Origin of the sequence: Nodularia spumigena CCY9414, assembly GCF_000340565.2 — a bacterium.
In the GTDB taxonomy this organism is placed as follows: Bacteria; Cyanobacteriota; Cyanobacteriia; order Cyanobacteriales; family Nostocaceae; genus Nodularia; species Nodularia spumigena.
Genome location: NZ_CP007203.1, coordinates 3,204,955 through 3,262,625, shown reverse-complemented (window position 1 = coordinate 3,262,625; position 57,671 = coordinate 3,204,955). Strand labels below are relative to the sequence as shown.

The following is a 57,671-nucleotide window of genomic DNA, read 5'->3' as shown; positions in this document are numbered from 1 at the left end:
TAAATCCATAGTCAGAGAAAATTGAATTTTAGAGCTTTTTTCACATTTTACCAGACATCAACTGAAATATAGTAATCCGCTTTGATTTTTGATAGCTTGCGTGGCGTAGCCATACTTACTTGCGTAGGTGGGGAGTGGTCCGTAGGGAGTGGGGAGTAGGAAACAGCTTTTTGAGTTGTAAGCGCAAAGCGCAGGCTACGCCAACAGAAATCAAATAGGAGTCCTATATCTGCATAAGTGTTTCATAAATAGATAGTGAGTAAAAGTGATAGCTTGAAAATCATTTACTAAATTTTCCATTTCCAGTTTAAAAAATGGTCAGCTATTTATTTTTGGGTCGTATAATTAGCAATAATTATCTGGTCGTGATAGACTCCCAACTAATAGCTGACCATTTTTAATAGGCACTCTAACGATAGCTGAAAATATTGCCCAACCACATAGAAGCATAAAGTTGCCAACTATATCATCTGTGGTTAACACTTTTAATTCAAGTAATACCAATTGAATATAAAGATGCATAAAAAGAACCCCACACTAGGGACTGTTTTCCCACCCAAAATTAGACGTAAATGTAGTAAAAGTAGGTTGGGTTGAGGTTTTGGCCAACCCAACTTGACCCAATATTTGGTTTGCTTCGTACAGGTGGCGCTGCGCTTAACCCAACCTACTTTTAGACTACTTCTAGACTTTTAAAACACGCCCTAGTGACTGTTTTCCCACCCAAACTTAGCAACATAAATTTTATTATGGGTATTGATGAAGAATTTGATATTATTCATAAAATTGCCTGAAGCCGAATCGGGTAGCTGTTTCTGGGGGAATTTCATCATTACTTGCACATGAAATACCAATTTGTTCGACAGCATAGTGAAGAAGACTGTGGCGCAGCTTGTATAGCGGCAATTTCTAAATATTACGGGCGCAATTTTACCCTCAGCCATGTCCGGGAAGTGGTAGGGACTGGACAATTTGGCACAACTTTGTTAGGGCTGCGGCGGGGTGCAGAAACACTGGGGTTCACTGCTAAACCTGTGACTACTTCACCAGAGTTACTGAAGCGCTTGGATGAAGCACCTTTACCAGCAATTATTCACTGGAACGGAAATCACTGGGTAGTTTTCTACGGTAAAAAAGGCAAAAAATATTTGATTGCTGACCCAGCTGTGGGAATGCGTTATCTGTCTAGCCAAGATTTAGTAAAGGGTTGGACAGACTGGTTAATGTTGTTACTAGAACCAGATCCCATCCGCTTTTTTGCCCAAGAAGATGACCAAGTAGGGGGATTTTTTCGCTTCTTCAAACGGGTTTGGATTTATCGGACAATACTCGCCCAAGCTTTACCTCTCAACTTGATGTTGGGGTTACTGTCTTTGGCTTCTCCGTTTTTACTGCAAATCCTGACTGATGATGTGCTAGTGAGGGGTGATACAAGTTTACTGACTACAGTAGTCATGGCTGTAGTGGTGATGAATATAATTTCTACTAGCCTTTCTTATGTACAGTCTAACTTAATCGCGCACTTTGCCCAGCGTTTGAAATTAGGGTTAGTGCTGGATTTTGGACGGCAAATTTTGCAATTACCGCTTTCTTATTACGAAGCCCGGCGGAGTGGAGAAATTGTCAGTAGGCTCAGAGATATTGACCAGATTAATCAATTAATATCTCAGGTAGTTGTCAGCTTACCCAGCCGCTTTTTTATTGCACTGATTTCTCTGTGTTTGATGATTTTCTATAGCTGGAAATTGAGCATAGTAGCAGTAATTATTGCTGTATTCATGACCTTATCCACTATCGTTTTTCTCCCGACTTTACAGCAAAAGAACCGGGATTTTTTAGTTAAGTATGCAGAAGCGCAGGGGTTGTTAGTAGAAACATTTAAAGGCGCTCTCACCCTGAAAACCACCAGGTCAGGACAACAATTTAAAGATGAATTGCAAGGTGAATTTGGACTGTTGAGTAACTTAGCATTCCGGACAATGCAGATTGGAATTATTAATAATAATTTTTCCAGTTTTGTTTCTAGTATTGGCGGTGTAATTTTACTCTGGTTCGGTGGTTATTTAGTAATTAATCCGGCTGAAAATCTCAGCATCGGGCAGTTATTCGCATTTAACGCCATGAATGCTAATTTTTTGGGATTAATTGCGACGGTGATTGGTTTTGTCCAACAATTCACCATTGTGAAAACTGCCACTGAACGTCTGACAGAGGTGATAGACGCGACCCCAGAGAATGAAAATGATGGGAAAAAGCCTTTTGCGATGATTCCCGGTGATACAGATATTGTTTGCAGTAATGTGAATTTTCACTATGCTGGGAGATTGGAACTTTTAGAAGATTTTTCTTTGACTATTCCTGGTGGTAAGGTTACTGCTATAATTGGCAAATCTGGTTGTGGTAAAAGCACGATAGCCAAACTAATAGCGGGGTTATACCCGATAAATTATGGTAATATTCAGATAGGATTATATAATCTCCAAGACTTGGCTCTAGATTGTTTACGGCAACAGGTAATACTGGTTCCTCAAGATGCTCATTTTTGGAGTCGTTCCATAGTAGAAAACTTTCGACTAGGAGCGCCCCATGCTTCATTTGAGCAAATTGTTAAAGCTTGCAAAATTGCGGAAGCTGATGAATTTATTATTAAACTACCTGCGAAATATCAAACTATTTTAGGTGAGTTTGGGGCAAACATTTCTGGGGGACAACGCCAAAGGTTAGCAATAGCAAGAGCGATAATTACAGATCCACCAATTCTGATTTTAGACGAATCTACAGGTGGACTAGACCCGGTGAGTGAAGCGCAAGTTTTAGAACAATTATTTCAGCATCGTCGCGGAAAAACCACAATTTTAATTACTCATCGCCCTAGAGTCATTAATCGGGCTGATTGGGTAGTTTTATTGGAAAATGGCAAGTTAAAGGAGCAAGGAAAATTAGCAGAGTTGAAGAATAAGCCAGGAGAACATTTAGATTTTTTAAGTTTTTAAGTAGTAGTAATTGGTCTAGAAGAATATGCTTTATACTCATAGCGAAAAAATCCTTCCAAGTGTTAAAACTGAGGATTTTCTGCCTCCGGTTAGTATCTGGACTTCTTTAGCTGGAGTGACGCTGGTGGGAACGGTTGTTTCTGCGGTCGCTCTGTCTTCATTTGTAAAATATAATGTGACAGTCAAAACTACGGCTACTGTTCGTCCTACAGGAGAAGTTCGAGTTGTACAACCACCAAAAGAAGGCAGTATTGAAAAGATTCTAGTTCAACAAAATCAGGTGGTCAAACAAGGAGATATAATTGCTATTCTTGATTCTCAGGATTTGCAAATTAAGCAAAGTCAATTACAAGGAAGTATTCAACAAAACAGTTTACAATTAATTCAAATTAATTCCCAACTTGAGTCTTTAGATAATCAGATGCTGGCAGAACAAAGAGTCATACAGCAGACGGTTTATGCGGCGCAATCTGATTTAGCACGTAATCAAAGAGACTATCAAGACCGGGAAATTGCTACTAACAGTGAATTAAAAGTAGCAGAAGCGGAATTGCGAAGAACACAAGCTCAATTACAAACAGCTAGTTCTGTGTTAGCACACGCCCAAACGGAAAGCGATCGCTACAAGGGATTGTCAGAAAGTGGCGTGGTTAGTAACAGCCAGTATGATGAGAAAAGTCTCTTAGTAGCTCAAGCGAAATCGAACCTAGTAGCCGCCAAAGAAGCGGTGCAGATTGCCCAAAGTAAAGTAAACTTGGCACAAGCAGTCCTCAATCCTTCTCAGGCGGCGGTAGAAATTGCTCAAATCCGCATTCTTCAAGAAACTGCTAGGGGTGAAGCCAGCATCGCTACGTTGAACAAAGAAAAACAAGCGTTAATTCAACGGCGAGTTGATATGCAAAATCAACTCTACCAATTGCGACAAGAGCTGCAACAAGTAGTAAACGAAGTCCAAGGTAACATTATTCGTGCTACCAGCGACGGTATTATTCTCAAGCTGAATTTACGCAACCCTGGCCAAGTTGTGCGTGCGAGCGAACCTGTGGCGGAAATCGTTCCTCAAAATGCACCTCTGGTGATTAAAGCGATGATTCCCACGGCAGATATACAAAAGGTGGGGATTGGTCAAGACGTGCTATTACGTGTTGATGCTTGTCCATATCCTGATTATGGCACTCTTAAGGCTGTGGTTACTAACATATCTCCAGATGTAATGACAACTGCAAATAACATGGGTGCAGCCTCTAGTGCTGCTACAGCAGGTAGTTATTTTGAAGCCACAGTGCAACCAGTAAATATGACATTTGGCAATGGCGATCGCCATTGTCGCATCCAATCAGGTATGAATACCAAAGCTGACATTATTTCTAAAGAGGAAACAGCTATGCAATTTATCCTGAGAAGAGCCAGATTAATCACTGATTTATAAGGAACCGCCAGTCCCGGTGTCCCCAGCCCTCAATCACTTTGGCTTTTGATACTTACCAGGATACTTCTGTTGAAAATAGTCTTCCAGAATTTCTAAAAGTATTGGGCCAGCAAGACTACCACCACCGCCACCAGAATGTTCAGTAAAAGCGACGATGACGATTTCTGGTTTATCTGCTGGAGCATAAGCACCAAACCAAGCATGATTTTTTTTCACTCCACGCTGCCATGCTTCAGCTGTTCCTGTTTTACCAGCTACAGGGGGAAGTGTGGGCTTATTCAAAACTTGACCAGTACCCTGAGTTATCACCTTCCTGAGTCCGTCACGGAGAATTTTCATGGTTGTCGGCTTCATCTTGATAGGTTCTCGCCAGCTTCTGGCTTCTTCATTATCTTTGAGCAAATGGGGCTGGACTCGGTAGCCGCCATTAGCTGGCACAGCAAACATGACCGCAACTTGCAAAGGAGTAGCTAATAAAGCTCCTTGACCAATGGACATATTAATGCTGTCGCCGATACTCCAAGGCATCTTCCAAGTCTTGCGTTTCCATTGGTCATCCGGCACTAAACCTCTGGCTTCTTCCGAGGCAAACTCAACGCCAGTTTTTTCACCAAATCCAAATTTACGAGTCCATTCAATCAAAGTGGGGCCGCCCACTGCCCTAGCAACTTGATAAAAGAAAGTATCACTACTCCACTGCATTGCGCCCACAAAACCTAAAGGACCGAATCCGGCGTGGTTCCACTCACCAAATCTCGTCCCACTAAAAGTTAAAGAACCGTAGGTTTGTAGGACTGTATTCGGAGAAAATTTACCTGATTCCAACCCAGCTGCTGTAGTGACAATTTTGAACGTACTGGCGGGAGGAAAAGCAGAAAGAGCGCGATTAACTAAAGGATGATTTGCACCTTGGACAGTTTCCCAATCTTTTTCGGTGAGTTTTTGTTTAGAGAAGATATTGGGGTCAAAGGTGGGGCGAGACACCATCGCTAAGACTGCGCCATTATTGGGGTCAATTGCCACAATGGCACCGTTGTAATTTCCCAAAGCTTTGTCTGCCGCTATTTGCAGATTTAAATCTATAGTTAAAGTTAAATCATTACCGGGCTTTGCCTGTTTCTCTCCCAATACCCGGACAGGACGACCTGCTCCATCTACTTCTATTTGCTGACCGCCCCATTCACCCCGGAGAAGATGTTCGTAAGCCTTTTCCGACCCCATCTGACCAATCACATCTCCTAATCGATAGCCTGACTTCCGCTTTTGTTTTAACTGTTCGGGAGTTAATTCTCGCGTATAGCCCAGCACATGGGCTAATTCTCGACCGTGGGGGTAATAGCGAACTGCTTCTGTCTGGATTTCGACATTTTTTAGTTCGTTTTCATACTCTTTGATGGCAGTAATTTGGGCTTCATTCAGGTCACGAGCAATGCGAATCAGTGAATAAGAGTTGGGGCTTGCTTCTTGTAATTTTTTGGCGATTTCTTCTTTGGGGATATCGAGAATTTTCTCTAGACGTGAACCGACAACCGTCCAAGCAGCCTTGGTATGAGCCATTGGCCACAGATATACAGAACGAGGAGAACGGGTACTAGCTAAAAGTTTGCCGTTGCGGTCAAAAATATTGCCTCTTTCTGGTTGTTTATGAATTGTCCGCACCCGGTTAGCCTCTGCTTGGGAACGGTATTGCGCTCCGCCGAGAATTTGCAAGTATGCCAACCGCACGCCGATGACCGTGGTCATCAATAGGGTAAATGCCATTAAAAATACAGGTTGAAAATTTCGTCCAACTGTACGTGTATTCTTTTCTCCGCCCAGTGGGGATGATTGCCATAAAGTCATAAGACAAAGAAATTTTCTAAACTAGTATTAATATGTATAGGATTATGCTAAATGCCTACCGGGAATTTAGCAGCAATGCGATCGCCTAAATAATCAACTTTTCACCATCTTTTATACTGCATAATTTATTTAGTCTCCACTCCTAACTACGGAATTATAGGTTTTAATAGACTACATTGACTCAGACAATCACCTAATATCAGTGCATTTTACCGAAGATTATGGCTCAAACAGTTACGCAAAATCATAATAAAATCACAATGTCTGAAGAACTGGATGTTGAACTGCGTCACGTGTTCAAGTTTTTTAACAATGAACCAGCAGTACATGGAGTTGACTTGGATGTCAAACAGGGGGAATTCTTTAGTATTTTAGGCCCTTCTGGTTGTGGCAAGACAACCATACTACGCTTAATAGCTGGGTTTGAAATGACTGATGCGGGTAAGGTATTGATTCAGGGTCAGCCCATGTCTCATGTCCCGGCTTATCGCCGACCGGTAAATACTGTCTTTCAAAGCTATGCGCTGTTTAACCATATGAATGTGTGGGATAACATTGCTTTTGGATTGCGCCTCCAGAAAAAAATTCCCAAATCAGAAATTGAAATCAGAGTTAAAGAAGCTTTAGGGCTGGTAAAAATGGAAAGCTGGCGATCGCGCTTTCCCAATCAACTCTCTGGTGGTCAACAGCAACGGGTAGCTTTAGCCAGGGCTTTAGTCAATCGCCCCACTGTCTTATTGCTCGATGAACCTTTGGGGGCTTTAGATTTAAAACTGCGTAAAGATATGCAGGTTGAGTTAGCGAGTTTACACAAAAATTTAGGATTAACCTTCATTATGGTGACACACGATCAGCAAGAGGCCATGTCCTTGAGCGATCGCATCGCCGTGATGAACCAAGGCAAAATTGAGCAAGTCGGTACTCCTAAGCAAATTTACGAGCATCCCCAAACATCCTTTGTCGCTGATTTTATTGGTGATACAAATTTATTTAGTGGTGAAATCACCCATATAGAATCTTCATCAGTACAAATTGTCACAAAAAATGGCTTAAAAATAGTTGTCACCCGTTATGCAGACACGCCATCGGAATTATCTCAAGCAGTAGTGGTGAGTGTGCGTCCGGAAAAAATTCAACTCTCACTGTATCAGCCTCATCTCCTAACCAACTGCTTTGAAGGGCGGTTGGGGAATGTCATGTATTTAGGAACTCATGTAAATTATGTAGTGGAATTAACTAACGGTGTGAGTATCAATGTTTTGCAACCCAATACCTTGGGGAATTTACCAGATCGTAACACACCTATTTATGCTTGGTGGGCAGAAAGTGACTGTGTAGCAATTAATCAGTAGTGAGCATGAACAACCGACGGCAATTTTTACAAGCGATCGCAGCACTTTCTAGTTTATCCTTGGCTAGTTGTGGTTGGACTTTGGGTAATGTAAAATCAAGTACAACCTCTACCCGTAGTGATCAACTGTATCTTTTCACTTGGACACAGTATTCCGATCAAAAATTACTCGAAACATTTACCACCCAAACCGGCATCAAAGTGTTGGTAGATATTTATGATTCCAACGAAGTCATGCTGGCTAAACTGTTAGCTGGTGGTGGTGGTGCTTATAGTATCATCTATCCATCTGACTATATGGTGCAGAAAATGGCGGAACAAGATTTATTAACCGAAATTGATCATGAGCGCTTAAACGGGTTAAATAATTTATTGCCGCAATTTCAAAATCCCAGTTATGACCCGAATAACCGTCATAGTATCCCCTTTAATTGGGGAACAACGGGATTTATTTACAATTCCGCCAAACTCAAAAATCCACCCCAAGATTGGGACTATCTGTGGCAAAATCAAGAACTCCTGAATAGGCGGATCACCTTGTTAAATGATGTCCGGGAAGTCATGGGTGGAGTGTTGCGAATGTTGGGTTACTCTTACAACTCTCAAGACGAAAACCAAATCCAACAAGCCTATGAAAAATTAGTAGAATTAAAACCTGCGATCGCCTCTTTCAATACTGACGCTTGGCAAAACCAACTCTTAGCCGGAGATTTAACCTTAGCCATGTGTTACTCAGCAGATGCTATCCGCATTACCCAGGAAAATCCCCAATTTAAATATGTCATTCCTCGCAGTGGTTCTTCACTATGGACTGATACAATCGTTATCCCTAAAAGCGCACCTAATTTAGATGGTGCTTACGCCTGGATTAACTATATGTTACAACCAGACATAGCCGCCAGCATCAGTCAACGTCTCAGCCTGGCTACTCCCAATATGGCCGGGTTTGAACAATTACCCCAAAATATCCAAAATAATGCTAACTGGTTTCCCCCACAGGAGCTACTAGAAAAGTGCGAACGGATTGCGCCCTTGGGAGATTTTGAAGATGTTTATGAGCGTTACTGGACTAAATTAAGTATTAGTTAATAGTTGAGAAAATAATTAAAGTGCCTACCAAAAATCCTCCTCCTGAAATCAAATTCTCCGGTGATCTTGCCAATATAAAAAAACTCAATAGCCAGCCAACTAATTGGCTGCAACCTTTAGTATTACTAGCACCCTCTGGACTCTGGTTATTATTGTTGTTAGTGCTACCCACACTGCTAATTTTGCAATTGAGCCTAGTTCCCAATATTAGACCAGGGGAGATAGTCAATCCCAGTGGACTCGATAACTATCTGCGGATACTAGATCCCTTATACCTAGAAGTTATCAAGCGATCGCTAGAATTGGCAACCAAAACAACAATCACTTGCTTAATTTTCGCCTTTCCCGTCGCCTATTGGATTGCTCAAATGTCACCGCCGCGCTGGCGAAACTTGCTGTTATTAGGCTTTGTCCTCCCCTTATGGACATCCTCAGTACTGCGTTCTTATGCCTGGATGACAATTTTACGTCCTACTGGCTTACTAAATACTGTCCTCAGCAGTTTAGGCTTACCCACCTTAGAATTACTGTACCGAGAACCAGGCGTATTAATTGGTATGAGCTATAGTTTATTACCCTATATGGTATTAATCCTCTATGCTTCCCTAGAAAAACTAGACAAGCGATTATTAGAAGCCGCCGCCGACTTAGGCGCAAATTCCCGACAAACCTTGGTCAAAATCACCATACCGCAAGTTTTGCCAGGAATAATTGCTGGGACAATGTTAGTTTTCATCACCGCATTAGGAGATTTTATTGAACCAGAATTATTGGGTGGGGCTTCTAGTATGACCGCAGCGCGCCTAGTATATAATCAGTTTCTCGGAGCCACCCAAAATTGGGGCTTTGGTTCAGCTTTGAGTATGACATTAATTTTAGGTGTGAGTATAGCGATCGCCCTGTTAATTAAGTTTGGTGAAGTTAATCACAATAGCTAATACACAGAAATCAAATCAAACAATGATTGCGAATTTTTAGACAATTACCAAAGAGCTGGAATCTTGCTCTTCTTGAGCAATCAAATCATGGATCATCGAGAGAAATTCATGTTCTAAATAAGGCTTAACAAAGTAAGCATTTGCACCGAGTTCTTTGGCAAGCTGACGATGTTTGTCCGCACTGCGGGAAGTGAGAACTACTATGGGTATGTTGACAAAATTGGGGTTTTGACGGAGATTACTTAACAATTCAAAACCATTCATCCTCGGCATTTCTAAATCGGAGATAATCACCTGAATTTCCGGATGGCGTTGCAACTGTTCAAGAGCTTCTACACCATGTTGTGCTTGTATGACTTGATACCCATGTTTTTGCAACGTCAGAGAGAGAGTTTGTCTGAGACTAATAGCATCATCCACGACTAAAACCACTTTTGCAGCTTTGTGATTTGACTCTAGAGATTGACGTGGTTGTGCTTGGAGAGTATTTGTAGGCGCAGAGGCCGACAATAAAGGCATATTTGGGGCAGTATACCCTGACATCGCCAAAGCTTTTGGCTGGGAATTATCAGCTGTTGGTAGTGCGGGAATATCGAGCTTGGTTGGGCTTGATTTCGACTCCAGCAGGAGTGTACCGTCAATTACTAAAATCAGATTACCGTTGGCTAAACTACTACAACCATAAACATATTTTGGGGGAGCGATCGCATTTCCTAAAGGTCTAATCACTAATTCTTGTTCACCAATTATTTGATCAACTTCTAAACCAAAAACGCCCTGATTTCGCCGTAGTAGCAGCACCGGATTTTTCATGACTCCGACTTCATGGGTAATTGATGTATTGTCTATTAAACTAGCACCATTGAATAATGAACCTTGATAGTCAATCAACTCAGACAATTTATACAGGTTGACTACAGTTTCATTGTCATCTGCATTCCAATGTAAAACTCTCTTGCCTTCAAAATCCCTGATATGCTGAGTCGAAGGAATCAAGATTTTTTCAATACTGTCCAAAAGTAGGGCATAAACAACCCCTCCAGCCTGGACTAACATTAATGTATCAGTAGTCATAGAAAAAGGTATTTTGAGGATAAAACTTGTCCCTTGGTTAGGCAAAGATTGCACTGAAATAGAGCCATTGAGTGCTTGTAACTGAGAACGCACAATATCTAACCCCATACCCCGGCCAGAAACTTCATTCACCTGATCCGCAGTGGACAAACCCGGAAAAAACATCAAATCCAACAATTCGGATTGATCAGAATGAGAAAAATAACCTCTATGGTCATCATCAGCTATAAAATTAAGTTTAATAGCTTTCTGGCGAATACTCTCAAAATTTAATCCTTGTCCATCATCCCGGACTTCAATCACAGTTTGACTCCCCTGATGATAGGCGCAAATTTCAATTAATCCTTCTTCTGGTTTACCACGTTCTTCTCGAAGTTGTGGAGATTCAATACCGTGGTCAAAAGCATTACGGACTAAGTGTAGTAAGGGTTCATAAAGCTTTTCCGCAATGGCTTTATCAACCAGCACTTCTGTCCCGGTGAGTTTCAATTCTACAAGTTTGTGATAGACACTCCCCAGTTTTTTCACCATCTGAGGTAAGCGATTGAAGACATTCCCTAGAGGTGACAACCGCGCTTCTACTAAATTATCTATAATACTAAAAGCCAAACTTTGTTTTTTATCACTAATTTGAGTCGCTTGTCCGAGGAGTAATTCCAGGGATTCTGTAGCTTCTTGTAGTTGCATAGTTTCTTCCATCGCTTCATGTAACGACAGATGAAATTCTGTATAGATATCCATTTCCAGGGAATCAAATTTCACAGATGCAAATTTTTGTGTAGATGGTGATGTGACATTTGGCATCTGTAAAGGCAAATCTTTTAAATCACTTAAAGTTCCTTGGTGTTTGCTAAATCGCTGTAATAATTGCTCTAATATTTCTTTGATTTTTTCATCATATAATGTCCGGCGTTTTTGATGAATCAGTAATTCCCCTGCTAGATAATTAAGACGTTGCAATCTGTCTACATCTACACGAATGAATGTAGGTTTGCGATAATTTTTACTTTCTGGCGACTGGGAATTATCTTGTATTTGTTCGTTGTTTTGGATAGCTACATCAGTAATAGCTTCAATGTCAGTTTCTAGAATATCTGCAAGCACCTCCTCACTGACAGCTAATGATTTATTAACTTCGTCATCAGTAATGTTTGCATCAGCTTCTCCTCCCCAAATTGACTCTACCAAGCTATCGTTTATCGGTAATTCCGGAGTTGATATTTCTTGGAAAACTAGCAATTCTCGTAATTTAGGACTGTCTAGCCAATTTTTTTCTTGAGTATTAACAGGGGGATAATTTTTATATTCTTCTGCTAATGCACGAATTTGGTTTTGTAATGTGTGAACCAAAAGGGTATAGCTGTCAGATTTATCAGATATATATTCAAATTTAGCAACTGCTAGCAGAATTATTAAAATTACACCGTGGCGATAAAGGACAAGACTAAGACTATCTTCTTCATCTTGGACAAAATCTAAAAAATCATTCAACCAATTAGTAATATAATTTATTTGGTTATCTGCATCTGATTTGGGAATAAGCAAAGATAACTCAAGTTCATCTTTAGGTATTTTCTTTTGGTGATTAAACCAGCCACAAATATAGTAGATTACTTTTAAATATAACTTGGCAGTTGTTGGTTTAATCGGCTCATTTTTAGTATTACCAGATGCGGTTAAAAAATTATAAAATTCTTCGGCATTGCTGATAAAACTACCAGTAGTTTCAGACAATTCCTCATCTACATCTACCACAGTTGTGAGTTTTTCCCACTCTGGCGAAGGTGCGCCGCCACAAGTGCGATCGCCTGCTAGAACTTCTTTTTGAGCCTGCTGTAAATCTGCAAGAGCTAGTTCAGCAATCTGATATACTTGGCTGGGGTTTGCTTGCAGTGCTGCCATAATTGTTTGGGAAATTTCTTGCAAACCCGGTAAATTTAAGGATTCTGCTAACCCCAGAAACACCTCAGCCTGAGAACCTAAAAAGGCGTGAAATTCTTCATCATCAGGGGGATTATGAATAGCTTCCGCAATACTTTCTAAACGCTGATTTACCCCGGATTCAAAAATTGATTTAACAATATCAAAACCCAATTCTTCCGAAGTGGGGATATGAGTTTCATCACCATAAGCATCACCGAGTTTTTCTTGCAATTGAGCAAAAACCAAAGCCGCTCTTTGCAGAAGTTCTTCATTATTAACAGTAATATCTGTCAGTTCTGTAGTTAGGGCTAGGCTCAGACATTCGTAAGCTTGGAATAAGAGTGTTTGCAGTTCAGCATCAATGACCACATCTGGATTATAAAGAGCTTTAAACACATCTTCTAAAGAATGGGCGATCATCTTAATGACTTCTAGCCCAACGTTAGCAGCTCCGCCTTTAAGTGTATGGCTAGCCCGCATTAACTTATGAACTTTAGCAATACTAAAATCTTCTGATAAGCTAAACAGTTCTTGCTCAATAATTTGCAATAAATCTGGTGCTTCTGCCAGAAAATACATATAGCCTTGTTCGCGAATTTCAGCGTCTGTAATCATAATTGGGGATTGGGGATTGGGGATTGGGGATTAGGGATTGGGGAGAAGAGGAACGGGTGCAGGGGGCAGGGTGCAGGGGAGAAGAGGAGCGGGTGCAGGGGGCAGGGTGCAGGGGAGAAGAGGAACGGTTGTTAAGTAACCGGAAGTTTAAAGTAATTTCTCACTCCCCCTTGCTCCGATGCTCCGGTGCGCCCGTTCCTCTTCTGGGGAGTGGGGATTCGGGATTGAGAAATTTCTTTCCCCCTGCTCCCTGCTCCCTGCTCCCCTGCTTCTTCTCCCTACTCCCAATTAATTAATTGACTTTAAACTTACTAGCAGTTGCTAATAACCCTTGTGCCATTCCTGATAAATCTTGCAGGACAGTAGCAATTTCTTGAGATTCGGTAAAAGTCTTGTTAGCAATTTCTGCCACATCTTGCATTGATGCTGTTACCGTTACAGATTGACCCATTTGTTCTTGGGTAGCTGCGGTAATTCGCTGGATTAGCAGGCTGATTTCGGCAGTTGCAGAAACAATGGCGTTCAAGTTTTGCCGGGTTTCACCGACAAAGTTTGTCCCTTCCACCACCTGCTGAATCCCTGTTTCCATTGCTACTGATACTTCGCCAGTTTCTGCTTGAATCTCCTGAACTAATTTTTCAATTTCAATTGTTGCTGCGGCTGATTGGCGAGATAAGGAACGAACTTCATCGGCTACAACTGCAAATCCTTTACCATATTCACCAGCACGAGTGGCTTCAATGGCTGCATTCAAAGCCAGTACGTTTGTCTGGGTGGCGAAATTGCTGATTAAATTCACCACTTTGGAGATTTTTTGCGAAGATTCGCTGAGGCGTTTAATTTTTTTACTGGTTTGGGCGACGGTTTCACGAATTCCTTGGATGGCCTTGACAGTTTGGTTCATTGCTGCATCGCCTGACTCTACGGTTTGGTTAGCTTTTTGCAGCGCCACCTGCACCAAATCGGCATTAGTTACCACAGCTTTGGTAGAGTCTACCATGTGTTGAATATCGTCTAGGGCTGTGGTAATTTCTTCAGATTGTTGTTTGGCGAGATTTGTCAGTCCCGCCAGTGAAGCATCACTATTACTGGAAGTTTGGGCTACTTTTTGGGAAGTGGTTTGTACTTGGATAACAATTTGCCGCAGTGCTTGCAATGTATTGTTATAGGCATCTGCAATTGTACCTAGTTCATCTTCGGTCACTGGGGCGCGGACTGTTAAATCTCCATCCAAGGCTGGTCTGACGGCTGTGAGCAGTTGAATAGATCGTTGTTGCAGTAATTCTTTGGCGGCTTTTTCTCGTGCTGCGGCTTCTGCTAGTTGTGCTGATTGTGTCTGTAGTTGTTGCAAATATTCAGTTTGTTGTAATGCTAACCCTAGTTGGTCGCCCATGCGTGCTAACAAGGTGGCTTCGGTTTCTTCCCAATCACGAGGTCCCGAATTTTGATAAGCTGCGAACAAGCCCCACAATTGTTCTCCAGAGAATATAGGAACTATGACATAAGCTTTGATTTCAAATTGCTCTAAAATTTCAATGTGGCAAGGAGAATGATCTACTTTATAGATATCCTTAGCAACAAAGCTTTCACCTTTGGCATATCGACCTCCTTGAGTTTCTTGTAAGTGGCTATCATCCCAAACGGTTTTGATATCAATACCTACCAGTTTTACCCAATTATGACCTACTGACTCAGCTACAAATTCACCACCCCAATCAGGACTGAAGCGATAAACTGCGACGCGATCGCATCTTAGTAATTGGCGGACTTCTTGAGTAGCTGTTTTGAAAATCTCGTCTACATCTAAGGATTGGCGAATGCGGTTAACTATCTTTGTCAGAGCCTTTTCTTGAGCAGCAATTTGAACTAATTGGTCAGATTTGAACTGTACTTGTTCTAGATATTCACCTTGGGAAATAGCTACACCAAATTGCAAACCAATCTGAGTCAAAAAGCTGACTTGCCAGGATTGCCATTCACGAGGGCCAGAATTTTGATAAGCTGCCAATAAACCCCACAATTGTTCCCCAGCAAAAATCGGAACAATCATATAGGCTTTCATTTGAAATTGTTCTAAAATATCAATGTGGCATTGAGCATGATCCATTTCATAGATATCATTGACGGCAAAGCTTTCACCCTTAGCATAACGTCCGCCTTTGGTTTCTTGTAAGTGTGAATCTTCCCAGACCATTTTGAAATCTGGTGTCACCATTTTTATCCAACCTTCACCCACTGACTCAGCGATAAACTGTCCACTCCAATCAGGTTGGAAGCGGTAAACACCGACGCGATCGCATCGTAATAATTGGCGAATTTCTTGAGTAGTTGTGTTAAAAATTTGCTCCAGGTTTGATACTCGCAAAATCTTATCGATGACTTTGGCGACAGATTTCTTTGCTAATGTTTGCTGTTGTATTTCTTTTTGGAATTCAAAGCTTTGCAACCTGTAGATAAGTTCTGTGCTAATTTGAGATAATAGGGTAGTTTCGGACTCTTGCCATTGGCGGGCTAAAGCACAATTATTGATTGCTAATAAGCCCCAAACTTTACCCCCTACTACAATGGGGACACTCAAAAGAGATTGGACTTGAAATTTTTCTAAAAGTTGCTTTTGATAAGGTGTCAGCTGTACCTGATTAATATCATTAATTGCGACAGGTTCTAAATAGTCTTCACTGGTATATAAACCAAAAAGAATCCCTGGAAGATTTTCACTCAGAGTCGGTGTCCAACCTCTGGTTCTAGATTCTGATAAAACCGTACCAGACTCCAGAGAAGTAAAGCGATAAATCAACGCGCGATCGCAAGCAATTTTCGCCCTCAGTTGTGCCACAGTCACTTGAAATAGCGTATCCATATCTGAGGCTTGACGCATCCGAGTTGTAATTTCTTGCAACTGTCGCCGCCAATTTTTAAATTCCTGAGAAACTGCATTTAATTCAGATATAGAATCGCTCATAATATTGGCTATATGAGTACCACCATTATGATTTTCTAACTCTTGTAAATCATTCATGTTCTGCTCATTTTCCTGGTTGTTATCATATGCAACTGTCATAGTAAAAGCCCTCAAAAATTGTTAATATTCCTCAGCAAATAATATTCCTATTAATTCTTAATAGCCCAGAGAGGAGATTGAATAATCGCCGTAGCATCCAAATTTAAGATCATCTCTTCCGCACTATTAATAAAGTATCCTTTCAAGAAAGGTGACATGGCTGGATAAAATAATTCCGCAGATGCAGGTTTAATTTGATTAGTATCTAGCGATTCAATATCCATGAGAGACCGCACCAATAAACCTAAATATTTACCCTCCCTTTCCAGCACAATCGCCATCAAATTGGAGAGAAAATTTGCTCCTTGCAAAACTGGTGGATAACCCAGCATTTCCTCTAAATCGACTAACCAAAGCATCTCGCCGCGCCAGTTATAGATACCCAAAACGCAACTTGGCATTTGGGGAACGCCACATATATCAGCCAAGGATACTTGAAACACCTCTGTAATTTGGTGTAAAGAAATTACTGCTGTATCTCTTGTACCCAAGTTCAAACTTAAAAATTTTTCCTTGTTCTCCAAAGTTAATTTTCCTTTAATATAGATGATGAATTTGAGTCAGACAATTTTAGATTTTAGATTTGGTATTTTCGATTCATACAACAGATAAATGTCGGGGCTTGTAGTAGCATTCAGAAACTATGAGTAAGTTAATCGAAAATCAGGAACACATACTCCAGTTTCACTTCAGTAATTTCTTGAGAGTAACTACTAATTCCTCTGGATTTATAGGTTTAGCAAGATAAGCTTCAGCACCCAACATATTTCCCCAAATTTTATCGACATCGCTATTTTTAGTTGAGCAAAAAACTATAGGTATTTTGCTAGTATCGGGGTTATTTTTCAATTCTCGGCAAATTTCAAATCCGCTTTTACCTGGTAAAATTACATCCAGAAATATCAGATCCGGCTTATTGCGGTCTATTTTGTCCTGAACCTCTTCACTGCTAGTAGCACTAATCACATAGTATCCGGCTTGCTGTAAGTAACGGCTGATGATTTCCATATCAGTCAAACCATCTTCAACGACTAAAACAGTATTCATGGAAATTACCTTTAAAGTTATTCTCAGAATGAAAACACAAAACTCAAGTATGTGTCCAAATTATACCAATAGGAAGTTGCAATTCTATGGAATTTTGCTTGATGATTTTTATATTTGATCAGAGAAAATATTATCCTTGATAAATCATCCCTTTAATGTATGGAATCTACAAATACTATGTGATTAACCCCATTAACCCTTAAGGCGAAATTCACAAAACCCAAAGCTGTTAAAAATATAATATCTGTGCGGTAGAATTGCTCTGAGTCATAAAGAAAGTTCTACAACTGAATTTTGATTATTAATCTCCCGAACAAATACTAAGAGTCAAGGCTTGAATGACAAACCTTTAATTGAGATTGAGATTGAGATTTAGGTTGAGGTTGAGTTTGAGATTTAGATTGAGATTGAGTTTGAGATTCAGTTTGAGATTTAGCTACTGTCCTTTTCACCTGACGTTGAGCCTGTACAGGTAAATACTTACGAACTACACTCATAACTTTATCTGCTGCTACGGGTTTAGTCATAAAATCTGTAGCACCGACCACCTTAGAGCGGACTCGATCCAAAAGACCATCGTTTCCCGTTAAGATAATCACAGGTGTATTGGTGAAGGCTGAAATTCGCCGCAACTGAGTACAAATTTCATAACCATTAGCAACAGGCATAATTAAATCTAAAAAAATCAGGTCTGGCTTATTTTGAATCAAGGTTGGTAAAGCTTGTACAGCATCTTGAATCTTGATAAATCTTAGTCCGTGTGAGATAATAATTTCCTCTAGGATCTTACAAACCTGTGGGCTATCATCTACGCAAGCTACCAATGGTGCATTTGATTGGGTAGGTTTCCTGGCATTACTATTGTTTTTAACTGCTGTAAAGGAGAAAGGCAAATCAGGTACTTCTACCAGTTCAATAATGCCTTTGAGAATATAAGAAAGCAATGAACGGGTGACAGCGACAAGACTCTGCTTCATTTTGGCGGCTAAATCTCGCAGAGTGTATTTACCGTTGATCAAATTTACAAAGTTTTTATAGACAGATGGACTTACCTGCTGCTGGAGTTGTTCTGGTTTCCGCAGAATTGGCGCTAAGTCGGGAGAAAAATTAGTCAAACCAGCTTCCGACCAAGTTTTCCACGCATCTTGCATCTGTTTCATAGAGACATTTGCACTCGTGAAACTCATTGGTGTTTCTAGGATAACTTCCTGACTGCGCTCGCAAGTTGCAGACACAAAATTGGTTTGTTGCGCTAAATCAAACAACAGTTCTGCTATTGTGCTTTCTACAAAAGAGTGAATTTGTTCTCGTTCAATTTTTTGCCTTTTATACAAAATTTCCAGGATGCGATAATCCCAGTAATTGATTTCTATGTCTTCTTTACGTAAATTTAACTGTTCTACATCAATGTGGGGGCAGTATTGAGCCATATTTCGCCGCCAACGCCGGAAAGGATGGGTTCCTCCTGTAGCCCAAACTATCCGTCCTAGACGATAGTAAAAAGTCCATTGGTTTCCCTTGGGACTTTTTATATTTAAATAGCCATTGTATTGCAGTTCAGTACAAGTTTTAAACTCATGAAGTATATTATTTGATTTCATGACTTCCGGGTGGGTCATACTTTGTTCCTTTAATTAACAAGTCAGCCCTTTAAATATCCAACTTAGCTATATAGCGATAGCAGTTGGCAAGCATTTCAATAATTACAAATAAATTTTGCACACTAATTCAGATAGTAGCCGATTTATTCTTTATGTAGTAATTGATAGCGCTCCTTAATTAAGATTGGCAAGACTAATGAAAGTAGGAAGACAACAAAAGTAGCGCTGGTAGAGGAGTAGTTGAATGCTTAATTTCCTCTCAGCTTAGTCTACGCTCCCATTAATATGGGTTTAATATTGAGTTATCTATTATATTATTTTAAGCATTTACACACGGAAATATAACCGTATAAATCCTGATCTTACTTTAAATAAATAATATATCATAGGTAGAGCCGAGATATTTTTGAGGCTTTGATTGAACTTCAGAAGCCTTAAATATTTCACCTAAATTTTACAATTGTAAAGTATAATTTATCTAGCAAATAGCTTCCTGAGAATTCCCGGACAATAATTAATAAAACTCTACAAAAAATGCAGAGTTGTTAAATTTTATTTTGTTTAATTGATCAATCTACAAAGATTTGCCTGTAAAAATTTAATTGCTTACCTTGGTTGGCGGCAAAATCCTTGTTTGAATTTCGACAATAGCAAATAGACGAGTCCAACTACTACCAGTGACACTGAAGATGCAGATTCTGGGACAGGCTCAGGCTTTTGCCAATGCTGGTAAGCGATCGCATTGGTTTGAATCTCATTGAGTAAAGCCAAAAACTCCTCAACATCTGTAGACATATTACCATTGTTTTGAGAAAGAATCAGCCGATTAAAGGTTTCTGTCTCCGATCCGCCCAAATCTCCTGTTAACGGCAGAAACTTTTCACCCATACTGCCGATAAGAGAGTTAATTAAGCTATCAACATCACCCTGAAATTCTGGGGGAATTAACTCTGAATCCTGGGGAATTTTGTAATCACCAACCACTATATTGTTATCGTCAAAGATCCATTTCCCGTTCCCAATAATTGTGTTGTTATTACCAAAGTCCCAGTTACCATTGCCAATAGTTGTATTATTATTACCAAACCCCCAGTTACCATTACCAAGAGTTGTATTATTATTACCAAACCCCCAGTTACCATTACCAATAGTTGAATTGTCACTATTAAACTGCCAATTCCCATTACCTAGAGTTGCATTGTTACTGCCATCATCCCAATACCAGTTACCATTACCAAGGGTTGTATTGTCACTTGCGAATAGCCAGTTACCATTACCAATAGTTACATTATTATCATTAAAGTTCCAATTACCATTACCAATAGTGGCGCTATCACTACCATAGTCTGAGTTAGAATTACCAATAGTTGCGTTATCACTACCAAAGTTTCTGTTACCATTGCCAACTGGAAATGAGTTACTACCGCCACCAACAAAGGCGTTATCAACGCCATCGAAGGAGTTTTGACTCTGAATTAAATCCAAGCGACCAAAAATTAATTCATTAAGTTGACCGCTAACATCGCCTGCGAACGGATCAATAACGGTATCTAGTACAGGAGTGTTTCCTCCATTCATCCCAGAGAGATTATTAGTGTCTCTTAAATGTAAATTCTCAGCTAAAACTGCATCTAGTCCCTCAAAAGGCGGTCCTAGAGCCGAATCATCACTAATTGAAGTATTTTCCTCACCATTAACCGAGTTGATAGCATCTAGTTCCATCAACAATAATTCTCCAAATTTGAAAGTATAAATATTGTGTTCACGGGAATATTAAATAGATATAATTAATCCCATGAATAATATATGTAATTAAAATGATGATTTCAATGTTAAATGTTTTTATCTGATTGTGAATTTATTAGATAAGTAGGTAAGCATGAATAAACCAAACTATGTTACGACTCGTAAACAGGACTTAAACCCTTACTAATGACCAATGACAAATGACCAATGACGACCCTAGCTAGTTAACTTTATTTACGCCGACCTACTTATACTGAAAATGTAGAGAAGGGAGGGCAAAGATACCCACCCCCACAAGAGTTCTAAAATTAAGATGTTTACTTGATTTACTGGGAAATTGCTGTATTCATCACCTACACTCTAGGAGGAATTTCCGTGGTGGTAGGAATACGTCCTTGTACTGTCAAAATTGAGCAAGGAGCATGATGCAGGACATAATTGCTGACACTACCTAGCAAAAACTCACTGATTCCAGTACGACCTCGACGACCAACTACAATTAAATCAGCTAGCCCATTACGCGCAACTTCACAAATTATCTTTCCAGCATCACCGAGATTTTGGGTAAACCCAGTTTTTACGCCTGCATTAATTGCTGTGTCACTCAGGGAGCGCAACCAATCTAGTCTTTGTCTTTTCAGTTCTTCCCACTCCTGTATATAAGTATCCATAGGTGTAGTTGGCACAGATGGATAGAGGGTATCTGGTTGTGTAAATACAGGACTGATATAGGGGTCTTCTAGGGGGGACAGTACGTGTAGCAACATGAGTTCAGCATCAGCAGCTTTTGCCAAAAATACACCGTGTTCAAACACATATTGGCTCATTTCTGACTTGTCTACAGCCACCAAAATTTTGTGATACATCCTTAACATTCCTTAGTATTTAACTAGCTCTAATTAACTGATTGTATATGCCTATTCTAGTTTGTATATAGAGAGCGATCGCCTATACTGAAAAAGTTTAAAATCATTCTCATCGGGATCATTTTTTTAGCTGATATTGTCCTGAATATTCATTGCAAAAGCAACATCTACCTGTTTGAGCAGAGACTCAAGGGTAGAAGAGTTGTCAAGTACAACATTTGCACGAGCTGCTTTTTCTGACAAAGATAACTGGCTATTGATGCGAGCTTGGGCTTGAATAGGAGTTAAATGATTGCGCTGGATTAATCTTTGCAGTTGCTGTAATTCAGAACAGCGCACTACCCAAATTTCTGTAACTAAGTCAGTCATCTGGGCTTCAAAAAGTAGGGGGATAACTAATAAAAGTGTTTGTGATGATGATTTGGCGATGATCGCTTGCTCAAAACGCTCAACTACATAAGGATGAATTAAACTCTCTATCCAGTGGCGTTCTTCTGGTTGTGCAAAGATAATTGTACCCAGTTTTTCTCGGTTGAGGCTACCATCTGGAAGTAAGATTTTTTTACTATAACGTTGAGCGATCGCACTCAGAATTGGCGAACCCACAGCTACAGCATCCCTAGCATAAATATCTGCATCGAAAACTGGCAGATTATAAGCACTAGCCAAATAATTGGCGACAGTAGTTTTACCTGTAGCAATACCTCCTGTTAAGCCGATGATGCGTTTATTCATGAGTAATTTGAGAATTTTTCACCCATTTTATTACTGCTTGAGTTAAGCCATCTAAAGTATATTCTTCAGCTTCAATGGTCACTCGCCCTAATAAAGCATGGCAAGTTTTTGAGGTTTGGGGACCGATAGAAGCAATACAAATTTGCTCTAAGGCATAAGTTATATCAGAGTTATGAGAAAATATTTCTGATATAAGTTGACAGAAAAATTTTACAGTTTTAGAACTAGCAAAAGTAATTATATCAACAGTGCGATTTTGGAGAGCTAACTTTGCTGATTCTGGGATACTATCAGGACAACGAGATTGATATGCAGCCACTTCTAAAACTTCTGCACCTTGAGTAGTTAATTCTTTGACTAAAACTTCTCTTCCACCGCTTTCCACTCTGGGAAATAACACCTTTTTATTTTGTAGTGCTTCGGGGAAATTTTCTACTAAAGAATCAGCAACAAAATTAGGGGGAATAAAATCAGGTTGAAGATGATATTTGTGGAGACTTGCGGCTGTTTTTTCACCAACTACGGCAATTTTCACCCCAGCTAAAGCCCGAATATCTTTACCTTGGGCGATTAATCTGGCAAAAAAGTAGTCTACGCCATTGGTGGAAGTGAGAATTAACCAGTCAAAATCAATTAAATTAGCGATCGCCTGATCCAACCCATCCCAACTCGAAGGCGGGACAATTTCTAAAGTTGGCATTTCAATTACAGTAGCACCTAATGCGGTGAGGCGATCGCTAAATTGGCTAGATTGTCCAGAAGAACGCGTCACCAGGATAGTTTTACCCGTGAGGGGGAGGTGGGAAGATGCAGAAAAATTGCTGAACATAGTTTGGGCGTGAGAAACTTGATCTAAGGATATTTTCTCAGATTGTAAGTAATTGGATAATCTCACAACTTCGCCAATCACAATTACCACTGGGGAGAGAGAAACGCCGATAGTTTGTTCGAGAATATTATCTAACTGGGCTGTCCAAATTTGTTGCTGAGGAGTTCCCGCCCAACGGATAATCGCAATAGCTGTAGAATGCGATCGCCCGTGTCTAACTAATTGCTGTATAATCTGTGGTAGATGTCGCCCACCCATCAATATAACTAAAGTTTCCAACCGAGATAAAGCTTCCCAATCTAAAACATCTGGTTCATGGGCTGTTAACACTGCAAAACAACGACTCAGAACCGGATCTGTTAAAGGAATACCCGCCATTAATGGAGCAGCAAGAGCCGAAGAAATTCCGGGTACAACTTCAAATTCACAACCAAACTCTTGCAAAGCTTGAATTTCCGCCGTACAGCGCCCAAAAATAAACGGATCACCTGACTTGAGGCGTACCACTTGTTTTCCCTGTAAACAGTGCTGCACAATTAACTGATTAATTTCAGTTTGTGGTGTACTAGGTTTACCACCACGTTTACCAACATCTAGCCGCAGACAATCAGGTGGTACACATTGTAACAATTGCTCATCTACTAGAGCATCATAGATTAATACCTCAGCCTTGGCTAACAGACTGTAAGCCTTCACCGTCAGATAAGCCACATTTCCAGGGCCAGCACCGACAAGATAAACTTTGCCCTTTTGTTTATTCATAATTAAAACAACCCCACCCCCAACCCCCTCCGGTGCAAGCGAGGAGGGGGCTATAAGATAGCTTATATGATTGGTAATCATACTATAAAAACCGCACAAAAAACCTTCAGATCAAGACTCCGCGCAACTTTGCGAAAACTTCGCGAACCTTTGCGTTAAAAACTCCATTCTATGCTTTTCATTACGAAATGCTTGTCAGAGAAACAAGATATGTATGATGAAATCAAACCAATAAAAGACCATATTTAAAAAGTAATACCTGTAAATTAATAGTATATACTTTGAGTTAGAAAAACGACCAAAAAAGCGCAATATTTAATACAAGTTTAATTTAGTAAAATAGCATCTTCATTACAACTTTAAAAATAAATTCCAGCGACAATGGGTGCAGAAAAAGAATACTAAAAATTTGCGCTCGGAGACAAAGAATGGTAACGGTCGCAGAGAACGTGCAGCATCGGTTAACTATACAGACTGTAGAAATTGCCCCTAACACAACGGCGATTCGCTCTCTTGATTGGGATCGCGATCGCTTCGATATCGAATTTGGACTGCAAAACGGTACAACATACAACTCATATCTGATTCGGGGTGAACAGACAATTTTGATCGATACTTCTCACCAGAAGTTTCGACAACTATATTTAGATACACTCAAAGGACTTGTTAACCCCAAGACAATTGATTACATAATCGTTAGTCACACAGAACCAGACCATAGCGGCTTGGTTGAAGATGTTCTACAATTAGCACCCAGAGCGACTGTATTAGCTTCAAAAATTGCCCTTCAGTTTTTAGAAGGTTTAGTACATGATCCCTTTTCCAAGCGCATTGTCAAAAGTGGCGATCGCATCGACATTGGTAAAGGACACGAAATTGAATTTGTCAGTGCGCCTAACCTACACTGGCCAGATACAATCTTCAGCTTCGACCGCAAAACCCAAACCCTCTTCACCTGCGACGCTTTTGGGATGCACTTCTGTGACAATCGCACCTTTGATGAAGACTTAGAAGCGATTGAAGCCGACTTTAGATTTTACTATGACTGTCTCATGGGGCCAAATGCTCGTTCTCTCCTGAACGCAATGAAGAGAATGGGCGATTTGGGAAAAATTAACATCATTGCCAACGGTCACGGCCCCTTACTGTACCATAACTTAGACTTGTTAAAAGAGTGCTACCAAACTTGGAGCCAAAGACAAGCCAAGACAGAAACCACCGTCGGCTTGTTTTATGTTTCCCAGTATGGCTATAGTGATCAACTAGGTTTAGCGATCGCTGAAGGTATCCAAAAAACCGGAGTCGGCATAGAAGTCATTGATATTAGCACAGCCGAACCGCAAGAAATCCAAGAACTAGCAGGTAGAGCCACTGGTGTTATTATCGGAATGCCTCCATCTAGTGCTGCTGCGGCTCAAGCTGGGATTAGTTCCTTATTATCCGTGGTGAAAAACAAGCAAATGGTGGGCTTGTTTGAATGTTACGGCGGTGATGATGAACCCATTGATACCCTGCGGCGAAAGTTTATTGACTTGGGTGTAAAAGAAGCCTTCCCAGCTATTCGGATTAAAGAAGCTCCCACCGCCAGTACATTCCAAATGTGCCAAGAAGCGGGTATAGACTTGGGACAAGTGCTGATGCGCGAACGTAACATCAAGCAAATCAAGTCTTTAGATGTCAACTTAGAAAAAGCCCTGGGGCGGATTAGCAATGGACTGTACATTGTCACCACCAAAAAAGGTGATGTCAAAAGTGCCATGTTAGCCTCCTGGGTAGCACAAGCGAGTTTACAACCTTTAGGATTTACAATCGCCGTCGCCAAAGACCGTGCTATTGATTCCTTGATGCAAGTAGGCGATCGCTTTGTTCTGAATGTCCTCGAAGAAGGCAATTATCAAGAACTGAAAAAGCACTTCCTCAAGCGCTTGCTTCCCGGTGCTGACAGGTTTGCGGGAGTCAAAACCCAAACCGCCAAAAACGGTTCTCCCATCCTCACCGACGCTCTCGCATACATGGAATGTGAAATCCAAAAGAGCATGGAATGCAGCGACCACTGGCTTTTATACTGCACCGTTGCAGAAGGTCGTGTATCTAAATCTGATGCACTGACAGCAGTTCGCCATCGCAAAGTAGGCAATTACTACTAGAAGAAGCAGAGGGGCAGGGGGCAGGGGGCAGGGGAGAAGAGGAACGGTTATTAAGTAACCCGAAGTTTAAAGTAATTTCTTACTCCCCCTTGCTCCCCGCACCCCTGCCTCTTTACTCCCCCTTGCACCCTGCTCCCCGCACCCCTGCCTCTTCACTCCGGTTTTTCCATGTTTTTTCTACAGTTCTTCACCAAAAATCTATGAGCAATTCCAAACCCCGTGACGTACAAGTTATTCCCGTCGCTACAAACACGAAATTTATTAGAGCGCGTAGTTGGTCACGCCTGCGGTTTGAAATTGAATACGCCAGAGAAAGAGGTACTACCTCCAATTGTTTTTTAATTGAAGGCGATAAATCCGCAATTATTGACCCACCGGCTGAAACCTTCACAGAAATTTATGTCCAGGCATTACAGCAAACCGTAAACTTGAAAGAGTTGGATTATGTCCTCCTGGGTCACTTTAGCCCCAACCGTGTACCCACACTCAAGGCAATTTTAGAATTAGCACCACAGGTAACATTTGTTTGTTCTCTTCCCAGTGAGGCTAATTTGCGTCATGCTTTCCCAGATAACGCCCTAGAAATTTTAGTGATGCGGGGGAAAGAAACTTTAGATTTAGGTCAGGGTCATGTTTTAAAATTCTTACCTATTCCTAGTCCTCGTTGGCCCGAAGGACTTTGTACTTACGACGACAAAACCCAAATTCTCTACACAGATAAGCTTTTTGGCGCTCATATCTGTGGTGATGAGGTGTTTGATGACAACTGGGAAGCATTGAAAGAAGACCAGCGCTACTACTACAACTGTCTGATGGCTCCCCAATCTCAGCACGTAGAATCAGCTTTGGAGAAAATCTCAGATTTACAGGTGAGAATGTATGCTCCTGGTCATGGGCCATTGGTACGTACTGGCTTAATGGAACTGACTAAGGCTTACGCAGAATGGAGCGATGCTCAAAAGGAGCGGGAGATATCTGTTGCTCTGCTTTATGCTTCAGCTTACGGAAATACAGCTATCTTAGCCCAGGCGATGGCTTTGGGATTAACTAAAGGTGGAGCCGCAGTGCATTCGATTAACTGCGAATTTGCTACTCCTGATGAAATCAACGCTGCTATCCAAAAGTGTGATGGTTTTGTGATTGGTTCTCCCACTATTGGCGGTCATGCTCCGACTCCCATTCATACTGCTTTGGGAATCGTTTTAACTGTGGGTGATAGCAACAAACTTGCAGGGGTTTTTGGTTCTTACGGCTGGAGTGGCGAAGCCTTTGATTTAATTGAAGGTAAACTTCGGGATGCTGGTTATCGCTTTGGATTTGATACTCTCAGAGTCAAGTTTAAGCCTGACGATATGACTCTCAAGTTCTGTGAAGAAGTTGGTACAGATTTTGCTCAAACTTTGAAAAAAGCTAAAAAAGTCCGCTTACCACAACAATCGGCTACGCCTATGGAACAAGCTGTGGGTCGGATTGTTGGTTCGGTTTGTGTAATCTCAGCTAAACAAGGTGATGTGTCTACGGGGATGCTAGGCTCTTGGGTGTCTCAGGCTACCTTTAATCCTCCAGGTCTGACTGTGGCGATCGCTAAAGATAGAGCTATAGAATCTTTAATGTATCCAGGTAGTAAATTTGCCTTGAATATCCTGGAGGAAGGTAATCATTTAGAATACACCAAGCATTTGGGCAAAAGTTTTGCTCCCGGAGAAGACAGATTTACCAACTTTAGCACCATAGTTGCAGATAATGGCTGTACCATTCTCACTGATGCGATCGCTTATGTTGAATGTTCTGTCAACGAACGCATGGAATGTGGCGATCATTGGGTAATTTATGCAACTGTTGACAACGGTAAATTAATCAAACCTGATGCCGTGACTGCCATGAACCATCGCAAAACTGGCACTCATTATTAAAAGATTAATAGATAATCCTTTGCAGTTATCCTGCAACTATTAATCTGTAATCTGAAGACTCCTGCCATCATCTCAAATTTGGCGGGAGCTTTCTTGTAGGCTTATATGTTCCATCAATTTATCTCTATTGACCAAAAAAATTTCTTTGTAGACTCTAGCAAATAGCGGATCTACAACTACAATAGTATTTTTAACTGTTACGCCGTAAGTCCCCCACTGAATTTGGGAAGGACGAATCAGTGGTGGGATATAAGGTGGGTGATAACGATTGCATCCAGTATGGCTTTTTTGCTAGCCAAAAACAAATACTGGATGTATGTTCGCGTAGCGGCACGTAGTGCGGAATCAGCAATTATTTTATTTGATTAGACTACTTTACCGCAATATCAACTTGTGATAAATTAGTCCAATCAAGGAGGTGATGTTAAGTGTTACACAAAGCTGTGCAAGTCCGTTTGTATCCATCAAAAGAACAAGAAATACAACTAGCTCAAACATTTGGTTGCGCTCGTTGGTGGTGGAATTACGCTCTAAATCAGTCAATTGAAACTTACAGAGAAACGGGCAAGGGACTTAGCCGTGTAGCACTCAACGCGTTTCTTCCGGCGCTCAAAAAGGCAGAAGAGACTGTATGGTTAGCCGATTGTTATAGCCAAGTTTTACAGGCAACAACACTCAATCTAACCACAGCATACAAAAACTTTTTTGAGAAGCGTGCTGGGTTTCCTAAGTTCAAATCTAAGCATGGTAAACAGTCTATTCAGTATCCTCAACACGTCAAAATTGTCGATGGCAATGTCAAACTTCCAGGCAATATTGGCATAGTCAAAGCCAAAATACATAGGACTATTGAGGGAAAAATCAAGACTGTAACTGTATGCAAAACAACATCAGGTAAATATTTCGCATCTATCCTGACTGAAGTAGAAGGAGAAAATCCAACTATTACATTCGGTAAGATCTATGGTATTGATTTAGGTTTGAAGCACTTTGCTGTTGTAACTGATGGTGAAAAGGTTTCTAAATATGATAATCCTAAGCACCTTGCCAAGCATGAGAAAAACCTCAAGCGTAAGCAGAAAAAGTTAGCCCGTAAACAAAAAGGGAGCAGTTCAAGAAATAAATATCGTAAAATTGTCGCTAAAGTGTATGAACGAATTAGCAATTCTAGGCAAGATTTTCTACATAAACTGAGTTATAAGTTGGTCAGCGATAGCCAAGCTGTCATAGTAGAGAATCTTCATGTCAAAGGCATGGTTTGTAATCACAATTTGGCGAAGGCAATTTCTGATTGTGGATGGGGAACGTTCACCAATTTTCTAGCCTATAAGCTAGAGCGTAAAGGTGGAAAGTTCGTTGAAATTGATCGATGGTTCCCCAGTTCCAAGCTCTGTTCTAATTGTTTCCATCAAGTGAGTGAGATGCCATTGGATGTGAGGCAATGGACTTGTCCTCATTGTGGTACTCATCATGACCGTGATGGAAACGCAGCGCTCAATATTAGAGCCGAGGGGATCAGAATGCTTGCCCTGAGCATCTCGACTTCGCTCGATGGAACCGAAGCCGAAGGGATCAAGGCGGAAGGTTCAGCCGTCTCTGCTGTAGGAGGGGATGTCAGACCAAGGCTGGGGCGAAAGTCTAAGTTGCGGCATTCCCCTGTGAGTACAGAAGCCGACACTGTACTTGGTACTCCAAGTCAGTGTGGGTAGTTCACCTAGTACCGCAAGGCGGAAGTCAAAAGTCAAAAGTCAAAAGTCAAAAGTCTGACTTTATAGGCTTTTGATTGATTTTAAATGGTTGTCCTATTTACGCCGTACTGTACTAGGAACTTTTAGCGTCATGTCCAGTCTAGCAAATCTGACAGAAATATTTAAGTAAGATTCCGCAATTGCCACCAAGACAATTGAATATGTATCATGTCATCTTAAAGTAGGAAATCAGTATGTGGCAGTGATCACACAATCTGCCAACTACTCTGCCGCAACGCTTTTATACTATTTTGTTCCTCCTATGTCCGCACAACACAACAAGATTAAATTTCCTTTTTGGCAGTATCTGAACCAACCCTTATTTAGTCGCGATTCTAAATTAGAATTGAATCCTCGTCGTTTTGCTTATAGCTGGCGAATTGGACTTCTAGAACGGTGCTTGAATAAAGAATGTGATGCTAAGGGGCCTCAACAGTATTAATTCACGTTGCGGGTAATCAAGTAAAAAAACCACGAACCTAGAGACATACGCTGTAAGTGTATGTTTCTAGGTTTAAATTATGTGCGCTAGTGTTGTCACCTTACGTAGTTGGGGGAATTTTTAGGGAACTGGTAAAACTGAAGGCCGTCTAGAGTCAAAGTAAAGCCCAAATGTGGGGAGTGATGCGCGATGAATTGAAATTTATGGCAAAAAGCTTTTGTGCTTCCGGTATGCTTACCCTTTTCATTGTGGCGTTCGGTGGTTAACAATGAGTTGGATATGTTTGAAATAATTCAATTTTATGCCGAGAACACCAAATGAATTTGCAGTACACCTCTTACTAGAGGGTGGTCACCGGGAAGAAATACGTTTTCCCACTTTTCCAGATTTTCAAAAATGGTACAGCAGTTCGCTGATGCCTAAGTTTGATTCTAATGAATTTATTAATGTACCAATCAAGAATATTCAGCAGGAGTATTTAGTAGTACGTCCAAGTCGGATTTTAGCAATCCGGGTAGAACCAGTTTTTAGCTCTAGTGTTGAAAGATTCAACTAAGTCACTAACCCCCGGCTGAAGCTAGGGGCTTGTAGGAGAAAGGCTAACCACCTTTCAAATACAAGACCAAACCAGTGTCTAGCTCATGAAACTGGACTGTCTGAGTGTGGTAGCTCAAAACACTTGACGGGATGTCTCCCTAGTCTGTACACTCTATCGTTTTTATGATGAGAAAAAGCCTTGCTTTGGTTTCCTTGAGTTTAGGAATTGCCTTTATAAATAGTATCTGGTCAGCTGTCGCTCAGGTTTCTATCCCGTTACCAGTACCAACCAATTCTCAGGTACAGCCGCCAGTCCAACCCAAGCCCAGGATTCCTAACATACAGCCGTCACGGGTCCTTAAACCCCTGAACCTGGGAAACAATTGTACTCCCAGACACGCTTGTTTGGGTTGGGATGAGCAACTTTGGAATCAAATCGGTAAATCTGGCGGTGGCGATCGCCTGGCTTTGTTGGCTTCCATTGACAATAGTTTGAGTTACCTGTCGAGAAAGAGTGCGATCGCCGCCTATCAAAAGTATCCAGTTAAAGGAATTACCCATGATCGTGTGCGTCGGAGTTTGATCCGTTTCCGGGAGCTAGTAGTTAATTCTAAATCCCCAGAAGAACTGCAAGCTGCTGTCCGTCGAGAGTTTACCTTTTACCAGTCTGTGGGCCATGATGGCCAGGGTACTGTTAAGTTTACTGCTTACTATGAGCCTATTTATAATGCTAGCCGTGTCAGGACTGAAGAATACAAGTATCCCCTGTATCGAGTTCCACCGGATTTGGCTCAATGGGCTAAACCTCACCCTAAACGAGTTGATTTGGAAGGTAAAGACGGATTACTAGGGGAAAGAAGCCAGTTAAGTGGTTTAGAAATCCTATGGTTCCGCGATCGCTTCGACGCATACATGGTACACATCCAAGGTTCTGCCCAAATCCAGTTATCTGATGGTACTAAAACCTCTATCGGTTTTGCCGGTGGAACAGATTACCCCTGGACTAGTATCGGCGGACAACTGTCCAAAGATGGCAAGTTAGCCGCCAATCAATTAAGTATGCCGGGGATCATTAACTTTTTCCAGAGCCAGCCCCAGGAAATGAATAATTATCTCCCCCGATGGGAAAGATTTGTCTTCTTCAAAGAAACCGCCGGTAGACCAGCTACTGGCAGTATTAATGTACCAGTTACCGCCGAGCGTTCCATTGCTACAGATAAATCTCTCATGCCTCCGGGCGCACTAGCACTGGTTCATACTTCAATTCCATATCCCACCAGCAATGGTCAGATGCAATATCGGACTGTGAGCCGCTTTGTACTCGATCAGGATACAGGAAGCGCCATCAAAGGACCGGGAAGGGTCGATTATTTCATGGGTTCTGGCAAAGTCGCTGGCGATCGCGCTGGCGTTACAGGTGGTAAAGGCTCACTTTACTATTTGCTACTCAAAAGATAGGGGCTGGGAAGAGGCAGAAGGGCAGGGGAGAAGAGGCAGGGGCGGGGTGCAGGGTGCAAGGGGGAGTAAAGAGGCAGGGGGGCGGGGTGCAGGGTGCAAGGGGGAGTAAAGAGGCAGGGGGGCGGGGTGCAGGGTGCAAGGGGGAGTAAAGAGGCAGGGGTGCGGGGTGCAGGGTGCAAGGGGGAGTAAGAAATTACTTTAAACTTCGGGTTACTTAATAACCGTTCCTCTTCTCCCCTGCTAGAAAGCCCCCTGCCCCCTTTCCTCTTCTCCCCTGCTAGAAAGCCCCCTGCCCCCCGTTCCTCTTCTCCCCACTCCCCACTCCCCACTCCCCACTCCCCACTCCCCACTCCCCACTCCCCACTCCCCACGCTAATACGGTGGATAATCATCGTCATCAGCGTAAATATAAGAACTAGAAACACCAACTGCTGCCAATTTAGGTGCTTCGACTTTGATAGATTCCTTACCAAATTCTTTGTGTTCTTCAAAAGTCTTGCAGATCATCGCCGACTCAACCGAATCTGAAGCAATTAGATATTCAGTTAATGTGTCAACAGTGGGATGCTTGTAGTCCACTGTTGAAGCTACCAGCGCAGTATTTGGTTGAATACCGCGTTCTTCAGATTCAATAATCGGGGAGAAAATTCCATGCGCGTGAAATAACGAGCCTTTTGGTACAACAGGTTGCTGCCGATATACAGCATAAGCTCTTTCTAGTTCAGCTACGAAGCCACCGATCACTCTTCCTTGTTGAAATTCGCAGTAAGATTTGCTAAAACTTGCTCCGGCTGCGCCGTTAAGAGTTAATTGTAATGGAGAGTCGTGCAGAAATTTTTTATCTTCTCCGACTAAGTAAATTAGGTAGCGAGTAAAGGTTTTAAATTTAAGCTTATCGGCTAAAAAAGCATCGTAATTTTCTTTAAGAGTACCAAGTTTGCTACCAGTTTCCCGGTCTTTAACAGATAGAGGCCCCCGGCGGACTATAACTAATTTTGGCGTACTGGTAATAAAAACTGTTTCCATTCCAGAGCTAAATTCATGCTCTAGCTGTTGCCAATTTTCATCGGGCTTAAAACCTACAGCACTAGCATTATCCAATTTAATCGCCAACCCGTGGGGCTGGATACCATCTGTGCCGTACCGAGGATTAATCATCTGACACCAGGGGATGATTTGAGAAGGAGGGGCGTTAAATTTATCGTCCTCAAAGTCGAAATTAGCAGATGCTTCCATTGTTTTAGACTATTAAAAATGTTTAAGCTAAACAAGTTTATCAGGATGGGGAATGAGTATGGCGTTGCTGGTGAGGAGTGATTGTTTAGACCATATCCTATTTTAAACTCACGTTCTCATCAAACCAGAAGTTTTGAGCAAGATTTATTTATCTTTACAAGCGTTGTAGCAGACTTAAACCGTGGGTATCTGTACCACAGGTATTAAATAGCTGATATTCATCAGCTAACTGTTGTACCTGTTGTGTTTCCAAAGCACTTGGTGTCCAAGGTTTGGGGTTTTTGTATGCGTAGAAAGCTTCAACACCATCAATTCCCCGTTCAGCCGCCGCCGGAACTAAGTCAAAATGCGATCGCTTGTAACGAGCTGGATGAGCTAAAACTGCCAATCCCCCGGCTTGTTGGATAGCAGCAATGACGTTATGTGCTTGATATTCTTTACCTGTCGTCGGTTTTCTTTGCAAATAGGGTTTGATACTAGGATGCTCTGGCTCAAAGGCGTAAGCCAAAATATGAACTTCCACATCCAAAAGGTTGGCATTAATTTCTACACCACTCCATAAATAAGGAGTGTTTTCACTGGAATTTCCCCGATAGTTTTCTAACCAATCTTGTGCTGCTTCATACCCTTTGATACTATGGTGGTCTGTAATCGCTAATCCTTGTAGCCCAATTGCGATCGCCTGTTCCATCAATGTACTTGGTTGCAACTTGCCATCTGAGTGGACAGTATGCAGATGAAAATTCAATAACGTGGGACAGCTTTGGGCATCAACACTCCAGAAGACTTGCCTTAAAGTGTCTGCGTTTGTAGATGTCCGAGCAAAATTTACAACCATAACTTTTTATAAATGAAAATACTTGATCATAAACCAACACACCACACTTAGAGGTAAAAATAACTCAAGCGCTTCCGAGTGTCAGTAGTAATTTACTCAGCCTTATTAGCCAAATTTTTCAATATGTTAAGACTACCTTAGCAAATCTAAATGCTGATAATCATGAGTATTTCCAATTGCTGATATAAAGTTATTCAAAAATCTTCTTGAACATATTTAACTACGGAGTTAATTAGGGTGTGCTGAAAAAGTTATTTGTGAGGGTGAGGACAGGTTTCACCTTGATTCAGCAAGATTTAACTCGACGCAAGAATCAGGTAGCGACAAGAACAAGAATAGGCACACGGACAATCCTGTATCCAATTGCAGGCGGATTGCACGACAGCGAGATTGCTATTTTGTTCTCATCAATTTTGTGCTATGATCCTAGGCCTTCTAATGTACCGGAACCTGTAATAACTTCACCAATTGCCAAAGCTGAAATATTCTGTGATTGAAAAAAGGTAATTGCTTGTTGGACTTGATGGGGTGGTACTAACAGCACAAAACCAATTCCCATATTGAAAGTATTGTACATAGCCTCGGCACTGACTGAGCCGACTTCAGCTAGCCACTGGAATATAGGCGGGATAGTCAAACTATTGGGGTGAATTTGAATGCTTTGATTTTTACCTAGACATCTAGGTAAATTCTCTGGTAAACCGCCACCTGTAATATGAGCCATACCATGAATTTCTAAGTCAGCTTGACGCGCTGCGAGAACAGGCTTGACATAAATTTGTGTCGGTTTGAGGAAAGCTTCTGCGATAGTTTCACCACCCAATAATTGTGGACGCTCATCCCAAGCCAATGATTTGGAGTCAACAATTTTCCGGACTAAACTCAAGCCATTGCTGTGTACACCAGTGCTAGGAAGTGCGATCGCAATATCTCCAATTTGCACCTGAGAACTATCCAACATCTGGCTTTTTTCCACAATTCCCACACAGAACCCAGCCAAATCATACTCACCCACTTGGTAGAAACCCGGCATTTCTGCGGTTTCTCCTCCCAATAAAGCACAACCCGCCAACCTACAGCCAGAAGCTATCCCCGCTACCACTTGAGTTAGTTGTTCTGGTTCTAACTTACTGGTAGCCACATAATCTAAAAAAAACAGTGGTTCTGCACCTGATGTCAACACATCATTGACACACATCGCCACTAAATCAATGCCCACAGTATCATGTCGGTTGACCACCTGAGCGATTTTCAGCTTTGTTCCCACACCATCGGTTCCGGAAACCAAAACTGGTTCTTTAAAACCCCCTGGTAGTTGGAAGCAACCACCAAAACCGCCTAGTCCACCAATTACTTCCGGTCTAAAAGTACTGTGAACTAAATTGCGAATTTGGTCTACAAAGGCTCTACCCGCCTCAACATCAACCCCAGCATCCCGATAATCCATAGTCATTAGTCATTAGTCATTAGTCATTAGTCATTAGTCCATAGTTCATAGTCCATAGTCAAGGAGCGACTAAAAGACTTTATCCTCAATACCACGCCACCATTCACCCAAGTGCATCAAGTCTTCGTGGATATCTGCCAACTCATTGGCGTAAGTATCCTCGGAAATACTAGCACGGCGTTCTTGTAATTTCTGGAGTCGCAGCTGTACCAGTAGCCAAGGCTTGGTAATGCTATCTGTTGATTCTAGATATTGTGCTAGTTCTTTACTATCCATATTGTTGATCTCACTACTGTTTACGATACATGACTAAGCAAAAACAGCCACGATACTATTCGTGACTGCTTGCAGTATTCGTTAATTCACTGATTTTCACTGCTGGAAATATCTGGAATCAGCCAGCATGGAAGTCATGGACAGACTGACAGATGATTAGGCTTTAGCGTAGTTTTCAGCAGCAAAGTCCCAATTTACCAACTGGTCTAAGAAGTTCTTAATGAAAGCAGGACGAGCATTTCTATGGTCGATGTAGTAGGCGTGTTCCCAGACATCCAAGGTTAAGAGTGCTTTTTTGCCATGAGCTAAGGGGTTTTCTGCATTTGGTGTCTTCATTACCTTGAGAGTACCACCATCATCAATTAACCAAGCCCAACCACTACCGAATTGAGTTGCAGCTGCGTTAGAAAATTCTTCTTTGAATTTATCGAAGCTACCAAAATCCTGATTAATCTTGGCTGCTAAGTCGCCGGTGGGCGCGCCACCACCTGCGGGCTTCAAGCAATTCCAGAAAAAGCTGTGATTCCAAACTTGAGCGCCATTATTAAAGATTCCCACCTTAGAGGAGTCTTTAAAGGCAATTTGGATTACTTCTTCGAGAGACTTGTCAGCAAGTTCTGTACCGTCAGTCAGCTTGTTTAAGTTAGTCACATAGGCTGCATGATGTTTGCCATAGTGATACTCAAAGGTTTCGCCCTTCATGCCATAGGCTTCTAGAGCGTTAAAGTCGAATGGTAAGGGGGGCTGTGTAAATGCCATTTTATGAAATCCTCTCTTTAGTGTTTTCCCGTTTCAAGCTGTTGTAGCAACTTAGGAAACGACAGGTTTTATGGTTATGCGTCGTATATCCAAGTATTAAAGGATATAAAACTTAACATAGATATTCTACTACCAAAGGGAGGATTCCCACAAAATACTGTTGTATTTAAGCCAAATTCCTATAATGGTGAGTGGTTATGACCGAAAAATTTTAGATTTTGGATTTTAGATTTTGGATTGGGAATTTTCGGTACAAGCCCCACCCCTTCAGGGCGGAATTAATCCAAAATCCCAAATCGTAAATCCAAAATTGTTTGACCGAAAAATTTTAGATTTTGGATTTTAGATTTTGGATTGGGAATTTTCGGTACAAGCCCCACCCCTTCAGGGCGGAATTAATCCAAAATCCCAAATCGTAAATCCAAAATTGTTTGACCGAAAAATTTTAGATTTTGGATTTTAGATTTTGGATTGGGAATTTTCGGTACAAGCCCCACCCCTTCAGGGCGGAATTAATCCAAAATCCCAAATCGTAAATCCAAAATTGTTTGGCTCACCATTATATTTAACGAAAAAGTAATATTAAATTACAGTAACTACACCTGAGATAACCGTTGTTGGTAGTACTTAACGATTTGCGCTGTGACTTCAGAGGCGTTAAGACCATCTGACTGGATTTCAACTGCATCTGCTGCTTTTTGTAAAGGGGAAACTTTACGAGTGCTGTCTTTCCAGTCACGTTCGGCGATATCCTGTTTCAGCTGCTCTAAATTCACTTCGGATTGACCCTGTTCTTTAAAGTCTTGCTGACGGCGATGGGCGCGTTCACTGACTGAGGCGGTTAAGAAAATCTTGACTTCAGCATTGGGGAAGACATGAGTCCCAATGTCTCGACCTTCTGCGACTAAACCACCTTTTTTACCCCAGCTTTGCTGTTGTTTCACGAGTGCTTGACGCACAGCGCTTTGTGCAGCTATTGCCGATACTTGAGATGTCACCTCAATTGTGCGAATTGCCTGAGTGACATCAGTACCATTAATCCAAACCTTGACGGGATATTGCAGGTCATGGGTGGGGGTAAGTTCAATGTTACACTGACTGACTAATTGGGCGATCGCACATTCATCATCAATGGCAATACCTTTTTGTAGCACCAGCCAAGTCACAGCGCGATACATAGCGCCTGTATCTAGATAAACTAGATCCAGCTTACTTGCCACTTGACGAGCCACTGTGGACTTGCCAGCCCCTGCTGGGCCATCGATAGCGATGATGGGTTGACGATCGCTCAAGATGGTATTATCAATTAAACGTGTCGAACCAAGACGAGCTGCGATCGCCAGCATTCCTTCCTCCTCAACTGTTTCTAAAGACATTAACGTAGTCGGTTCCACCAATTCAATATATTCCACGATTAGATTACTAACCTTTGCCAATTCTCGCTGTACCACGGCTATCAGCTCGCTGCTGTTACGAACACCAGCCTTAAATGCAGCTAAACTGGCCCGTAAACCTCGATATAAGATCGCTGCTTGCTCTTTTTCTTGTGCAGTCAAATATTGGTTACGAGAACTTAAAGCCAGACCTGAAGCTTCCCGTACCGTTGGACAAGCAACAATCTCCACTGGCAAATTCAAATCAGTAACCAGCCGTCTAATAATAGCCAGTTGCTGACCATCTTTTTGTCCAAAGTAGGCTCGCTCAGGTTGTACCAAGTTCAAAAGCTTGGTAACAATCGTCGCCACACCCTGAAAGTGACCTATCCGAGAACGACCACACAAACCTAACATCATAGCAGATGGAGGCGTTACTTGTGTAACTTGAGATTCTTGTAGACTTTTCTGAGAAACACCCATTTCCTCCGGAGTAGGTGCAAAAATTGCATCTACCCCTGCTTGTAAACAGAGTTGTTGGTCTGAGTCTAAAGTGCGGGGATAACGTTCATAATCCTCATGAGGAGCAAATTGCAGGGGATTGACAAAAATACTGACAATCACCGTAGAATTTTCTTGCCTTGCTCTGTTAATTAAGCTCAAATGACCTTGATGTAATCCTCCCATCGTTGGCACCAAACCGACAGCCGTCTGGTACCAGCTAGTTATCTCATCTAGTCCCAAATCTTCTGGAACCGTCAGCTGATTTTCGGAACAGCGTTTAGTTAAATAGCAGCGTAAAGCTGCGACTGTTGTCAGCAGGCGCACAAAATTCCCCTAGTTCTTTTTAAGCCTCTCCCCCGTTAGTTTATATCTGAAATGGGGGAGTGGGGAGTGGGGGGGGAGAAGAGGAAAGGGGGCAGGGGGCAGGGTGCTGGGGAGAAGAGGAAAGGTTGTTAGGTAACCGGAAGTTTAAAGTAATTTAAACTCCCCCTTGCTCCGATGCTCCGGTGCTCCCCTGCTTCTTTTGTCCCTTTGTCCTACCCTGAAGAATTATCTACCCAGAACTTCAATCTTCACTGGTGCAATACCACTGTTGATCATTCCTATAGCTCTAGCTGCACCAGTAGAGACATCAATGATTCGACCTCGAATAAATGGGCCTCGGTCATTAATTCGCACCACAACGGAACGACCATTGCGGGTGTTGGTGACACGGACTCGTGTACCAAAGGGTAAGGTACGATGGGCGGCAGTCATGGCTTCTGGATTAAATCTCTCGCCAGTTGCCGTGGGTTTACCAGCGAAGCCGCGACCGTAAAAGGAAGCTATGCCTCGGAAATTGAATCGTCTATTGTTGGCAATCTGCAATCCCATCTGTGGCAGAGAAATTCTAGCGCGTTCTGGTAAGTCAGCAATTTCGGTGATGGGAGATGCATTACCAATCAGTCTCCGCAAGCGATTGGTTGCTTGCAATGCATCTTCTGCGAGATTGTCGGTAGTACCTGCTAGGATGGTTTTTGCATTGATTTCTACCAATTCTTGGCCATTGATTTTGATTGTATACCGCTCTGTTGGCTGTTGTGAGACAGAGGCATTTTTGTTCTGGGCTTGATTGGCTGTAGATTCGCCCTCGCCCTTCCAACTAACGGTAATTTGTTCAGCGTCCTCACTGTGTAGGACTAGCTGGTTAATACTAGCTGCGATTAAACCAGCTCTATGAACCGGGTCATTATGAAGCGATGTCTTTTGGTTTCTCGCATTCGTCAAACTCCCTACACTGCTTAACTTGGCTGAGTTATCTGCAATTCGGGAATACGACTGTTGTCCCTTAGTCTTTCCAATTACACCAACTTTCGGATCAACACTTGCTACTGGCTGAGAACTCAAAAAGGTGAGAACTGGAATATCTTTGATAAACAGGGTTGCTGCCTTGCGACCTTCAATGTTGTGAGAATGAATGTTTGTGATCACACCATCCGAAGTAAGTTTCCCTGCTGCGGTTTTAAACTCTCCTACTTTAACGGCATCATTAACTGATGATTTTTGAGAAACTGAAGTAGCTTCCTTTTCCGTAGTGGTTTGAGCGTGACCGGCTAAGGGCGTACCCAGAGCAGTCAGAAACAGGGCGACAATAGTCCACAAATATCTTTGATTCATGCGTCCGATTTTTAAAGCGACTGTAGAACGGAACTTTTTTAGTTCGTGGAATTTTGTGCCACAAAAAGTGACGTATTTTTAATAACTCGAACTTGTTCCGCTTTCACTTTTTGTTTATTAACTGCAACACAGTAACATGAATTTTTGAGCTTGGGGATCAGGGTTTTAGCGTAGATATACATCACTTGATTCAATTTCCATTTCCATTTCCAGGGTCAAACCGTTCTCTAATGGCGATTTTGACTATGTAACGTTTTTTTCAATTAATAAAATTTTTCATAGGAAATTTTAATATGACAGCCAATTTAAATTAACTGTAATACTCCTGAACTTAAATTGTATTTAAGAAAACATATAATTTTATTAAATCATGTTGATAATAATTCAATATAATCTAGCCAAATCCTTCTCAAAATCCTTGATGATATTTAGTTGATAAATTTTTGTGATCCTACTAAAAATCATCTTTATCAACACTTACAGATATTATTCATTTGAGATAAGCTAGGAGCCATCCTCTAGCTTGAAGTTAGATTCTTAGATAATATCTAAATAAATATACTTAATAATTTTAATTTGTAAGTGTTTAAGTTTGCTCTATATCTATCTAAATATACGGTTAAATATTAGCTAATTTGGTAACTAAAAAAAATCGCCCACAAATAAAAATCAATGATGAGACAATAAAAAAAGCTTCACTGGCATGAGCCAATAATAAAAGTATGTAGCGAAAAATACAAGCGTTCTCGCTTGCTATATTGACTAAAATATGATTTTTCAGAGTAACCTATCAGCCTTATGGCAAACCAAGCAAATTCCGAAGGTTTAGAAATTGTCTCAGCGCCATTTTTAGCTGTTCTCAACGACTTGTATTCCAAATACAAGTCAAAAAAAGAGGGGACACTAGCAAACTATATTCCAGAACTAGCGAAGGTGAATCCGGAATTATTCAGCATTTGTATTGTGACTGTAGATGGTCAAACTTACAAAGTCGGGGACTATCAACAACAATTTACAATTCAGTCAATTTCTAAGGTGTTTGCTTACGGACTGGCCTTAGAAGATCATGGACGGGATTATGTTTTAACTAGAGTTGGGGTGGAACCAACAGGAGACGCATTCAACGCGATTATTCTGGATGAAAAATCGAAGCGACCTTATAACCCTATGGTAAATGCAGGTGCGATCGCTACTACCAGTTTAATTAAAGGCAATGGTCCAACAGAACGCTTAAACCGGGTGCTGGAAATGTTTAGCAAATACACCGGAAGGGATACAATGGTTGATATTTCAGTTTTTACCTCTGAACGCAGTACGGGACATCGCAACCGCGCCATAGCACATCTGATGCTTAATTTTGGTATGATTGACCAAAACATTGAGGAAGTTTTGGATCTTTACTTTCAGCAATGTGCTGTGATGGTGAATTGCCAAGATTTAGCGGTGATGGCGGCGACTATGGCTAACAAAGGTGTTAACCCAGTTACAGGTGAACAAGCATTAGATAGTCGTTACATTAAAGATATTCTCAGCGTTATGTACACCTGCGGGATGTATAACTTTGCTGGGGAATGGGCTTATAAAGTGGGACTTCCGGCTAAAAGTGGTGTTTGTGGGGGAATTATGGCGGTTGTACCTCACAAAATGGGTATTGGAGTATTTTCGCCTTTGTTAGATGTGCGTGGTAATAGTGTCCGGGGAGTCAAGGTGTGTGAGGAACTCTCCCGGCGCTTGGGGTTACATTTATTTGAATGTTCAGGGGACAGCTTTAACAGTTAACAGTTATCAGTTTTCATTAAATGACTGTAATTACCGCACCCTGACTTTCATTTCCCAACCTATCAACTGCACACACTGCATAGTTTCCGGCTTGTGGAACAGTGGCGAAGGTTGTCCCAGCTGACAAGACTCGCGCCAGTTTCCAATAATCACCAAATTCTCGATAAAGTGTCCAAGAACGAACCGGTTGATTATCTCCGGGTCGCCAACTGAGGCGGCTATTATTAACTTGTAGTTCTTGGGGTGGTGGTGGTGCCGTTGTATTGCGCCATGACATAGTGGGTACTATGGCGGGGGTAGAATAAAGGGAATTTCGGAAACTGTCAGCAATTCCTTGACGATTTTGAGTAATGGCACTCATGCTAAAGAAGATATTACCCAGGGACAAGTTATTGGCTAGGTTGCGCGTAATGGCGACTTGTTGCTGAATTTCTTGATTTGTCCAAGCTTGACCATCGAGTTTACTAAGATTGTTGCCTACATATATATGTCGTTGGCTAGTATTAATTTCTGTCCACCATTTGAGCAATAGGGGATAACTTTGTGCAGCTTGGTCGATGCGCCAATACAGTTGGGGGGCTAAGTAATCTACTATACCTCCTTGTAACCATCTTTTGGCATCAGCATATAACTGATTATAAGCATCTAAGCCATTGATTCCTGGTGGTTGTCCTGGTTGGTAAATACCAAAGGGACTAATACCAAATTTAACGTGGGGCTTTGTGGCTTTAATTCCTTCAGATATACGTAATACCATTTGATTAACATTGTTCCGTCGCCAGTCACCTAAGCTGAGTTGACCACCATTTGCTTGAGAAGCTGCATAGGTTTGATTGTCGGGGAAGGTTTGACCCTGGATGGGATAGGGATAAAAATAATCATCTAGATGAATGGCATCGATATCATAGCGGCGGACAACATCTATAATGACGTTGAAAGCACGGTCTTGGACGATTTTACTACCTGGGTCCATCCATAGTTGATTACCCCATTGGTAAACTACTTCGGGGTTGGTGACAGCTATATGGGGACTGGCGTTGGGTCTAGCTGTGAGGCTGGTTTTGGCGCGGTAGGGGTTGAACCAAGCATGAAGTTCTATATTGCGTTTGTGACATTCGGCGATCGCAAACTCTAAAGGATCATAATATGGATCTGGTGCTTTACCTTGAGTTCCGCTCAACCAAGCACTCCACGGTTCAAATGGGGAAGCATATAAAGCATCACCCTCTGGTCGCACTTGCAAAATCAGGGCGTTAAAATTCAGATATTGTAGTCGGTTGACAATTTCGATAAATTCTGCTTTCTGTTGTGCTGTGGAAAGTCCGGCTTGGGAAGGCCAATCATTATTCCATACTGTTGTCACCCACGCACCGCGAAACTCTCGCTGATGGTAAATGTTTTCTATGGGAGGGGTAGGTACAACTATTGGGGGAACTATGATATAATTGGAGGTAATTTTATTTCTCCACAATAAATACACCATTGCCTGATAGACCATGACTACCACATCTGCACGAGTTGCGGCTACACGGGGGTTGAGTATTTTAACGTTGGGGTAACTCGCTACTAAGTTTTTTGCAGTAGCGATCGCCACTTGAGTTCTCGCATAGGCAGGAATCTTGGCGGCATCTTGATAAATTTGTGGTAATATATTCAGTAAATCGGGTTTAACATTAGCCGCGATTTCTAAGCCGTTGACGATCGCCACTAAAACATCACTGCGGAAAATCCTGTCATTGGGGCGAAAGCGTCCATCAGGATAGCCGCTAAAAAATCCGGCTTCATAAGTTTGTTTAATCCGATTCACAGCCCAGTGATTATCCGGGACATCAATAAAGGGAACATATTCCCGTTTAGGAGACCGGGATGATGCAAATACTGCTCCCAGTATAGCGGCAAATTCAGCGCGAGTCACTGAGTTATCTGGTCGAAAAGTGCCATTCGGATAACCATTTAAAATGCTCCGCTCTGTTAATGCTTCGATGAATGGCCTGGCCCAGTGATTTTGAACGTCCGGGAAACGAAGAGGATTAGATACCATGATGGATTGTAATTAGCTTGATTCCATGCTGCTATTCTTAGTTAATTTAACAATTTGAATGCGATCGCGTCTGTGAGATTGTGTAAATTTTAACATTTTCCATCCCTTGATTTTTCTCTATGTAGGATAGAAGTGTGAGCAATTTCTTTTTGTGCAACTTATCTATTTGAACAGTGCGAAAAATCAGACTTTTTATTTTGTTATTATTACTAAGCTTATTGAGCGTTCTGGTATTTTATGATATTTCTGCTTATATCTCGGAACAAAAGCCGATAGTTAGGTGTGAACAAGGGGGATTTTATCCGCCACAAGTTCAAAAGTACTATACTCATCCTCAAAAGTTAGTAGTCAAACCTTGGCTTGGACCACATAATGTCTACGCTATATTTGCTATTCCTGCTGAATACAGAAGTGATGCTTTATTTACAGTATCAATACCTGGAACTATCACTTACTGCGGACGAGTTCAGGATATTGACGAGGTTTTATCTGGAGTTGATAATCTGGATTATTATACCATGATTCGGGGATTTTTAAACACTCGCATTGCTTTGAAGTTAATTGCTCAAGGTAAGTTAAGTCAGTTACAGGAACCACAATATTGGCGGTTAGGTTATGTGAGGCGTTAGCTAGGTTAATATTTTAACGCAAAGGGGCGCGGAGGTTAACGCAAAGGTTCGCGGAGGGGGTTTTTCTGCTGGTTATAAGTCCATTACTTGGCGATAATGAGTTTCTATTTGGGCGACGGTTTGAGATTTGCGTTTTGTTTCCCATTGACTACGATTAAATAGTTCTTGTCGTAAGTTATCTATGTTGATTGTATTGATTTGATTTTTGCTAACTATTTGTTTCCCGTTTATCCAAGCGCTATGGACAACGTTTGTGGGGCGACCTAATACTAATAAACCTATGGGATCTGTTCTGGGTAGTAATGATAAATTTGTTAAATCATACATTACTAAGTCTGCTTGTTTACCTACGGTGAGGGAACCAATTTGGTCAGCTATATTTAGTCCTTTTGCTCCTCCTAATGATGCCATTTCTACGGCTTTTTTGGGTGTGATCCAGTTTTGATAATCTGAGTCTGTTATGTTGTGCAAGATGGAACCCATTTTGATGGCTTCTAGCAGGTCTTGGGAGTCGTTACTAGAAGCGCCATCACAACCAAAAGTCACGTTTACCCCTGATTTGATATATTTTAAAATTGGGGCGATACCACTGCCTAAACGCAGGTTACTCAAGGGGTTATGGACAACTGTACATTGGGTTTGGGCGAGAATGGTGATATCATGATCATTTAACCAGACACAATGAGCTAAGGATGTGCGATCGCCTAAATATCCAATGCGTTGCAGATGTTCCACAGCAGTACATCCGTATTTTTCTTGGGCGAGTTTTTCTTGGGCTTTGGTTTCTAATAAGTGGGAGTGACGACAAAGATTATAGCGATCGCTTAATTCAATACATCCTTTAAATAAACCATCACTACACAATTGTATCCCTGTTGGTGCAACTAAAATACTCACCCCCTCTTCTGGACGATGAAATTGTTTCACCGCTTCTTCTATAATTTCTAATGTCGCCGTAGTTGAGCGAAAATAAGGTTCATGGTTTTGTTCTGTTTCCCCCGAAGGTATCCCAGCGCTGAGGGATTCATCTTGAATTAGTGGCGCAATAAAAGCCCGAATTCCCACTTCTCGATAAGCACGCACCGCAGTGGCGATGGTTTCTAATTCTTTTCCAGGAGTTAACACCAAATGATCTACTACACTGGTTCCACCGGAAAGTAAAGTTTCTACAGCTGTTCCCAAAGCACTCAGATAAACTTTTTCTAAATCGAGGGGTGCAAAATCATATAATTCGGCTAGCCATAATTCTAAAGGAAAAATTGACATAATTCCCCGTTGCCACATTTCTGAGGAATGGGTGTGGGCGTTGACGAAACCAGGGAGTAATAGTTTATTGCTACCATCAACAGCAGTACCGATGACATCTAAATCCGGTGCGATCGCCGCTATTGTACCATCAATAACCTGCACATCTACGGTGGCATAATCGTCATTGGTAGCAATCAGAACGTTTTGAATCGTAAAATTCACTTTATTTAACCTTAATTAAGTAATTGCACAAACATTAGAAATTCAAGTTACAAATTTAAGGACTGTTTTGAGTGTTGTCATTTATGAATTTACCATTACGGAGATTGGGAGTTGAACCAAATGCGTGGACTGTAAATCAGGATATCGCAGATATTACTCGTCCTCCAAAGACCCCACAACCGGTTATCTTACCCACAGAAACCAAAACTCTGCACCTCGACTTAGCAAAAACCGCCATCATCATCATTGATATGCAAAACGACTTCTGTCACCCCGATGGATGGTTAGCGCATATTGGCGTAGATGTCACACCAGCACGTCAACCCATCGCACCTTTAAATAGTTTACTGCCAAAACTACGTGCTGTGGATGTGCCGATAATTTGGCTTAACTGGGGAAATCGTCCCGACTTACTCAATGTTAGTGCGGCTTTAATGCACGTCTACAACCCCACAGGATCAGGCGTAGGATTGGGCGATTCTCTGCCCAGCAACGGTGCTAAAGTCCTGATGGCGGGTAGTTGGGCGGCCTCGGTCGTAGATGGACTGCAACAGCTACCAGAAGATATTCGAGTGGATAAATACCGCATGAGTGGCTTTTGGGATACGCCTTTAGATAGTATTCTGCGGAACTTGGGAAGAACGACACTATTATTTGGAGGTGTGAATGCTGATCAATGTGTGATGTCTACCCTATGTGATGCCAATTTTTTAGGCTATGACTGCATTTTAGTTAAGAATTGCACAGCTACGACTTCTCCTGAGTATTGTTGGCTGGCGACATTATATAACGTTAAGCAATGTTTCGGTTTTGTAACTGATTCAGAAGCGATTTTAAAAGTGCTGACTTAGTAGAGAACATTTACAGTTATTAGTTTAAAGGAGATGAATAAATGCAAGCTACTAAATGTGTAATTCCTGTGATCAAATCTCCCAAGGATTATCAAACATATCGCATCAGTCCAGATGATTCTAATCGGCTGGCGATTATTTTTGATTCCATCAATGCGAATACTTCTTTAACTTGCTGCATCGAAATTTTTGATGTGGGTGGACAAACACCACCAAACCGTCATCAATGGGCGGTGGAAATGTTTTTTGTCCTCAAAGGGGAAGGGGTAGCTATGTGTGATGGGAAGAGTGTCAAAATTCAAGCCGGGGATAGTTTGTTAGTACCTCCAACTGGAACTCATTTAATTAAGAATATAGGGAAATCTCGCTTATATACTTTAACGGTGATGGTTCCTAATGAAGATTTTTCGGAATTAATTCGCAGTGGGATTCCGGTGGAATTAGATGCAGAGGATATGGAAGTTTTAGGAAGATCAAATGCGTTGATGCCTTGTTAAAGAAGTTCGGAAGCAGGGAGCATCCCACTTTGGAAATATATCTTTTCTGTCTAACCATGTAATCAGGTTCTTACGGCTTAATGAAAAATATATCTTCCAAGTTGGGATGCTCCCCGAAACCACAGATAAACACAGATGAATTGCATTTAATTGGTATTCATGGGTATTCATTTGTGGTTGATATCATCGCATTCACGCAAAATTATTTAACTCAAGCAGAATTTTACCCACGATAATAGAATTAACCCTTTCGTGAAAATCATCATGGAAACCCTCACCTTAAGCATACCTCCAAGCGTAGGTTTAACCGATGAGCAGTTTTATCAACTCTGCATTGCTAACGAACCTTGGCAATTAGAACTTACCCAGACTGGAGAATTAATTATTATGCCCCCAACAGGCGGTGAAAGCGGAATTAGAAACTCTGATTTAATCACAGAGTTAAATTTATGGAACCGTAAAACCAAGTTAGGCAAAGTCTTTGACTCTTCGACTGAGTTTAAATTACCCAATGGTGCATATCGCTGTCCCGATGCGGCTTGGGTGAAGTTAGAACGTTGGGAAGCTTTAACTAAAGATGAAAAAAGACGTTTTCCGCCGCTTTGTCCTGATTTTGTAATTGAACTGCGTTCAGAAAGTGATAGTTTAGCTAAATTAGGCGCTAAAATGCGGGAGTATCAAGAAAATGGTGCGCGGTTAGGTTGGTTAATTGATCCGCAAACACCTTCGGTAGAAATTTATCGCCCAGGACAAGATGTAGAAGTTTTAAATTTCTCTTTTGAGAGACCTCCTCAAGTTTCTGGTGAAGAAGTTCTACGTGGTTTTGTTTTAGATTTGATGATTATTTTAAATCCATAGAGTAGGTTACAGAAAATACTCGTTATCTTAAATGGTATCAACCAGATGACAAACCCCTGAGCGAACCGGCAAATTGGGCGGGTTTCTGTGCTATTGGAGAAATTTTGCCTAAATGCTAATTTTATTATAGCGATCGCTCCGTCAACTCATGCACAAAATCCTACCCAAACAAACAGCCTCCATGCAAACCCGCGACGGTATCCGCCTAGATGCAGATATTTATCGCCCCGAAGCAGAGGGAGAATATCCCGTTTTATTAATGCGCCAACCCTATGGAAGAGCGATCGCCTCCACAGTTGTCTATGCCCATCCCATTTGGTATGCTGCACATGGCTATATTGTAGTTATTCAAGACGTAAGAGGAAGAGGCACATCCGAAGGTGAATTTCAGCTATTTAAGCACGAAATCGCCGATGGAGAAGACACCGTAAACTGGGCGGCGAAACTCCCTGGTAGTAACGGCAAAGTGGGGATGTATGGCTTTTCCTATCAAGGAATGACTCAACTATATGCCGCATCTGCAAAACCACCAGCATTAAAAACAATTTGCCCAGCCATGATTGGCTATGATTTATATACAGATTGGGCTTATGAAGGGGGTGCATTTTGTTTACAAACTAACCTCGCTTGGGCAATTCAACTAGCTACAGAAACCGCTCGTTTACGCAAAGACAAAACAGCTTATGAAGCATTATTTGCTGCGTCTCGTAATTTACCTGTAACTCATCCCGAAATTCTCCAGCAACTCGCCCCAGAATCATTTTATCATCAGTGGCTGACATATTCTCATCCCGATACATACTGGGAAAAACTTTCGCCTAAAAACCACTTACAAAATATTGATTTGCCCATGTTCCATATCGGGGGATGGTTTGATACTTACCTGCGAGGAACTTGGCATTTATATCAATATATGATCGCCCGTAGCACCACACCCCAACATTTAATCATTGGTCCTTGGGCGCATTTGCCTTGGGGTCGCAAAGTTGGTGGAGTTGATTTTGGTGTTAATGCTGTGAGTCCTGTTGACCAGATGCAAGTTCGCTGGTTTGACCAGTTTCTCAAAGGTATGAATACAGGATTACTTGAAGAAGATCCTGTTTGTCTATTTGAGATAGGAAGTAATATTTGGCATAGTTATCCAACTATCCCTAAAGTAAACCAGAAATCTTATTTTTTGTCAACCACCGGACTGGCTAATATCAGAGAAGATTCTGGAAGCCTAATCCAAAATCCAAAATCTAAAATCCCAAATTCCTTTGATGTCTTAGTACATGACCCTTGGCGACCGGTTCCCGCTTTGGGTGGTCATGCAGGAATGCCGGCGGGTGTTTTTGAGCGATCGCATTTAGATTGTCGTGCTGATGTTTTAACTTACACCAGCGAACCCTTAACAGAAAACTTGCATTTACTAGGGAATGTCGCGGTGGAAATCTTTTGTAGTGCCGACCAACCCAGTTATGATTTGTGTGCAGTGCTGTCAGAAGTCCATCCCGATGGCTGCGTCTATAACTTAACTCAAGGTTATGTCCATTGTCCCCCAGGTTCAGAACAAGCGCCGACCAAAATTCAACTCCAACCTACTTGTGCGCGAATTGCTCAAGGTAATGCCCTGCGTTTGAGTTTGAGTGCTGCCTGTTTTCCTGCTTATGCGATGAATTCTGGAAGTGGTACAGTAAGAAGTAGTGGGGAGTTGATGAATGCTCAGGTAATCACAATTACGGTAAATTGTGGAGATGGTTTTCTTTCTCAAGTTTTGCTGCCGTTAAGAGTTAATTAAGAGTTTGTTTCACGCAGAGGCGCAGAGGCGCAGAGAGGGAGAGGAAGAGTTAAATTAATGGCAGCGAGTTTAGCAGTCTACAGTAAGAATTGATTTACCGGATATTGACAGAAATATCTGGAATATTTTACTATGGAAATAGAGGAAACAGATGGAAAGTAAACTAACGGAACCATCAGCAGCACTCACAGAAATTCCGGCTGGCTATCTGAATATTATGGGTTACGTGGATGAGTCAGAAGTTAATGGTCCGGGAAGTCGTGCTGTTGTCTGGGTTCAAGGTTGTCCGCGTGAATGTTCTGGTTGCTTTAATCCTGAGTCTTGGTCTTTTGGGATTAATCAATTAATTTCTGTTGATACTCTCGCGCAGAATATCCTCAGCAAACCTAATAATACAGGTGTGACGTTTTCCGGTGGGGAACCTTTTTGGCAAGCAACTGCACTAGCGTCTTTGGCTCGTAAGCTCAAAGCTGCGGGTTTAAATATAATGTCTTTTACTGGATTCACCCTCAAGCAATTACAGTCTGCATCAGCACCACCAGATTCCGCCGCATTATTAGCAGAATTAGATATCTTGATTGATGGTCCTTTTGTGGACTCTCTAGCAATTAATTCTCCCACGTCTTTGGTTTCTTCTAGCAATCAAGGCGTTAATGTTTTTAACCCAGATTTAGCAGACCAGATGACTTGGGCAAGTGACCAGATAGAAATCCATATTCTTAAAGATGGTAGCAGAATTGTGACTGGTTATCAAGGGGGTTTGAGTAAATAATTACTAATTCGTAATTCGTAATTCGTAATTAGTAATTCGTAATTAAGAATGTACAAGCCGTACTCAAATATACGATACAGAGCAACCACTGATTGCAATTACGAATTACGAATTATCAATGACGAATTACAAGCTAGCCACTAATTTGAGATTCTACTACACCGATGGGACAAGCAACCTTTGTTCCTCCTAACCCACAATAGCCATTGGGGTTTTTGGCTAAATACTGCTGATGATAAGCTTCTGCGTAGTAAAATTCAGGTGCATCTAAAATTTCTGTGGTAATCTTCCCATAACCTGCTTTGTTGAGTGCTTCCTGATAAGCGTCCCGCGATGCTTCTGCTAGTTGCTTCTGCTGTGGGGAATAAACATAAATTCCCGAACGGTATTGAGTACCAGCATCATTACCTTGGCGCATTCCTTGGGTGGGGTTATGGCTTTCCCAAAAAACTTTTAGTAGTTGAGAGAAACTAACCACGTTAGGATCAAAGACAACCAAGACTACCTCATTGTGACCAGTCATGCCGCTACATACTTCATCATAACTGGGGTTTGGGGTGCTACCAGCAGCATAACCCACCGCAGTTGTGTAAACTCCTGGAAGTTGCCAAAATTTGCGTTCTGCACCCCAAAAGCAGCCTAAACCAAATATTGCTTTCTCCAATCCTTCAGGAAAAGGCGCTGTTAAAGTATTCTTATTGACATAGTGTTCATTGGGTACTGGCATTGATTTTGCTCTTCCTGGTAAAGCTTCTTCAGGAGTGGGGATAGCCAGCTTTTTACCAAATCCAAATAGTCCCATAATTTTTAACTCTGATTTCTCATAAACTTCTTTACCTTACTTAATATTGTAAAGAATCTTGTACAGCTTGGGGAGTTTTGGAAATAACTCATTGTTCATCCCCAACCGATAATTAAAAGTAATTTTACACAAACGATTGTACCAAAGGCAACAGCCGACCTATTTGTTCTTGACCATTTACGGCTAAGTCGCTGTGACATAAATAAACTTTTTCACCGACACGAGACAGTAAATCTGCTAGGATTTTTCGCAATCTTGCTTCTTCTAGTAGATTTTCATCTTCTGCTGTCCAACGTTCGCCTAACCTGTCTCGCAAGAACAACGGCGCTGCAAATAGCGTCGCTGCGCCACCTTTTGTCCACAGAGGAGAACCAGCATCTAACCAAAAATGCCAACGGTGAAATCTTCTACTAGAACGATATTGGAAAATAGTTGCTAAGGTGACAGCTTTTCTGGCTGCGCCGATGGGACGCAAGGGGTAAGGGTTGGCGGTAATAGTACCACGTCGGAGTAAGTGTATAAATTCGGCAATGGTTGTGTGGAGTTCTCCCCCTGCTGTTCTGGGGGTTATTTGTCTTAAACGGGTGTCAATTTCCCAATAATGTTGGGCTGTTTCCAGTAATTCCCGCAATGCTGCCATTTCTTCGTAGGGAGGATGATGATCTTTACAGATAAAGTCCTGCATTGCTAGATATAACAGAGAAGTTGGACTGGGAATCAAATCCTTTGCTTGTTGTTTTTCTAACCACTGCAAAATTTCACCATAAGCTGTGGTAGCTGCATAGCCAATTCTATCCCAGCGCTCGAATGCTGACACTGGGAGCAAGTGGGGATGATCGGGATGAGGTTTAAAACAGTAATCTGTAATTAATCCGGCGCGTACTGGGTCGATGCGAGTGGGGAGTGGGGTGTGGGGAATAGGGAGTGGGGAGTGGGGTGTGGGGAGTGGGGTGTGGTCGGTGGAGATTTCTGGTTTTCTACTAAAGATAACTAACATCTCGGCTACGGCTTCTCGATCTACAAGGCGACCTAAACCGGGATAAACTAGAGCCAGCATGGTGAGTAAGGCTCGAATCACAGGTGAACTAATTAAGGGACGTTGCTCGTTGAGTGATTCGACGGGGATGTTTTGTTTACTCAGGATTTCTACTAAAGTATAACGGGCGATCGCATCTAAACCCGGTGCAATAATTGCCACATCTTCTGCTTGTACTTGTCCCGAATTGATCGCTTTCGCAATTTCCTCGGCTGTGTCCCGTAATAATTGGGCGCGGGAGGTCGTTTGAATTAACTGCACTGAGTCTGGTAAACTAGACAGCATCATTGATTCTGTGACTAACTCCACCATTGGGGTCAAAAGTTGCTCTGCTAGACTGGGTAAGGGTGATGTGGTTAATGTCTCAATTTGACAACGTTCGGCTAAACCTGCCAAATATTGGGGATCTGCTCCCAAACCTAGACGCACTGCACCATCAGGGTTATAGCTAAAAGCCCCCACTGCACCTTGATTCAATAAAAAATCAAATAGTTGACGCGCTACCCCAGGATAATCATCGACATCATCTGCGAGTACAGCTTGATAGCGTTGAGTTAAGTGTTGTTGATAATGGCGATCGCTTAATAACTTCTGACTATAAAGTTCAGTAATTATCCCATAGCTAAGTAATCCCCTTTCTAAACACCAGTCGCGCCAATCTAATAATAAAGATACCAAAAACTCCGGCTCTAAATCTATGGCATTTTCTGGTAAACCTGTGTGCAAAATCTGGGCAATATCTTCACAAGGTGTACCACTGTAAGCAGCCAATTGGAATAAATCCAGAATCCGACGTACCAAACGGGACTCATTGACTCCCGCAGATTGCAAAGTGGCTGTATTTAACTGAGAATGCCAAAGTTTCGTGGCTAATTCCTGTTCAGTTTCAGGGCGTAATCTTACCGGAAACTGTGCTTTGAGTTTTAACGACTGAATTAATAAAGGCCAAAATAAAATAACTTCATCTTGAAAAAAACCGAGCATCGTCTTAGCACGAACTGGATATTTTCCTTGAGTTGCTGTCACAATTTTATCAGCCAATTCTCGGCGATTTTCACTATTAGCAGCTAAAACCAAAACTCTCGGCGCTGTTTTTTGGAGATGTGAATCTGGCGCTATCGCCCCGCCTTTGAGAGCGTCTGAGTTTTTAGTATAAAATGATGCCCGAACATGATTTTCACTTTGCAACCAATCACTAAAAATATCTACCAAACGAGCCGTTTTACCACTGCGGCTAGCGCCAACAATCCAAGTAGAATGAGAAATCACAAATCCTCCCCTTGTAGATTTGCTAGTATACTTTGTGCGTTAACTTAATGATCAGAAGCACTAATAAATGCTAAATAATTGCTGACGATGAGAATACCGATTTTTAGCCAAAAAATTTACCCTTTTTTACTGTCTGCTTACCGATGGTACTTACTCACCCCAGAGCGTTCATTAGAGGAAGCTTATAAGGCAGCATTACACATTCAAGCCATAGAAGATGACCATTTTCATGGTAATAAAATAGACTTAAACTCAGCCATCTACAGCAACAGTGTAATGGATTACTTTGAGTCAGATTTAAAGCAACATTTAAAAACTGCCCGGATGCGACTAACAGAGTTTCGAGCCAGTCGTTTGTTTTCCAATGAATCTCATCAAAGAGCCGCGCACAAAACAGGTATAGAGTATCCTAGTCCTACCTTAATTTTAGAGAAATTAGAATTTATTGATCAAGTTATCTCAAAATATCATAACTTGGATAACGAGATCAATTCCCCGGCTTTAGTCAATAAACCTCAAATTGTTAAAGTTGATGTACCTACCTCTGAAACATCACCACAAAAATTACCAATTCAAAATCAAGAACCGCAGAAAAAACAGCGCGGTAAAGCTGATACAATGGGGATACTGCCCCGGTCGATTTTAAGTACCATCGGCCGTCTGCAAGTTGAATTAGACCCCAATGCTGAAGAAGATGTTGTTAAAAACTTCCGTCTAACTCAAAGAAGAACCATAATATCTATTAGATTTATTTTACTATTAATTATAGTACCTCTGTTAACTCATCAAATATCAAAGGTATTAATAGTAGGACCGATAATCAACCATTTTAGAGGTTCCGAAACAGCCGAAATCTTTCTCAATTTAGAAATGGAGGAAGAAGCATTAATAGAACTGCAAAGATTTGAAGAAAAAATCAAATTTAAAAATCTAATTAGTAGCGCCCCGCGACTATCTGCGGAAGAGATAGAAGTTGAGATGGAAGATAAAGCCCGTGAAATTGCGGAACAATTTCGTCGCGAAAGTGCCAACGCTATTAAAAATGTTTTTTCTGATATTTTCTCGGTAGGTGCTTTTATTTATCTGTTGGTAATCAGCAAGCCTTCGATTATGGTGCTAAAAGATTTCTTTGATCATATTGTCTATGGTCTGAGTGATAGTGCTAAGGCATTTATCATTATTTTATTTACTGATGTATTTGTCGGCTTTCACTCTCCGCACGGTTGGGAAGTAATTTTAGAAGGTGTATCACGTCATTGGGGTTTACCAGCTAATCGAGATTTTATCTTCTTATTTATTGCTACGTTTCCCGTGATTTTAGATACTATCTTTAAATATTGGATTTTCCGTTATTTAAACCGCATCTCGCCTTCCGCAGTTGCTACATATCGGAATATGAATGAATGACAAAAATCACATGGGCAAATGTACTAATTGTCCTCCACGCCCAACTGGTGGTGTCATGATATCGGATAATGCTTGAGGAATGGTTTCTTTAGATTCTGGGGGGTATTCTGTATAGTTAAAGTTTGCCCATTGTTGATCTAGAGCTGAAGGGGGGACAAAATCAGCTATAAGACAGACTCCATAAGACTCATAGCTCTTAGACCTTGTTGATAATACTTACGTTTATTGCGATTTAATTTTATTAACTCCGTGACTAAATCCATACAAATATCCTTGAAATTGACCCAAGTTTGACCATATAAGCCGATATAAAAACTACTACGTCTCCGTTCCGTTCGACCATGTTCTTTGATCCGAGCAATATATTTTTGTATTCCTTTACGTTTGATTTGTTGACCCTGAATTGTTGCAGAGGAGTAAGCAATCGCTATCAATAAAACTAGAGAAATAAAGCGTTGACCAGTTACATTAGTATCCTCTAAATTATAGCCTCCCTTCCTTAAAATATCTAAACATTTCTACCCTTCGGTAACGCCAAGGACGAACAATATCAAATCTTTGTTTATAGGCAGAAATAGCCAATTCTAACGCATCAAAATTCGTTAAGATAAACCATCCTTCTTTCGGTGCTACTCCGTTGATTTTACGTTTCCATTTACAAGCAACGTTAAAACTCATGAAACCGCGAGTCTTTGTTACCTTCACACCTTTAATAAAAAATGATATCCCTGGTGCTAATCCCAGACTATTTAATTCCTGAAAAATACCTTTCTCAAACTCTACAAATTCGTTATTTTTTAATCGCAAGCAAAAGTATATACCCAAGGATTGAAGGTACTTAGCGAGTTTTACCGAACAAAATTCTCTATCACCTAATACACATATTTTATAATTCGGAAAAAGTGGCATGACTTGAGACAATAGATTTTGTTGCTCATCTATGTTACTACTACCTAATTTGGGCAATAATTTAAAATAGATTGGAAATGCTCTTTTACCCACATTCCGCACCTTCAACTGTCACAAGCGGTAATTACTGAAATAAAAATGTAAGCAAAGAATAAAATCAGACATTTATAGGGAGAAAAGATTTTGAGCAGTCATTAATCTGACAAAATGGCATCAGAATGTATTGTCAATAAGGAGCAATAAGAACGAGAACTAAATTTATGTGATTTGATAGATAAATGTCTATGCTAAATCTCTAAATTCGCAATTTTACTAATATATACAAGCGACAAACCTAGATTTTAAACATATTAATTGAGAACTAATTGTTAAATTAATTAGCCCGTTAATCAAAAATAAAATAACTAATTAAATACGCAATTACGAGAATAGTTAGGTAACGAATTTATAGTAATGAAGACAATCTGATGGTAAAAGCCTCAGAATAAAATCTCTATCTTTATTCTGATTAGAGATTTGAATTTGGTCATTAGATGTAACTAAATGAATTGACTGAAAGCATTGAAATATCCAGCGTACAGTAGGTTTTGCAGTTGGTTTACCTAACTGATTTCTAATTGTTGATTGATTTTCTCGTAAAGCGGCTCGTATTTGTCTTTGTGCCAGGGTATATACCAGCAAGCATAAACCCATAATCATTGCTAGAGATTCAATTCTCTCAGGGCTTTTGAGAAAGATACTATCTGCAAAAAATAATGGGTCTTTGAGAAAACCAAATCCCCGTTCACATGATTGTTGTGCTTTATATTCCTTTAACATTGAGTCATTGCTGAGTACACTAGACTCTAAAATATTTGTGGCAATTACAAATCTACCTGCACTCTGTACTTCCTTGTTAATTTGATTTTCATTCCTGGATACTGTCCCGAATATTTGGTAGAATTTCTCTGGTTGGTTGTCTTTTTTCTTTGATGTGATTTCACTGACGTTACTCTGCTCAATTTGGTGATATTTAAATTGTTTCGATATTTTTAATAATGCCTTGATAGCATCAGCCTCACAAGCAAATTTATCTTGTGATAACTTTTTCAATTCCTTAACAGCTTTTTCTTCAGCCTTGATAATTTTTTGTGAAAGCTTACGCAGGTCTGATTCTTTTCTCACTTGGCTCTGTACGACCAACCATCTTTGCTCTATGTCCCCGTAAGTTATTTGATTTTCTTTAAATGAATATCCTGATAATTCACTTTCGACAAATTCCGAATCGGCTAAATTCGATCCCGCCGCATTTAAGGCAATTACCAAAAATATTGTATCTAGTCCTTTAATAAAGAGT

The 57,671-nt window shown here is 41.2% G+C and carries 42 protein-coding genes and 1 pseudogene (1 of these 43 running past the window's edge); 20 read left to right on the top strand and 23 right to left on the bottom strand.

Annotation, left to right across the window (positions count from 1 at the left end; all coding sequences use genetic code 11):
• The 3 genes from NSP_RS14110 to NSP_RS14100 form a co-directional block, all read left to right on the top strand.
• Positions 1–11, top strand: partial view of a CTB family bacteriocin gene (locus NSP_RS14110; RefSeq protein WP_006199103.1) — the 3' portion only. 304 nt of this gene lie to the left of the window's left edge; 11 of the gene's 315 nt are visible here — the last part of the coding sequence; its start codon lies off the left edge, out of view; the stop codon is at positions 9–11.
• A gap of 831 nt (positions 12–842) precedes the next feature.
• Entirely contained in the window at positions 843–2,993 is a 2,151-nt protein-coding gene (locus NSP_RS14105) for a peptidase domain-containing ABC transporter (RefSeq protein ID WP_017804165.1), read from the top strand.
• Positions 2,994–3,018: 25 nt separating this feature from the next.
• Complete coding sequence (locus NSP_RS14100) at positions 3,019–4,422, top strand: beta-barrel domain-containing protein (protein ID WP_006199101.1); 1,404 nt, start codon at positions 3,019–3,021, stop codon at positions 4,420–4,422.
• A 33-nt stretch (positions 4,423–4,455) separates the two neighbouring features.
• On the opposite strand, the gene mrdA is transcribed toward NSP_RS14100, so the two are convergent.
• Positions 4,456–6,264, bottom strand: a complete 1,809-nt coding sequence (gene mrdA / locus NSP_RS14095; RefSeq protein ID WP_006199100.1) for a penicillin-binding protein 2 — start codon at positions 6,262–6,264, stop codon at positions 4,456–4,458.
• 221 nt (positions 6,265–6,485) lie between these two features.
• Here mrdA and NSP_RS14090 point away from each other — a divergent pair, with 221 nt between their 5' ends.
• The 3 genes from NSP_RS14090 to NSP_RS14080 are packed head-to-tail and all read left to right on the top strand — an operon-like array spanning position 6,486 to position 9,642.
• Positions 6,486–7,616, top strand: a complete 1,131-nt coding sequence (locus NSP_RS14090) for an ABC transporter ATP-binding protein (RefSeq protein ID WP_017804164.1) — start codon at positions 6,486–6,488, stop codon at positions 7,614–7,616.
• Between the two features lie 5 nt (positions 7,617–7,621).
• Positions 7,622–8,704 (top strand): polyamine ABC transporter substrate-binding protein, encoded by a 1,083-nt coding sequence (locus tag NSP_RS14085; RefSeq protein ID WP_006195999.1) that lies wholly within the window; start codon positions 7,622–7,624, stop codon positions 8,702–8,704.
• Positions 8,705–8,751: 47 nt separating this feature from the next.
• Positions 8,752–9,642 carry an ABC transporter permease gene (locus NSP_RS14080; RefSeq protein WP_373567399.1) on the top strand — a complete coding sequence of 297 codons (891 nt, stop codon included), beginning with the start codon at positions 8,752–8,754 and terminating at the stop codon, positions 9,640–9,642.
• Positions 9,643–9,678: 36 nt separating this feature from the next.
• On the opposite strand, the gene NSP_RS14075 is transcribed toward NSP_RS14080, so the two are convergent.
• The 9 genes from NSP_RS14075 to cobA form a co-directional block, all read right to left on the bottom strand.
• Positions 9,679–13,254: a hybrid sensor histidine kinase/response regulator gene (locus tag NSP_RS14075; protein WP_006195997.1), complete on the bottom strand. Its 3,576-nt coding sequence runs from the start codon at positions 13,252–13,254 to the stop codon at positions 9,679–9,681.
• 292 nt (positions 13,255–13,546) lie between these two features.
• A complete protein-coding gene (locus NSP_RS14065) occupies positions 13,547–16,315 on the bottom strand; it encodes a GAF domain-containing protein (RefSeq protein WP_006195996.1) in 2,769 nt (922 codons plus the stop codon).
• 50 nt (positions 16,316–16,365) lie between these two features.
• On the bottom strand, positions 16,366–16,839 hold the full coding sequence (locus NSP_RS14060) for a chemotaxis protein CheW (RefSeq protein WP_006195995.1): 474 nt from the start codon (positions 16,837–16,839) through the stop codon (positions 16,366–16,368).
• A gap of 160 nt (positions 16,840–16,999) precedes the next feature.
• Positions 17,000–17,362, bottom strand: coding sequence for a response regulator transcription factor (locus NSP_RS14055; protein WP_006195994.1), 363 nt, complete (start codon positions 17,360–17,362; stop codon positions 17,000–17,002).
• 320 nt (positions 17,363–17,682) lie between these two features.
• Positions 17,683–18,981 (bottom strand): response regulator, encoded by a 1,299-nt coding sequence (locus NSP_RS14050; RefSeq protein ID WP_006195993.1) that lies wholly within the window; start codon positions 18,979–18,981, stop codon positions 17,683–17,685.
• A gap of 588 nt (positions 18,982–19,569) precedes the next feature.
• Positions 19,570–20,685, bottom strand: coding sequence for a hypothetical protein (locus tag NSP_RS14045; RefSeq protein WP_006195992.1), 1,116 nt, complete (start codon positions 20,683–20,685; stop codon positions 19,570–19,572).
• Positions 20,686–21,062: 377 nt separating this feature from the next.
• On the bottom strand, positions 21,063–21,575 hold the full coding sequence (locus NSP_RS14040; protein WP_006195991.1) for a universal stress protein: 513 nt from the start codon (positions 21,573–21,575) through the stop codon (positions 21,063–21,065).
• Positions 21,576–21,701: 126 nt separating this feature from the next.
• Positions 21,702–22,310, bottom strand: coding sequence for a dephospho-CoA kinase (gene coaE / locus NSP_RS14035; RefSeq protein WP_006195990.1), 609 nt, complete (start codon positions 22,308–22,310; stop codon positions 21,702–21,704).
• Complete coding sequence (gene cobA, locus NSP_RS14030) at positions 22,303–23,901, bottom strand: uroporphyrinogen-III C-methyltransferase (protein WP_006195989.1); 1,599 nt, start codon at positions 23,899–23,901, stop codon at positions 22,303–22,305. The genes coaE and cobA overlap by 8 nt, the downstream gene beginning before the upstream one ends.
• A 428-nt stretch (positions 23,902–24,329) precedes the next feature.
• Between cobA and NSP_RS14025 the strand changes: the two genes are divergently transcribed.
• The 6 genes from NSP_RS14025 (at position 24,330) to mltA (ending at position 32,146) form a co-directional block, all read left to right on the top strand.
• Complete coding sequence (locus NSP_RS14025) at positions 24,330–26,048, top strand: diflavin flavoprotein (protein WP_006195988.1); 1,719 nt, start codon at positions 24,330–24,332, stop codon at positions 26,046–26,048.
• Between the two features lie 200 nt (positions 26,049–26,248).
• Positions 26,249–27,961, top strand: coding sequence for a diflavin flavoprotein (locus NSP_RS14020; protein ID WP_006195987.1), 1,713 nt, complete (start codon positions 26,249–26,251; stop codon positions 27,959–27,961).
• 428 nt (positions 27,962–28,389) lie between these two features.
• Entirely contained in the window at positions 28,390–29,670 is a 1,281-nt protein-coding gene (locus NSP_RS14015) for an RNA-guided endonuclease InsQ/TnpB family protein (protein ID WP_006195986.1), read from the top strand.
• Positions 29,671–29,905: 235 nt separating this feature from the next.
• On the top strand, positions 29,906–30,151 hold the full coding sequence (locus NSP_RS14010; protein ID WP_006195985.1) for a hypothetical protein: 246 nt from the start codon (positions 29,906–29,908) through the stop codon (positions 30,149–30,151).
• A gap of 301 nt (positions 30,152–30,452) precedes the next feature.
• A complete protein-coding gene (locus tag NSP_RS14005; protein WP_006195984.1) occupies positions 30,453–30,707 on the top strand; it encodes a hypothetical protein in 255 nt (84 codons plus the stop codon).
• A 167-nt stretch (positions 30,708–30,874) separates the two neighbouring features.
• Positions 30,875–32,146, top strand: a complete 1,272-nt coding sequence (gene mltA / locus NSP_RS14000; protein WP_042202054.1) for a murein transglycosylase A — start codon at positions 30,875–30,877, stop codon at positions 32,144–32,146.
• Between the two features lie 372 nt (positions 32,147–32,518).
• Here mltA and NSP_RS13990 read toward each other — a convergent pair whose 3' ends face one another.
• From NSP_RS13990 to NSP_RS13960, 7 genes are all read right to left on the bottom strand, one after another.
• The gene (locus NSP_RS13990) at positions 32,519–33,382 is read right to left on the bottom strand and encodes a DUF5895 domain-containing protein (RefSeq protein ID WP_006195982.1); all 864 of its coding nucleotides are present in this window, start codon (positions 33,380–33,382) and stop codon (positions 32,519–32,521) included.
• Positions 33,383–33,536: 154 nt separating this feature from the next.
• Positions 33,537–34,220 (bottom strand): PHP domain-containing protein, encoded by a 684-nt coding sequence (locus NSP_RS13985; protein WP_006195981.1) that lies wholly within the window; start codon positions 34,218–34,220, stop codon positions 33,537–33,539.
• 418 nt (positions 34,221–34,638) lie between these two features.
• Positions 34,639–35,667: a phosphoribosylformylglycinamidine cyclo-ligase gene (gene purM, locus NSP_RS13980; protein ID WP_006195980.1), complete on the bottom strand. Its 1,029-nt coding sequence runs from the start codon at positions 35,665–35,667 to the stop codon at positions 34,639–34,641.
• Between the two features lie 69 nt (positions 35,668–35,736).
• On the bottom strand, positions 35,737–35,943 hold the full coding sequence (locus NSP_RS13975; protein ID WP_006195979.1) for a hypothetical protein: 207 nt from the start codon (positions 35,941–35,943) through the stop codon (positions 35,737–35,739).
• Between the two features lie 156 nt (positions 35,944–36,099).
• Positions 36,100–36,702, bottom strand: coding sequence for a superoxide dismutase [Fe] (gene sodB / locus NSP_RS13970; RefSeq protein ID WP_006195978.1), 603 nt, complete (start codon positions 36,700–36,702; stop codon positions 36,100–36,102).
• Between the two features lie 596 nt (positions 36,703–37,298).
• A complete protein-coding gene (locus NSP_RS13965; RefSeq protein WP_006195977.1) occupies positions 37,299–38,903 on the bottom strand; it encodes a bifunctional pantoate--beta-alanine ligase/(d)CMP kinase in 1,605 nt (534 codons plus the stop codon).
• 225 nt (positions 38,904–39,128) lie between these two features.
• Positions 39,129–40,235 (bottom strand): septal ring lytic transglycosylase RlpA family protein, encoded by a 1,107-nt coding sequence (locus NSP_RS13960; RefSeq protein WP_006195976.1) that lies wholly within the window; start codon positions 40,233–40,235, stop codon positions 39,129–39,131.
• Positions 40,236–41,033: 798 nt separating this feature from the next.
• On the opposite strand from NSP_RS13960, the gene glsA reads away from it, so the two are divergent.
• Complete coding sequence (gene glsA, locus NSP_RS13955) at positions 41,034–42,014, top strand: glutaminase A (RefSeq protein WP_006195975.1); 981 nt, start codon at positions 41,034–41,036, stop codon at positions 42,012–42,014.
• 16 nt (positions 42,015–42,030) lie between these two features.
• Here the strand turns inward: glsA and NSP_RS13950 are convergent, their stop codons facing one another.
• A complete protein-coding gene (locus NSP_RS13950; protein ID WP_006195974.1) occupies positions 42,031–44,055 on the bottom strand; it encodes a glycoside hydrolase family 10-like protein in 2,025 nt (674 codons plus the stop codon).
• Between the two features lie 197 nt (positions 44,056–44,252).
• Between NSP_RS13950 and NSP_RS13945 the strand changes: the two genes are divergently transcribed.
• Positions 44,253–44,684, top strand: coding sequence for a hypothetical protein (locus tag NSP_RS13945; RefSeq protein WP_231859472.1), 432 nt, complete (start codon positions 44,253–44,255; stop codon positions 44,682–44,684).
• Between the two features lie 72 nt (positions 44,685–44,756).
• On the opposite strand, the gene NSP_RS13940 is transcribed toward NSP_RS13945, so the two are convergent.
• Positions 44,757–46,154, bottom strand: a complete 1,398-nt coding sequence (locus NSP_RS13940; protein WP_006195972.1) for an amidohydrolase — start codon at positions 46,152–46,154, stop codon at positions 44,757–44,759.
• Positions 46,155–46,237: 83 nt separating this feature from the next.
• Here NSP_RS13940 and NSP_RS13935 point away from each other — a divergent pair, with 83 nt between their 5' ends.
• The 5 genes from NSP_RS13935 to NSP_RS13915 all read left to right on the top strand — a co-directional run bounded on the left by NSP_RS13935 (position 46,238) and on the right by NSP_RS13915 (position 50,912).
• Positions 46,238–47,005 (top strand): cysteine hydrolase family protein, encoded by a 768-nt coding sequence (locus NSP_RS13935; protein WP_006195971.1) that lies wholly within the window; start codon positions 46,238–46,240, stop codon positions 47,003–47,005.
• Between the two features lie 41 nt (positions 47,006–47,046).
• Positions 47,047–47,502, top strand: coding sequence for a cupin domain-containing protein (locus NSP_RS13930; RefSeq protein WP_006195970.1), 456 nt, complete (start codon positions 47,047–47,049; stop codon positions 47,500–47,502).
• Positions 47,503–47,766: 264 nt separating this feature from the next.
• Positions 47,767–48,360 carry a Uma2 family endonuclease gene (locus NSP_RS13925; protein WP_006195969.1) on the top strand — a complete coding sequence of 198 codons (594 nt, stop codon included), beginning with the start codon at positions 47,767–47,769 and terminating at the stop codon, positions 48,358–48,360.
• Positions 48,361–48,508: 148 nt separating this feature from the next.
• The gene (locus tag NSP_RS13920; protein ID WP_006195968.1) at positions 48,509–50,140 is read left to right on the top strand and encodes a CocE/NonD family hydrolase; all 1,632 of its coding nucleotides are present in this window, start codon (positions 48,509–48,511) and stop codon (positions 50,138–50,140) included.
• Between the two features lie 151 nt (positions 50,141–50,291).
• Entirely contained in the window at positions 50,292–50,912 is a 621-nt protein-coding gene (locus NSP_RS13915) for a 4Fe-4S single cluster domain-containing protein (protein ID WP_006195967.1), read from the top strand.
• Between the two features lie 133 nt (positions 50,913–51,045).
• Here NSP_RS13915 and msrA read toward each other — a convergent pair whose 3' ends face one another.
• Both msrA and NSP_RS13905 read right to left on the bottom strand, forming a co-directional pair.
• Positions 51,046–51,714, bottom strand: a complete 669-nt coding sequence (gene msrA / locus NSP_RS13910; RefSeq protein WP_006195966.1) for a peptide-methionine (S)-S-oxide reductase MsrA — start codon at positions 51,712–51,714, stop codon at positions 51,046–51,048.
• 124 nt (positions 51,715–51,838) lie between these two features.
• Complete coding sequence (locus tag NSP_RS13905; RefSeq protein WP_006195965.1) at positions 51,839–54,019, bottom strand: PD-(D/E)XK nuclease family protein; 2,181 nt, start codon at positions 54,017–54,019, stop codon at positions 51,839–51,841.
• 78 nt (positions 54,020–54,097) lie between these two features.
• Between NSP_RS13905 and NSP_RS13900 the strand changes: the two genes are divergently transcribed.
• Complete coding sequence (locus NSP_RS13900; protein ID WP_173403288.1) at positions 54,098–55,426, top strand: proton extrusion protein PcxA; 1,329 nt, start codon at positions 54,098–54,100, stop codon at positions 55,424–55,426.
• Between the two features lie 164 nt (positions 55,427–55,590).
• Here the strand turns inward: NSP_RS13900 and NSP_RS24805 are convergent.
• Together NSP_RS24805 and NSP_RS13890 are read right to left on the bottom strand one after the other, a co-directional pair.
• Positions 55,591–56,422: pseudogene (locus NSP_RS24805) on the bottom strand (IS4 family transposase); the annotation flags it as partial.
• A 345-nt stretch (positions 56,423–56,767) separates the two neighbouring features.
• Positions 56,768–57,671, bottom strand: a 904-nt coding sequence (locus NSP_RS13890; RefSeq protein ID WP_144360605.1) for an IS1634 family transposase, incomplete at its 5' end; no start/stop codon positions are given.

Bases quoted from the DNA above. Each gene is read 5' to 3' on its own strand.
- NSP_RS14105 (WP_017804165.1), top strand. From the start codon at position 843: ATGAAATACCAATTTGTTCGACAGCATAGTGAAGAAGACTGTGGCGCA.
- NSP_RS14100 (WP_006199101.1), top strand. From the start codon at position 3,019: ATGCTTTATACTCATAGCGAAAAAATCCTTCCAAGTGTTAAAACTGAG.
- mrdA (WP_006199100.1), bottom strand. From the start codon at position 6,264: ATGACTTTATGGCAATCATCCCCACTGGGCGGAGAAAAGAATACACGT.
- NSP_RS14090 (WP_017804164.1), top strand. From the start codon at position 6,486: ATGGCTCAAACAGTTACGCAAAATCATAATAAAATCACAATGTCTGAA.
- NSP_RS14085 (WP_006195999.1), top strand. From the start codon at position 7,622: ATGAACAACCGACGGCAATTTTTACAAGCGATCGCAGCACTTTCTAGT.
- NSP_RS14075 (WP_006195997.1), bottom strand. From the start codon at position 13,254: ATGATTACAGACGCTGAAATTCGCGAACAAGGCTATATGTATTTTCTG.
- NSP_RS14065 (WP_006195996.1), bottom strand. From the start codon at position 16,315: ATGACAGTTGCATATGATAACAACCAGGAAAATGAGCAGAACATGAAT.
- NSP_RS14055 (WP_006195994.1), bottom strand. From the start codon at position 17,362: ATGAATACTGTTTTAGTCGTTGAAGATGGTTTGACTGATATGGAAATC.
- NSP_RS14050 (WP_006195993.1), bottom strand. From the start codon at position 18,981: ATGACCCACCCGGAAGTCATGAAATCAAATAATATACTTCATGAGTTT.
- NSP_RS14045 (WP_006195992.1), bottom strand. From the start codon at position 20,685: ATGGAACTAGATGCTATCAACTCGGTTAATGGTGAGGAAAATACTTCA.
- NSP_RS14040 (WP_006195991.1), bottom strand. From the start codon at position 21,575: ATGTATCACAAAATTTTGGTGGCTGTAGACAAGTCAGAAATGAGCCAA.
- coaE (WP_006195990.1), bottom strand. From the start codon at position 22,310: ATGAATAAACGCATCATCGGCTTAACAGGAGGTATTGCTACAGGTAAA.
- cobA (WP_006195989.1), bottom strand. From the start codon at position 23,901: ATGAATAAACAAAAGGGCAAAGTTTATCTTGTCGGTGCTGGCCCTGGA.
- NSP_RS14025 (WP_006195988.1), top strand. From the start codon at position 24,330: ATGGTAACGGTCGCAGAGAACGTGCAGCATCGGTTAACTATACAGACT.
- NSP_RS14020 (WP_006195987.1), top strand. From the start codon at position 26,249: ATGAGCAATTCCAAACCCCGTGACGTACAAGTTATTCCCGTCGCTACA.
- NSP_RS14005 (WP_006195984.1), top strand. From the start codon at position 30,453: ATGCCGAGAACACCAAATGAATTTGCAGTACACCTCTTACTAGAGGGT.
- mltA (WP_042202054.1), top strand. From the start codon at position 30,875: ATGAGAAAAAGCCTTGCTTTGGTTTCCTTGAGTTTAGGAATTGCCTTT.
- NSP_RS13990 (WP_006195982.1), bottom strand. From the start codon at position 33,382: ATGGAAGCATCTGCTAATTTCGACTTTGAGGACGATAAATTTAACGCC.
- NSP_RS13985 (WP_006195981.1), bottom strand. From the start codon at position 34,220: ATGGTTGTAAATTTTGCTCGGACATCTACAAACGCAGACACTTTAAGG.
- purM (WP_006195980.1), bottom strand. From the start codon at position 35,667: ATGGATTATCGGGATGCTGGGGTTGATGTTGAGGCGGGTAGAGCCTTT.
- NSP_RS13975 (WP_006195979.1), bottom strand. From the start codon at position 35,943: ATGGATAGTAAAGAACTAGCACAATATCTAGAATCAACAGATAGCATT.
- sodB (WP_006195978.1), bottom strand. From the start codon at position 36,702: ATGGCATTTACACAGCCCCCCTTACCATTCGACTTTAACGCTCTAGAA.
- NSP_RS13960 (WP_006195976.1), bottom strand. From the start codon at position 40,235: ATGAATCAAAGATATTTGTGGACTATTGTCGCCCTGTTTCTGACTGCT.
- glsA (WP_006195975.1), top strand. From the start codon at position 41,034: ATGGCAAACCAAGCAAATTCCGAAGGTTTAGAAATTGTCTCAGCGCCA.
- NSP_RS13950 (WP_006195974.1), bottom strand. From the start codon at position 44,055: ATGGTATCTAATCCTCTTCGTTTCCCGGACGTTCAAAATCACTGGGCC.
- NSP_RS13935 (WP_006195971.1), top strand. From the start codon at position 46,238: ATGAATTTACCATTACGGAGATTGGGAGTTGAACCAAATGCGTGGACT.
- NSP_RS13930 (WP_006195970.1), top strand. From the start codon at position 47,047: ATGCAAGCTACTAAATGTGTAATTCCTGTGATCAAATCTCCCAAGGAT.
- NSP_RS13925 (WP_006195969.1), top strand. From the start codon at position 47,767: ATGGAAACCCTCACCTTAAGCATACCTCCAAGCGTAGGTTTAACCGAT.
- NSP_RS13920 (WP_006195968.1), top strand. From the start codon at position 48,509: ATGCACAAAATCCTACCCAAACAAACAGCCTCCATGCAAACCCGCGAC.
- NSP_RS13915 (WP_006195967.1), top strand. From the start codon at position 50,292: ATGGAAAGTAAACTAACGGAACCATCAGCAGCACTCACAGAAATTCCG.
- msrA (WP_006195966.1), bottom strand. From the start codon at position 51,714: ATGGGACTATTTGGATTTGGTAAAAAGCTGGCTATCCCCACTCCTGAA.